Raw genomic sequence first — 57,671 nt, 5'->3', positions numbered from 1 at the left:
AGAAGCTGCTGACGAAGACTAAGAAATGTAACCGCATTCACCCTTTCTTCCATAGCCTCTTACAAAACTAAGAGCCTTACAGCCACATCTACTGCGGCAATAAGGCTCTTTATTGATGTATGCTACGGCTTACCCGTCAAACCAATCTTAACGTCACGAATCATCATGTACGTGTCCCCATTGGTCAACTTTTGCTTATCTGCAATACCGCTAATCGTTGCAGCAGTTAGCAATTTCCCCTCTACGAGCTTCGCTTGCGCTTCAGCCGCTGTGGCTTGAATACCTAGTGCTTGGGTAAATGTGTAACTAGCTTGCTCAAGCGTCAATGGGACCTTGTCCGCATTCTCTACTTTAGCAATGGCTTGGTTAACATCCCCTGTAAAAGCACCTGGTTTCATCTTCCTTGCACCACCAACCACATTGACCATTCGCTTCGGATTGGCCACGTCATCTAAGCGGAAGTTATTATCATAAGCACCGGATGCCAATCCAAGCATCAAGGCTGTTTTCAAGCCCTCGAATGACTTATGTTCCATAAATGGCTGAGGTTTAATGGTCATCGGCTGAATTTCCATACCTTGCTTATTCAGCTGAGCCTGCAGCTTTGCGATCATATCTTTGGAAGCTGAAATTTGACGGAAAGTCATGTTCTCAGCTTTCGCCAAGCTCACCGCAGCACCCGCTGCCTCCCCTTCGGCCATACCCGTCGGCATAACACGTGCACTTCCATGGGGAAGGGTGTCATAACTTGCCGCTCTGCCTACAACAAGTAAACCATCGATTTTCTGCGGCACGATGCTGCGGAAAGGAATCGCGTATTGTTTAGGCTTACACACGACATTACCTGAGTCTGTGGGTGAGATACGCTGGATGTCGACGGGATAAGATCCGAAACCGATGCGATCCCATTGATCCCCATTCGTACATACATCGACGATCGTCAATCGGTATTCGCCCTGCATGTGCCTAGTTTCTCTCACATAAAGCTCTGGTGCGGAACCATCGAGCTCAACCGAAGAGAACTCCGGGAACGTTTTCTGCATATATGCAACAATATTCGGCAGTTCCTTTTTCCCAATATCGAATGCCTCTTGCACCGACTTCGGATCGAAGGTATCTACGCCAAAAATCTGCAAGGCATTAATAAGCACGGTATTGTTATTTTGCCTCCCCATATTGAGGCCTCTCATCTTGGCTCTTTCCTTGTTAAGTGCGGGATAGTTACTCATTTCACTGTATCCGAATACACTCACATCCGTAACACCCGTACCTGAATTGTCATCGCCATTTAACCGGTTGGCCATCAACTTCCATACTTCAGGCGTAACATTCTTCAAACGGAAGGCTAACGTGACAGCCATTTTGGACTTGGGATCCCCGATATCCTCATGCCCCATTGTAAAAGGAACGCCCGCGGCAGCTGCGAAATCACCATCTTGCGTCGCATCGATAACGGATGGGGCTTTGACAACCTGCGTGCTGCCATTTTCTAGTGTGATTGTCGCACCTTGAACCGCATTTTTATTGGCCGTAAGCAGTGGATCAATCTTCTTCGTTTTCATCAAGACATCAATATTCTTCTCGTTCTTTACGGCTTCGTAGAAGGCATTAGCCGCTGTATTCACATCGAAGGAATCACCTTCTGTTTTGGCATACCATTCCGAGAAATACCCTTTGTTCCATACGTCATCTTTGCCCAGCAAAGTTTTGTTCGTTGAATAATTGTTATCAAGCGAGTTGATCCATCCAAGCGTCATCAATCCACCTAGGATTTCACGATCTCGTCCATCAACAAGCAGCGTACTTAATCCATTCCGCGCTGATGAGACCGCAGCGGCCACACCTTCTGGATCCGTACCAATGACAATGACATCATAGGCTTCTTTTGCCTTCTTAACCGATTTCACTTCTTCAAGAGCTTGTTGCTGATCACTGTGTCCCTTGGCGTTCTTGTGGTGATTATATTGAAAGTACATGGCGGCTGTTGCTGCAACCAACGTAAGTACAATCAATCCTACCATTAACCATAGCCAACCTCTGGATGTCGATTTGTTGCGATTCGAATTTGCCATTACGACTTTAAGCACCCACCTTTATCTCCTGCATGTCTTACAATAATTCCATAGGCTAGTTTACCACAATTTAATCGAGGAGAGAAATTCTGCCTCTGACACAAATAAAACCACGCTAGGCTGACGAACAGCACAGACGTGGTTTTATGAATTACCGGAACGATTTCTTAGGAATGCTTCTCATTTTTTCCTGTTCAGAAGTGAATTCTGCACTAATTTCAACATCCGCAAAAGCATTAGCTTGACTCATTCGCTCCGCCATGGAGGTATGAAACAATTGCTGTATCGGGGCAGTTATCATCTTTTCTTTTATGGATTGGCGCATCTGTAGGCTCCTAACCGCTAGTATATACATGTATAGTATAACCAGCGTCCAAGCTGCCTATCCTGAAACCCCTCACTCAAACAACTTATTTACTATCGATCATCAAGGTAACAGGTCCCCAATTCGTCAAGGAAACATCCATCATTTCACCGAATGCCCCCGTTTCAACATGCAACCCCTGTTCTCTAAGCAATCTGTTGAACTCCTGGTACAACGGTTCCGCTTGTTCGGGTCTTGCCGCTGACATGAAATTCGGGCGCTTGCCCTTACGGCAATCCCCATACAACGTAAATTGAGATACAGATAAAATGGCTCCGCCTGTCTCAAGAACAGACAAATTCATTCTACCCCCTTCATCTTCAAAAATACGGAGCCCGGCCACTTTATCTGCGAGATACTTCGCATCGTGTTCGGTATCTTCATGGGTTATACCAACCAACAGCATAAGTCCCTGCCCGATACGACCGATAGTTTGATCATTGACGGTTACTTCCGCATGTTTACAACGTTGAACAACTACTCTCATCGTTCCGAAATCCCCTTAATCTACCTAGGTCTGCATAATCCGTTGAACGGAGTATATATCTTTGACACGCTTTATTTTCTCTACAACTGACTGCAGATGATCAATATTTTTAATCAAAATGGTCATATGAATCGTTGCCATCTTATTCTTATCGGAGCGGCCAGATACAGCTGAAATCATCGTCTTGCTCTCGGAAACAGCTTGCAGCACTTCGTTTAAGAAACCGCGACGATCATGGCCGGTGATCTCAATTTCAACATTGAAATTGGATTCAACAGCTTCTGCCCAATCCACTTCGATAACCCGTTCTTCCTCGCCCATACTCGTCGGAATGTTCGTGCAATCCGAGCGATGGACAGAAACGCCGCGTCCACGAGTAATATAGCCAACAATGAAATCACCAGGAACTGGATTGCAGCATCTCGCAAATCGAACCAGCAAGTTGTCTACACCTTTAACACGAACGCCATTCGTAGGACGACTTTTGCGCTCCGCAGAAGCAGGCGCTTTGACTTCTTTCACTTCGCTACTCAGCTTAATAATCTGAGCTTCTTCCGCTTCCTTGCGCATCTTCTCTGTTAGCTTGGTGCATATTTGTGCAGCCGTAATACCACCAAAACCAACTGCCGAGAGCATGTCTTCAATATCGCTAAAATTAAACTTTTTCGCTGCCTCCAGCATCTTATCATCGCTCATCAAGGTTGGAGGATCGATGGCTAAGCGCTTAAGCTCGCGCTCGATCATATCCTTACCTTTTTCAACGTTCTCTTCACGCTTCTCTTTCTTAAACCATTGCTTAATTTTACTGCGTGCGTGAGAGGATTGCGCGATCTTGATCCAATCTTGACTTGGCCCATAGGAATGCTTAGACGTTAGGATTTCAATGATATCGCCGGTTTTGAGCTTATGATCGAGCGGAACGATCCGCGAATTGACTTTGGCACCAATGGTACGGTTGCCGATTTCGGTATGAATCCGGTAGGCAAAATCCAACGGAACTGCGCCTGCAGGAAGCTCGATAACTTCCCCTTTGGGCGTAAATACGAAAACAAGATCAGAGAAGAAATCCATCTTCATGGATTCCATGAACTCAGACGCATCGTTTGTTTCGTGCTGAAGCTCCAGAATCTCGCGGAACCAACTCATTTTATCCTCGAAGGTACCCGATGGAACAACAGTTCCACCTTCCTTGTAAGCCCAATGCGCCGCGATCCCGAATTCGGAGGTACGATGCATTTCCCATGTCCGAATCTGAACCTCTAGCGGCTCGCCCTTCGGCCCGATAACGGTCGTGTGCAAGGATTGATACATATTCGGCTTCGGCATCGCAATGTAATCCTTGAAGCGGCCAGGCATTGGTTTCCACAACGTATGAATGATCCCCAAAGAAGCATAGCAATCTTTGATGCCGTCAACAATGACGCGCAACGCCATAAGATCGTAGATCTCATTGAATTGCTTGCCGCGGGAGCTCATCTTCTTGTAAATGCTGTAGAGATGTTTGGGTCTACCCGAAATATCCCCTTGAATCCCCATCTCATCCAATTTCTCTTTGATGCTGTGAATGACATCCTCAATGTACTGCTCACGCTCGGTCCGTTTCTTCTGCATGAGATTCACGATCCGGTAGTACTGCTGCGGATTCAAATAACGGAGGGCAATGTCCTCCATCTCCCATTTGATCGTGGAAATACCAAGTCGATGCGCAATTGGGCAGAAAATCTCCAGCGTTTCTTCCGCGATGCGGCGCTGACTTTCTTCCGATTGATATTTGAGGGTCCGCATATTATGCAGACGATCCGCAAGCTTAATCAGAATAACCCGAATATCTTGCGCCATCGCAACGAACATTTTGCGGTAATTCTCATTCTGTTGTTCTTCTTTGGATTTGAACTTAATGCGCTCCAGCTTCGTCAAACCATCAACGAGCATCGCACAGGTTTTCCCGAATTTATCTAGAACAGTCTCCAACGAAACTGTTGTGTCTTCAACCACATCATGCAGAAGCGCAGCAATCACCGAAGTGACATCCATCTGCATATTCACCAGTATATCTGCAACAGCGAGCGGATGCAGAATATAGGGCTCACCTGATTTGCGCACTTGGCCATGATGGGCTTCATCCGCGAATTCATAGGCCTCCCGAATCCTCTGCAAATCATTCTCTTTCAGATAGGTGGCGGCCTTTTCCAGCAGCTGCTCTATACCCATGCATCTACCCATTCCCTTTAGTTGATTTTTATTCATTATGCCTGCAAGTCAGGCCCCTCGTCAACTATTCACGTACAGGCTTCGACAAAAAGCATCATTGCTGCCGCGAACTTGCCACATTCACACCGTAGAATGCTATGAAAAAGAGAATCGAACAACGAGCATTCGATTCTCTAACCCTGTCTTAGTATTGAACGAGTGAAACGACATCGAAACCTTCGAATTTACTGCGGCCATCCAAATACGTAAGCTCGATTAAGAAAGCAGCACCGACGATTTCTCCACCAAGCTGTTTAATCAAATCTACGGACGTTTGAATCGTTCCGCCTGTTGCAAGCAAGTCATCGGCAATTAGCACTTTCTGACCCGGCTTGATCGCATCCTTGTGCATAGCCAGTCTATCTTTGCCATATTCCAAACCATAATCCGCTTCAATCGTTTCACCAGGCAATTTGCCGCTTTTGCGAATAGGAATAAAACCCACGCCGAGTGCTGTTGCCAGAGGGGCTCCAATAACGAATCCACGCGCTTCTGGACCTGCAATGACGTCAATTTCTTTGTCTTGAATGAGTTGTTTTAATTGCTCGATGGCTTCTTTGTACACAGGCCCATTCTGTAACAGTGTTGTAATATCTTTGAATCGAATGCCTGGTTGCGGAAAATCCGGGATAACGCGGATATAATCTTTGAAATTCATATGATTTCCTCCAATGTAAACTCTGTTTATTTTAGTAGAAAAGTAAGTATTTCACACTTTATACTTTTGCTTCGCATCTACCTTAGTAAACGCGCTCGTCCTTAGAGGACGACGGATTCGTTTATCCTGGTGTTATCAGCGATCCATTGCTCCAGCTCTTTCGCTGAAGAATACATAACAATGGCTTCAACTTCTTGACGATGCAATCGATGCTGGTACAACCGTGATGATGTTAAATCTCTTTTGGCAGGCGTGGCACTTAATGTAACCATATTATCATGTTTCACGACAAATTCTAGTTCTTCAAAAACAGATAAAATAAAATGTATCATGCCAAGTGATAATCCCGAACGTTTACTGAAAGATGTCATCATCCTGGTATCGTGCAGTTGAAGTGACTTCTCCTTCTGCAAGGTGCCATACAGCATTTTAAACATATCTCTAGAAGGCAACGTATTGCCGCTATCCTGACCTAGCTCGGCAAATACAGGATAGCACCGCATCATCCCAGTCGCCTGCTGAAGGACCGATTTCAAACTATCAAGTCGTCGAGGCATGGTGTATAAAATAACATCTTGCAACTCGTCGAACGCCACTTCGTTCGCAGCTTCATTCGCTGGCCTTAGTTGGCCCGTATCCTGTACGATCCAATACGGAACAGTATGTCCGATTCCAGCAGCCATGCCTTGATACAATACTGCATCCGCTTCATCAAAAAGCACGATTCCTGGTGAGCGCAGAGGCGCCGCTGGTCCTGCGGAGAGATTGCTCGTAAGTGTAGCAAGCTTCACATGCAATTGTCCCGTTCCACGCCAATCAAATACCTGCTTGTGGGGGATTCGCAAATCCTGCATGATAATCTGTGGCTTCCTAACCCCATTCCACTCATTAATGGAGAGCTCTCCCAAGACATCTAGCTTGGCTGACGGGGCAATTAACGCAGCCAAACTCCCTTTGCCAAAGCCTACGGCTTCAACTGTACAGCTCACTTCATCCTTAACTTGAGATAGCCCCAGCTTGAGATGCTGCTTTTCTTTGCCCATGGTTCGAATATCTTCAAGTCCTAAATCCGTAAACATGAACTTAGGCGATGGATTGCCCATGCCGAATGGTGCCAATAACTCTAGGCCCTCAATGCTTGCAATTGGAACATCTGCTAGGTTGCACGCATTATCTACCCGTAAGACTGGAACGTAGTCCTGCTCCGTCAACGTTGCCGCCGCAAGCTCATTCAATCGTAGCGCGAAGGCTTCAAGATGACCGGTCTCCAAGCTCATCCCTGCCGCTGCTTGATGACCCCCGTAGTGGTCCAGGAGATCCTTACAAGCTGTCAGCGCCTTATGTAAATCAAAGCCTGCAATCGAACGTGCAGAACCTTTGGCCATCCCCTTCTGCGGATCAATACTCAGCACAAGTGTAGGCCGATAGAATTTCTCCACAATCTTGGAGGCAACGATTCCGACGACACCAACATTCCAATTCTCTTTCGCTACGACAATGACTTTATCCAAGCCCTTCGCTCGCTGCTCCTCAGCCATCGCAAATGCTTCTTGGACCATATCCTCAACAATTTGTTGACGCTCTTTATTCAGCATATCCAATTCGAAGGCAATTTGCTCCGCTTCTTTTTCATCCGTTGTCGTTAGCAGCTTGACAGCAATATCAGCCGCTTCTAAGCGACCACTTGCATTAATCTTCGGAGCAAGCGAGAAACCGATGTGCCCTGCAGTAATCTCTTTCCGTTCAATGCCGGACACACCAATCAGTGAACGAAATCCAACATAGCTAGAATCCTGCATACGCGCAAGGCCCATCTTCACAAGCAATCGATTCTCACCTGTGAGGGGCATCAGATCGGCCACAGTTCCAAGCGCAGCGAATTCAAGAAGTTCCTCGGGGAAACGCTCCAGCAGCGCATGTGCAAGCTTAAAAGCCACACCGACACCTGCTAAGAGCTTATAGGGATACGGACAGCCTGGTTTCTTAGGATTGATTACAGCCAGGGCATCGGGCAGTATTTCTGGCGGTTCATGATGATCCGTCACAATGACATCCAACCCAATTTCTTGGCAATAGGCAATTTCTTGAAGAGCACTTATTCCCGTATCCACGGTAATAAGCAACTGAACACCTTGTTCCTTTGCCAAGTCCATCGCTGTACGATTTAATCCATAGCCTTCACGAATCCGATGCGGAATATAGGTATCAAAGTTCGCTCCTAGCCCAGTTAACAAATGCGCCATTAAAGAGGTACTGCTTACACCATCTGCATCGTAATCGCCGTAAACACGGATGAATTCGTTATTGTGCAAAGCTTTACGAATGCGCTCCACAGCTGGCAACATCCCGTCTAATAAATAGGGATCATGGAAATGATCGACGCCACCTTGCATAAATTGCCCAGCCTCTGACACACTCCGAATATCTCGAAGCACTAGAATACGGGCTACCAAGGGATCCAACTGCAGCTCACGAACCAATTCTTCTACAAGCGCCTCATCGGCATTTCCAATGTTCCATCTTGCCTTCGGTGCTAGCACTTGATAGCTCCTCCTTGGTGTTTTCCGATGAAAATCTCTGGGTACGTAATCTTCGAAAACAATGATTTAGTGTAGAACAGATGGCAGCTCACTTGCTTCCACATCCCCTTGTTTATAGGGATAACCTGCATCGTAAGGATTCACATGAATATAGACATGCGAGATATGTTGGTATTGCTTCATCAGCTGTTGTTTAATCTTCTTAGACACCTCATGCCCTTCCCAAACAGAAAGCTTAGGATTGACACTGATTGTCATATCGATGACCACATAATGCCCATGTTCTCTCGCGTTCAGGTCATCTACAGTAATCACACCGTGAATCTTTTGAACAGCATTCACATAGTCAGTTGCCTCTTCCTCGTGAAGAACTTTTTCAGTTGGTATGGATATGGTTTTGCTGACTAATGAGAATCCCATTTGACCAATAAAGAGTGCAACGATGAGTCCCGCACATGTATCTATATAAGAAAACCCCGTAAAGCCGAATGCTTGAACCAACATGGTCGAGAGAACACCTACAATGACCACAAAAGAAGAGTATATATCGGAACGGCGTCTTCGTGCACTGGCAATCCATTCCTCCGTCCCTAATTGGTTGCCAAGCCTGCTTAAGAGTTGGAACATCGCTTCCCTCGCAAGCAGCGCTATTACGAGAAGGGCAACATTCATCATGGCGGCCTCATATTTGAACTGGTTTATCACGGATTTAACCGCTATGACACCTAATTCCGCCCCAATAAGCATGATCAGGACAATCAATAGAATCGAACCCATGGATATTCGTAGATCCAATCCCCGGAAAGATGCTCTGGCCAACTGCGCACTCATCGTTCTAACTCTAGCGATGGCAGCAGCCACTACACATATTCCAGCTGCTGACTGTGCCGCAGCTGCGATCAGAGAATTACTATGTACACCAAAGCCCACTATTCCCATCCCACAAGCCAACACAGTAAGTACAAGCATTGCTGACCAAAGCGCAAATTCTGTCTTACGAAGCCCCTCTTCATTCACGTGGACATTCCCCCTGAACGGATACAAAGGCCGCGCAAAGTTCACGCGGCCGGTTATTATGGTTATTACGCTGCAGCTTTCTTTTTAGAACGCATTAACGAATTTCTTTTGAACAAATACCATAAGGAACATGCAATGAAGACGGAAGAGTAGGCACCACTCGTCAAACCGATTAACTTGGCCAAAGCGAACAACTTAATCGACTCGCTTCCGAACAAGTACAAACAACCTGCAGCGATTAACACAACGAGAACTGTATTAATGTTACGTGCCATCGTTTGCCAGATACTATCGTTAACGAGGGCAATTAAATCTGCATCTGTCTTCAGTTTAGCAAACCGTAGATTCTCACGTATCCGGTCAAAGATAACGATCTTATCATTAATGGAATAACCAATCGTGGTCAATACAGCCGCAAGGAAGGGTAGGTTCACTTCGAAGCGGAAAATCGCAAACATCGCGATAACGATGAACGCATCATGCAGGATTGCGATAATCGCAGCCAAGGCAAAACGCCATTCAAAACGGATGCTCACATACAGACAGATCAATACGCTTGAAATGGCAACAGCATACACGGCTTTCATCAATAACTCTTTAGCAAGCTGTGGATCAACTGTATTAATTTCCTTCGATACCTCTGCACTATAAGCAGTTGCAAATGCGGTCTGGATTTTGTTCACCGTCGCATCGTCTAATACGTCATCGAAACGAATTGACACTCGATCACTATTATTACCACCGATTGTAGGATCCGCATATTTCGATTTCACATCGCCGCTTGTGTTCAAACCATGTAAAATTTCTTCAACCTTCGCGCCATCCAGCTGCTTGCCGACAACAAGGTCAATATTCGTTCCTGCTTTGAAATCGACTCCGAAATTCATACTCGAGGTTAGGATAACGATTAACCCTGCGATTAGAATAACAGCCGATATAATGAAATAGATATTGCGATTTTTGACAAAATCGTACTTTTTCTTAGAGTCCACGGATGTCTGCCTCCTTTACACCGAAATAACTTGGCTTTTTCAGCAAATTACCCCGGATAATAAGATGTAACAGCCATCTGGAGAACAAAACGTTCGTTAAGATACTGATAATAATACTCATCATCGTAATAACTGCGAAACCGCGAATAGCACCGTTCCCTACATAATAAAGCACGATACCTGCGATTAAATTGGTTACGTTCGCATCCATAATCGTTCGGAAGGAATGCTTCGTCCCTGCTTTCAAGGATGAAAGAATGCTCTTGCCTGCACGAATTTCTTCGCGAATACGCTCGTATGTGATAATGTTCGCATCGACAGCCATCCCTGCGCCTAACACTAAGGCAGCAATACCAGGCAACGTCAACGTGGCATTCATAAAGTCGAAGATCGCAAGTAGTACCCAAACATAAGTAATCAAAGTGAAAGCCGCTACTAGACCTGGAACACGGTAGTACAGCACCATGAACAAGAAGATTAGGACCGAAGCGATTAACCCTGCTCTTGCTGTCTCGTGCAAGGAAGCTTTACCTAATGTAGCATCAACACGTTGTATGTATTTTTCTGTTAATTTAAGCGGCATTGCGCCTAAGTTAATCATTTTCGCTACTTTTGTCGCCTCAGCAACATTCGTTTGTGTAATAATTGCGGAGTCGCTATCGATAGGGAAATTGACCGATGCAGACGATTGCAAATCATCATCCAAATAAATGGAGAGTGTGCTTCCAGTAAGTTTAGTTGTAACTTCCTTGAACTTCTCTCTGCTCTTCATTTTAATTTCAACAATCGGTTGCTTCGTATTCGGATCGTAGCTTAATTTCGCAGCGTTCTCAACGAAGTCAGTTCCGTTCATGTACACAGTGCCATCTGGGCCTCTGAACGTCAATACAGAAGGCTTGGACATCAACGTACGAACTTCTTCTTCGTTCTCAACACCAGCAAGACGTACACGGATACGATCTGATCCTTCTGGATACACCTCTGGTTCAGCGACACCAAGGGAATCGGCACGTTTCGCAAGACTTTGTGCGGCTTCCGTAAGCGTTTCCTTCGTGAGGGGTTGTCCAGCCGTTAATGGCTCAGCGGTGTACAAAATTTCAAACCCGCCTTTTAAATCCAATCCAAGCTTAATACGGTCTACTAATCCAGGGCTCGTAACTCCAACTGCACCCAGAACAATGACGACCGTTAGAAAAAAGAACGAAATTCTTTTCCAATCCAGCATCTGTTGCTAGTCTCCCTTCAATACTCAATATGCCTATTATACTCAGGTCTGAAAAACGAGTCAATTTAAGTCGTTCCGCATAAAAAAAATAAGCCCATTCTTAGAATTGGGCTCCTCTATACATACTAATCGTCATCCAGTTCATAAATGCTGTAGATTTGAGGGATAAAATGTCATTTACGATTTGATGGATAGAAGGCAAGCCTGTTTTGCGATATTTATCGCTTACACAATCCCATATATCCTTACCAGTCACATGCTCATACCCAAGCAGAATAAACTCTTCAACTTTGCTTAAACACAAGCTTTCGATAATTTCATTCAGTTCTTCATCCGACATACCTGGCTTCTCTTCTTCACTTCCATTATCCTGTAGTTCACTCATGGGGGATCCTCCTAAAAGTTTTGCAGAAGCAAAACTATCTGCGTAAACATAAGCTAGGGTATTCGATTTTACCTGTATATTATACAGTTCGATATCCACTACGGAATTTCCTGCCAAATGCATACGTATCCACAAAATCTTAGCATGAGCTTGGCCACCTCGCGCATAGTCATAGGTATGACATTATCGGAAGAGGGTATGGCAGTGACCAAGCAGTCGTTTATAAGAGGTACAATGATCCTGCTCGCCGCGGGCATTTTGAATCGCATACTTGGCTTCATACCCCGAATGACTTTACCGCGTGTGATCGGAGCTGAAGGCATCGGCATTTATCAGATGGGATGGCCATTCCTATCCGTTATTTTAACCATCATTACTGGAGGTATTCCCGTTGCCATCTCCAAGCTCATCGCTGAAGCAGAGGCAGAGAAAAATGAAACACGGATTCGCAGCATTCTGCGCATCTCCCTTGCAATCACCCTATCTCTTAGCTTCATATTTACCGCGATCTGTCTCGTTGGGGCTTCATGGATTACGTCACATTTACTGACAGACTCCCGCGTTTACTACACATTCCTATGTATGAGTCCCATGATCCCCATTATTGGCGTCTCCGCCGTATACCGCGGTTACTTTCAAGGCAGACAAAATATGATCCCAACCGCAACATCGCAAATTATGGAAACGTTGATTCGTATTGTCATGGTTCTCGTATGTTCGTATATGATGATCCCCTATGGCATCGAATATGCAGCAGCAGGTGCAATGATTGGCGTCTTAGCAGGTGAAATTGGTGGACTAGCCGTACTGGCTATTCATTTTCGATGGGATAAGAAAGCTTCATCCAAGACTCCACTTGCTCACATTGGTACGCATAAAACTACAGGACGAGTCTCCAATCTGCGAAGAATCTTACGCATCTCCATCCCAATCACAGGAAGCAAACTCATTGGAGCTGGCTCCTACTTACTGGAGTCGATCTTAATTGCCCAGAGTTTAGCAATCGCCGGCATCACGACATCACTTGCAACTGCCCAGTACGGCGCATTACAAGGTATGATTATTCCCATCATCCTCCTACCGAGCGCGCTTACCATGTCCTTATCTGTTTCTCTCATTCCATCATTAAGTGAAGCTGCCGCCCGCAAAGATCTTAAGACGATCCATATGCGACTGCACCAATCGCTAAAGCTCGCCTTAGTGACAGGTGCCCCCTTCTCAGTCTTGATGTTTGTACTCGCTGAACCGATTTGCAAATACCTCTACAATCAGCCTGAAGTCAGCGTCATGCTTAAGATGATGGCACCGATTGCGATATTTATTTATTTTCAAGCACCGCTGCAATCTGCCCTGCAAGCTTTGAACAAGCCCGGAGCTGCGCTAATCAACACGCTAATTGGCTCAACAGTTAAGTTATTCTTAATCTATTGGTTGGCAAGCAAGCCTGAAATGGGCATACAAGGCGCTGTATTCGCTATCAACGTGAATATCGTTTTAGTTACACTTTTGCACTGGAATAGTGTCGTTCGGCTGCTCAAATTCCGGATGGAAGGAAGCAGTTTCGGGAAAATAGGCGCGTCCATGCTGCTCTCCGGTGCTGTCTGTTATATCATCATGTACACACCTTGGGTATCTGCAACTTGGATACGTTTCCTCTCCTCCTTGTTGCTAGGCCTCTTCTCTTACATCGTTTTCATCACGGTATTCCGACTTATCAGCCTCAAAGATATCAGTCGTCTGGTGACGATGGGCAAAAAAATAATTCGTTGACTGACAGCACCGACTCATCTCTTGCGATCAAGAAACATTCTGCCGCGATGATCAATCGAACAGTAGAAAATTTCTTTAAAATCCTTTGCCCCTTTTTCTTGGAGCTGATTTTTCAACCAAAACCTCGTTTGGCCGATTTTCTCTAGATTATCGTCTTGTACTTTGCCATCCATAATGAGAGGCAGCGGCAAACCTTCGTAACGTATCGCATTCTTTGATTTCGTTACTTCCGTCTCTGTCTCTTTGTCATTTTTGTCTTTCTCAACTACACTTAACTTCCCCGAAGGTTCCAGTATCGCAAATTCCACATCAGCCACGTTCATAACTTTATTTTGTCGTAATTGCAGCATCAGATCATCCAAATTATAACGATGCTTCTTCATTTCATCTCGATTAATCATTCCCTTGTTGATAAGCAAACTCGGTTTCCCGTCAAAAAGCACACGAATAGTGCGACTCTTTAACGTAATGTAGGCAATCACAACTTGAATAAGCACCAGAGTTCCCATGGGTAAAATGCCAGACATTAGCGGCTTCTTCACGTCCTCAAGCACGAATACGGCAATTTCCGCAATCATGATCGAAATGACTAGATCGAATAGTGACAGCTTGCCGATTTCCCTTTTCCCCATGATACGCAGCATGAGAAATACCACAAAATAGATAAGCACCGTACGCAAAAAAATGGTCAGAATATCCATCGCTTTCCTCCCTGATTCTCAAGCTCTAGCTTGTTCTCGGAGTTCACTGGTATTCTGACCGTGTACGTACCTCATCATGCAGATATTACGTATTCAATTGTTGGCAATTACAACAAGAATAATTTGAAATATAATGTAGAAATCAACAGCAGTACGAAACAGATCGGGGCAGCCACGATCACATACTCACTTTGTTTCAACTTCACACCATCGTGATAGGCAAAAGATGCCGCGTATAAGCTAGCTATCGAACTTACGAGTGTCACACCGCTCCCGATCGCGCTTCCAACAATCAACGCCCACCACATCGGCTGTACAGGTATGTCTACCAGCGGGTCCATCCCATCCACAATTGGCATCATCGCAGCAATGAACGGGATATTATCCATCATGGCTGTGCCAAAGCTATTCAACCATAGCAATAAAATAGAAAGGAACGAGATGCTCCCTTGGCTTAGTTCAAGACCTCGATTTGCAATGAACCCTGAAAATCCTGCATACGTTAAGCCCCCAACCATAATAAACAGTCCCAAGAAAAAGAGCCATTGTGTTTCTCTTATGTGATGCCAGACGGCACCATAATCCTTCGTTTTTATTAGCTCTTTCATATCTCTGTAATTCATGATAAGTAAAGCAAAAGCCCCCGAAGCTGCGATGTAAGCCGGACTCCATCCTAATACACCATGAAGACATAATATAAGTATGGTTAGCCCCGTAATAATACTGCTTCCTAATACGAACTCTCTATGGGGAGATAAATAGGAGCTTGGCTTTAAGCTTAGCAGCTCGCGCATATGTGCTTCTGCTGCCACCAAGCGCTTTCGATAAATCAACCACATCGTGAAGTAAACGGCAGCTAACAGTAAGCAAATCAGTGGAAACAACTTGATAAACATTTCCCCCGCTGATATGTGTCCTGAAGCACCAAGCATACGGCTAGGTATATTCCCCATAATCGTTGCTGCTCCACCAATATGTACTGATAACAATACTGAGATTAGAAATGGGGCTGGCAGCAACCTCATTTTTTTGGATGCAATAATGATGAATGGAATGATAACAACGACAGCCATTAAACTGTCCAGTAGTGCGGAAATTAGCGCTGCGATCAGAGAAAGACTGATAATGAGTGTCAATGCTCGCATGCGATATTTTCGAACAATGGCACTAACTACATAGGTGATAATACCTGTTTTCTGAAAAATGCTAGAAATAATGAAAAGACTCACGAGATAGATTAAAATTGGCCAACTTGCGAAAGTTGTAAATGCTTTGGAGAACGGCACAATGCCTAATATCAACATTAAACTAGCCCCAGCAAGCGCGGTATACATACGATCCCATTTTTCTATCAATATGCAAACGTAAGCAGCTGCAAAAATAAGCAGGGCAGCTATGGCTTGCCACAATACTGGACCTTGAGAGAATTCAGTCATAAATATTCACACTCCTTTGATCTATAGTTTGTACTAATTCTATGTGCTTGGCCATACAATGATGTTAATGAAGCGTTCGAATATAGGAAAGGAATGATGTCTGTGAACCCTATGAAAACGGTCAGTCCCATTCGAATCTCATCACCATTATTTTCAGGACTACTCTATTCATTTAGTATGATGACCATTGGAACGATTGTGACCTCTTTGTTTTTGCTTTTAACCAGCACACAAGAAAGCTCCTTACACACATTAACAACCATTATCCATGCAGTCTCCTTATTTATTGGAGGATGGGTCTCAGGCAAACGGGCCGGTAACCGCGGCTGGTATCACGGGGGTATGGTCGGCATCTTCTATTTCATTCTCATTTTCTTAGTCGGTTTTCTGGCATTCGATGCAGGGTTGAATCTTCAGTCCCTCCAGTTGCTTGGCATTTTATTCGCATCTGGGGCGCTCGGCGGCATACTTGGTGTAAATACTCAGAAATAAGTCTTTTCCGTGAAGATTGCACTTCCCCCCCGTTGAATGTGGTATAATGTCATAGTTATTGCCGCACAAAACTTCCAATATATAGGGGGATACAACTTGAGCCCTTTTCAATCTATGACGCATGCGACAGTTTATATTGTACTAACAATTTTCGCTTTTGTAATTATTGCAACGCGAAAGAGCCCATACACCATTGCTAGCTCCTTAGTTCATGAAATATTTACATCACGTAAGTTCCTGTTTCACTTTATCGCTTTGCTCATGATTCTCATGTTTAACAAGATGGAAATGGCCATCGAGAAGGGCATGCAGTACAAAGCTGATTTCACGAAATCGATCTACGGCATCGAAGGTGACTTTGTCGCAACGATCCAGAACTTTTTTCATAATGATATCCTTACGGTCGTATGTAGTTATTTCTATGTTATTATCTTCCCATCAATTATGATTACTTCAATTGCTATTTACACCTACCAGAAGAATCATAAACTTTTCTATGCCGTCTGTTATGCGTTGATGTTCAATTATATGATAGCCATCCCGTTTTACCTCTTTTTTCCAGTTAATGAAGTATGGTTTTTCCACCCAAAAGTTGATCTACTCATTTTAGATGTGTTCCCAACCTTCGAGCAAGATTACAGACCTTTATCAGGACTCGACAATTGCTTCCCAAGTTTGCACACATCCATCTCAGTTTCAATGGCGGTTATCGCTGTAAAAAGCCGGAACATGTTTTGGAAAATTTTCGTTCCCTGCTCAGCAGCCTTTATTATTTTCACAATCTTCTATCTAGGTATTCACTGGTTGTCCGATATGTGTGCTGGTGTTGTGCTCGGTGTCGTCGCTGCTCGAATGGGTCTACGAATTGCTGAAGGTCGACTAATCCTTGGTGAGCGTGCACTCCTTAAGCGGCCAGTAAAGAATAACGAATATTAATATCAAGTAAATAAGCAAATAAAAAGCGAGAGCCTATTATAGGACCTCGCTTTTTGTATGCTTACTCTTTCGTTGCTTGCGTTTGTGCAACTGCATTAACCGCCGAGCGATCAAAAGTCATTTTCGTAGCATCGTTTACGCGAAGTACGCAAATGTCATCTGTGATTTCTACAATCGTGCCGTGAAGCCCGCCAATCGTAACAACCTTATCCCCTTTTTTCAATCCTCCGAGCATTTGACTACGTGTTTTCTGTCTTTTTTGCTGTGGACGAATAAGTAAGAAGTACAAAACTACGAACATGAGCACCAACGGCCCGTATGTATACAAATATCCTACTGCACCTGTGCTTGCAGCATCTTCTGCCAATAGAAACATAGGTATCCTCCTCTCTTAAAATCCTCTTTCATTATCATTCAGCCCGTAAGCGGCAAAGAAGGTATCTCGGAAATCAAGTAAGCGATCTTCCTTAATGGCTTCTCTAACTTCACGCATAAGCTGTAGTAGAAAGTGAAGGTTATGAATCGTCGTCAAACGAATACCGAAAGTTTCATCCGCTTTGATGAGATGTCGAATATAGGCGCGACTGTAATTCGTACATGTATAACAAGAACATTTGGCATCAAGCGGCCCGAAGTCCGTTGCATATTTGGCATTACGAATAACTAGACGACCTGAGCTTGTCATACAAGTCCCGTTTCTAGCAATCCGCGTCGGCAATACACAATCAAACATATCAATGCCTCGGATAGCGCCTTCAATCAAAGCGTCCGGCGAGCCAACCCCCATCAAATAACGAGGTTTATTCGCAGGCATAAGTGGTGTCGTATAATCTAACACTTCATACATCAAGTGCTTAGGCTCACCTACACTCAGTCCACCAATAGCATACCCCGGGAAATCCATGGAAGTCAACTGCTCCGCACTGAGCTTGCGCAGATCTTCATGCATGCCGCCTTGGATAATCGCAAACAACCCTTGATCCTGTGGTCTAGCATGACTTTGCAGGCAGCGCTCCGCCCACCGCGTCGTCCGTTCCAAGGATTTCTTCACGTAATCGTACTCCGCTGGAAACGGCGGACATTCATCGAAAGCCATCATGATATCTGAACCAAGTGCGTTCTGGATTTCCATCGCCTTCTCTGGTGATAGGAATAACTTATCACCATTCAAATGAGATTTGAATGTGACGCCCTCTTCCGTAATTTTACGCATATTGCTTAGGCTAAACACTTGAAAGCCACCACTGTCCGTCAGAATGGGACGATCCCAATTCATGAACTTGTGCAGTCCGCCAGCTTCTTTTACAATCTCATGTCCAGGGCGAATGAATAAGTGGTACGTGTTGCTTAAAATAATTTGCGCGTCCATCGTTTTCAATTCTTCTGGACTCATTGTTTTTACCGTGGCCTGCGTACCTACAGGCATAAATGCCGGGGTTTCGATAACGCCATGCGGCGTGTGAACGCGGCCTAAGCGAGCGCCGGATTGTTTACAAGTTTTGATCGGTTCATACGTTACTGCTGCTGTCATGATATCCACTTCCTATTCTAGGCTTGCTCTTCTCGGTTAATTGCATGATTTAATAAATCAACATGGCATCGCCGAAGCTGAAGAATCGGTACTCTTCTTTCACAGCTTCTTCGTAGGCTCGCATAATATTGGCCTTACCAGCAAGTGCACTTATAAGCATAAGCAATGTGGACTTGGGCAGGTGAAAATTCGTTAATAACACGTCTACAACACCAAACGAGTAGCCAGGGTAAATGAAAATCGACGTCCAACCTTGGGAAGGCTGAATGCGTAGAGGCTGACCTTCTTGGTACCCAGATTGCTCACGGCTCAATCCTGCTGCTGTCTCCAACGTACGTGCAGAAGTCGTACCGACAGCAATAACACGTTTGCCCGCTGATTTCGTCTCATTAATTAAGGCAGCCGTTTCTTCGGACAAAATGTAAAACTCAGCATGCATTTGGTGATCTTCGATCTTATCTACGGATACAGGTCGGAACGTACCTAGACCTACATGCAACGTAACGAAGGCTAGTCGGACACCCCTATCCTTCAATCTTTCCAAATATTCTGCCGTAAAGTGCAATCCTGCCGTTGGGGCCGCAGATGAGCCTTCATGCTTCGCATAGACTGTTTGATATCGTTCCCGTTCGGATAGCTGCTCCTTGATATAAGGCGGAAGCGGCATCTCGCCTAATTGATCCAGGATCTCATTGAAAATTCCCTTGTACCGGAATTGCAGAATGCGAGCTCCCATGTCGCCTACTTCAACGACTTCCGCAGTTAGTAGAGGCTCGCCACCCTCATTAGATGAACCGAATACCGCAACAGCGCCGAGCTGCATGCGTTTCCCTGGCTTGACTAGCGCTTCCCATCGATCCTCGCCTAGTGGCTTTAATAGCAATATCTCCACTTTGGCGCCCGTGTCTTTCTTCATACCAAAAAGCCGTGCTGGAATGACTCGTGTATCGTTCATTACGAGTAAGTCCCCGGCTTCTACATAAGCGATCAGATCTTCAAATGTACGATGAGCAGTTTCGCCTGTCTCTTTGTTTAAGGTAAGCAATCTAGACGCCGTGCGTTCTAGCAGCGGCGTCTGGGCTATCAAAGATTCAGGTAATTCAAAATCAAATGCTTGTACTTCCATGTTAGTTATTCATTCCTTCGTTATGTTGACCCCAGTAAAGTACGTCTGAAGTATTTTTTTGTAATCATAGCCCTTCTCTGCAAAGCCCTTTGCACCCCATTGCGACATGCCAACACCATGACCAAATCCTTTTCCGCGGAAAATAATCTGGTTTCCTTGTAGGGCGGTTGACCCCTTAGGTGGGATGCTAGATCCAACTGTTCCCGTCACCGCGGGCTTGCTTAAGCCCGTACTGCTTAGCGTCATTAGCTCCGTTTTCTTCACAGCCGTAGGCTGCGTTTGTTTCCCAGCCAACACATAAACGCTATCTGATGATGAAGAGCTCGTAACGACCCCAGAGCCGCTCAAAATCGCAATGTTGGCAACGCTCGTAGCAGATGAGCTAGTACCAGTATAACTGCCTGCTCCTTCTATTTCAAACAGCGTGCTCGGTAAACCGCCAAGTAAGCCTCGAATAGCGTCGGGATTGTCCACTTTGACGATAACGCCGTTCGCTTTCAACTCAATCGCACGCCCCGATGGACCTCTCTTGGAAATTTCAAGTGAGGTTAGCTCCCCGTTGATATTTATCTTAGCGGCTTCGAGCTTACTCTTAATTTCACTTAAGGTATACGGACCTCGTATCCATGAGTAGGCATTCGATTCTCTTTCTTGACCAAGAATGACGACTTTCTCCTTGGTTGCCAGTTTAGCTATACTAGGATTCGCTAAGTTATCCACATATGGTGCTAAGCGCACGTTGACATCTGATTCTGTTGCTTCGTAGATGGCTTTACCCGCCTTGTCCTTCTGCCCGCTATCCTTCACATACATACTATGTACAAAACCAATTCGGCCGTCTGCTAGTTGAATCTGATACCAGATAGCTTTGCCCTGTTCAGCACCTTCATCTGGACTTGCAACACTGCGCAAATAGTCAACCGAGTTGCCCCAAGCTTCTGTAGAATCTGCTGTTATTCCACCCGCATTAGAAGCAAAAACTGGTGTTATCAAGCCTCGCATGTTCGTAATCACTTCATCCTTTGTCGCATCAACTGCTTGGTTACCAGCTGTAAATTCTTTGTCCAAACCATAGTAGGCCTGTTCAAGCGTTGTATCCGTTACTTGCGCAATCTCATACTTGTTCCCTTGAACGATGGCATAAGTACGCGCTGCTACAGCTTGTGCTTTCAGTGCTTCTGATGGCCATTGCGAGTTAAGCTCTGCACCGATAACCCCATATAAATATTGATCCATAGGAAGTTCATTGACCAACGCCAGTCGATCATGATAGGTGCTTACTTCCATGTCGCCACGGAATTTGCGGTCCATACGTTCTTTCACCGCGATGCCCTGCTTCTTAGGATGTATCACCGTTTTCTGCTCTCCGACAGCTGTCACATAATGGGCTACAGCAACAGTAGGACTGGCCGAACTTGTTACGTCTGATCTGCGGATCAAGTAGGGGGATTTCGTATTCGCTGGTTGAAGAGGTGTATTAGGTACAGCCTTTAAAGCAGCTTGCTTCACGAGGTCAAGCTTGGCATCCGTTGCTTCGCTCCCTAACCAGACACTATAGGCCACATTGCCAGCCCCATTCTCCTGTAAAACCAGATCAGCTTGGATACCAGCCCCCGTGTACACGGCGATCTGCTGCTGGGCTGTTGCCTCTGAGTCATACATTCCCGCACTCAAGTGGAGGGGACCGCTAGGCACAGGAGGGGCTGATTTCGTCAATGCCGCTACTGTGGCGTCCTTTAAAGCTGTGGCTGCCGCACTTTCGGCTTCCCCCTTCGTAGGCAGATTCCCGTAATACACTTGGTAGACCATTTTGCCCAGCTTCATACGACTTAACACGAAACTTTCTTCTGCCATTACTGCGAGTTTGCCGTTCAAGGTCCTAGCCGTCGTGTAGTCTGATGTCTCTAGCATCATCATACTGTATTGATCTAGTGACATCCGAATCGTAGCATCCGAAATGGAAGCCCATGTCTTCGATTCCGTGTTCGCTGAACCACGCACACCAATTTCGAATCCACCTGGGGAGGTGAGCGAAACTAGTGGTTCAATCTTTTTATATTTGACCGCATTAATAACTAGGGCAACACGAATCTGATCCAAGTGTTTAATGCCGTCGGCATTCGCTTCGGATCCCCCATATAAACTAGCTGTAAATGTTATTGCCGCTGCCGTTATGATGGCAATTCGCTTGGGGCTGACTAGCCTATGTCTTCCAAACATAAAGGTATCGTATCCTTTCTTACACTATCATCTAGTAATGTAGACTCTAGTAAGAGACAGAAGTTTTGTTTATTCGCTGAAAAAAGACAAAAAAAGCTCTTGCCCGCCCTTCCAGCAGCGGCAAAAGCTTCTTAAATCGTCAATTCATGTTGGCCGTACAAGGCCTTATTTATCGTTGCTCCGGTACGGGTAAACCCAGATGGTGGTACGCTTGCGGCGTCACGATCCGCCCTCTTGGTGTACGCTGCATAAAACCAATTTGAAGCAAATACGGCTCGTAAACATCTTCAATAGTTTGGCTTTCCTCACCGATGGTTGCTGCGATGGTTTCAAGCCCTACAGGGCCCCCTTGGAAGCTCTGAATAATTGCCCGCAGCATCTTATGGTCGATTTCATCTAATCCCAAATCATCCACTTGCAGAAGTCTTAGCGACTCCTTAGCAAGCTCCATGGTGATGATGCCGTCGCCTCTCACCTGGGCAAAATCACGCACCCGCTTCAGCAATCGGTTCGCGATACGCGGAGTCCCGCGTGAACGCATACCGATCTCGCGCGCAGCATCACCAACGATGCCGACCTGCAAGATGTCGGCTGTCCGGCTGACGATGTAGCTCAGCTCATCGACCGTGTAGAACTCCAACCGACTGACGACCCCGAAACGGTCGCGCAGCGGCGCAGAGAGCAGCCCAACGCGTGTCGTGGCGCCTATCAAGGTAAATGGCGGCAAGTCGAGACGCACAGAGCGTGCGCTTGGCCCCTTGCCGATAATAATATCAAGGGCAAAGTCCTCCATCGCTGGGTACAGCACCTCTTCCACCGTTCGGTGGAGTCGGTGAATCTCATCGATGAAGAGCACATCTCCCTCCTGCAGATTCGTCAGGATGGCAGCTAGATCGCCAGGCCGCTCAATCGCCGGCCCGGAGGTTGTTCGAATATTCACGCCAAGTTCATTGGCGATAATGTTGGACAGCGTTGTTTTCCCGAGTCCAGGCGGTCCATACAGAAGTACATGATCCAGAGCTTCTTTCCTCATTTTGGCAGCTTCAATATAGATCTTGAGGTTCTCCTTCGCCTGTTTCTGGCCAATGTATTCAGCCAAAAACCGTGGACGCAGACTATACTCGACCACATTGTCTTCCATCATAAAATTAGCCGATATGATCCGCTCATTGTCCATGGTGTCCCTCCTTTCTAGGCACGTTCAGTTCCTTTACATGGTAAATAACGCTTGCAAAGCAAGCTTCACCAGCACGTCTACAGAATCCGATGGTCCTGCTTTTGGTTTCACTTGCAGCCAAGCACGATCCACTTCCGCTTCCGTATAGCCAAGTGTCATCAACGCTTCCTTCGCTTCGCTCCAAGGCAGTCCGCCTTCTGTTAATTGCGCCGATCCAACGACACTTAATGCAACAGCAGCCTCAGGGCTAGAGAAGCTCACAGAGCCTAGTTTATCTTTCAGATCTAAGACGATGCGCTGCGCTGTTTTCTTGCCGATTCCAGGCAGTTTCGTTAGGAATGCCAAATTCTCTTGGCTAATAGCTAGAATCACTGCTTCTGGTCTACCGCCAGCTGCTAGAATACCTAGCGCAACTTTGGGGCCAATACCGCTGACATCCAGCAATAAACGGAATAAGGACTGTTCATCGCGCGTTACAAAGCCAAACAGAAGATGCGCATCTTCCCGCACATGATAGTGGATGAACATCGTGACGTCTTCATTCTCTTTGTGTGAAAGCGCATAGGGGTTCGGGCAGAACACACGATAGCCCACCCCATTCACATCGAGAACCGCATACTCACTTTCACGGTGTGCAACTTTACCTCGTAAGAAATCTATCATCTTTTTCTAACCTCATTTATCCTAGATTGAAGTGATGAAGAATGAGCATGACAAATAGCGATGGCGAGCGCATCAGCTACATCATCTGGTTTCGGTACTTGGGATAATTTCAACAAAATCTTGACCATTTCCTGTACTTGTTTCTTCTCTGCATTTCCATACCCTACAACGGCTTGTTTGACTTGAAGCGGTGTATATTCAGCAATCGGCAAACCAGCCTGCACACCTGCAAGGATCATCACGCCTCGTGCCTGACCTACGGTAAATGCCGTGGTTACATTTCGATTAAAGAACAATTTCTCAATGGACATCACATCTGGTTTATATTTCTCTATCAATTGTACTGTAGCGTCATAGACATCTTTCAGTCGGATACCTGGATCCGTATGTGCTTCCGTTTGAATCGAACCATATTGTACCGGAACTAGTTTACTACCGATTTTATCAATAAAGCCAAAGCCTACGATCGCGATCCCTGGATCAATCCCTAGAATACGCAAAGTGTTTCTCTCCCATCTAAAAAAAGCGAACATATGTAGTCATTTCCATTATAGCAGAGAATGAAAAAAAGAGATAGACTCGGGAATTCCCCGAACTATCTCTTGATCTTTATATATGGTATTGTTTGAACTAAGGACGTGACATTGCACCTTCCGTGACTTCTATGGCATAATCGCTGAACGTAGATAATACGCTATTATACTCCTCTATATCAGTAACTCGAATTCCTTCATGGAGTTGTGCCACTGTATCTCTTGGCAAACTGCTTTCTAACTGCTGAATATTGAGTTGGAAAAAGGTGCGAATAATGTGATTGTTTGCAGGAGTTCCATTGAATAACGACAAATTGCTGCTGCCGTCTATCCCGAACACTGCCTTTTCCTTGCAGTCTGGAGATAAATCTTCAATATTTTCCGTAAACACAACATCGCCATTCTCTTGTATACTTAACTGCCAACTTGGGTGTTGTTTCTGCAGTGAAAGTAATTCTTGTGACGTATGCGAACCCAATTGACTGCGTTCTTCGCCACAAACATAGGACTTAAGCAAATAGCTTTCTCTGCGGTCCGAGATGGTTTGCAGTAATTTCGTTGCTTCCTGAAGACGCACATCCTTCTCTGGTGTTAAAACAGCAAGGGTCGCGCGAGTAGCAACTTTCGGATTGTAAGGTGCATCATCGCCAAATAAGGACCAGGTAACAGCAGCAACCAGAACGAATATTCCTAAGGTCAACCAACTTCGCTTCCAGCGTAGTCTCTTCTTCAATTGCTTCAAGAACCGATGTACAGTCACGATATCCCCTTCTTCTTGTTTTTTCGTATTGTTTCCATTTGCAAGAAGCACTATACATCATTTACCATAGTAGTGAATGAAGATACGAAACCAATCAAAATAAACGGCTACGCCGTCCTTCTAGGACAGGAGCGTTTATCCAAAAATATAGCACATGTAGTATGTGAAACATTACCTTCTCATATTTCAAGACGGATGGTGAATGAACCATGAATGGAAGAAAACCAATCAAACGCACAACCCTCCTGATTATCGGCGTCGTTATCTTGTGGGGCTGTGTAGCCTTATGGAACGAAGTTCATAAGATTGGAACAGGCACCTCAAGTACGAATACAACCACTGTCTCTCATTCAAATCCAAGTCCACGTAGCTAGTCGTCAAAGATCCCTAAGAAGAGAGACATTGACTTCGACTAAGATCCCTATAAATTGTCACGAAACTTACAAAATTTCGGTAACAATTGGTTATAATTGAGCTCGCGCGCTCATTTGAATTTGACTGTAGCCACAGAAATGATATAGTCAAAGATAGGATAAAAACTCTCATAGGCATACAGGAATGACGATATATATGTTATAAGCAAATGAGACTGGTTTACACCTTTTTCTAAACGACAACTCTAAGGAGGGAAACATCATGAATGTGGCAGAACTTCAATTAATTCAATTATCCAGACGAGGCGATCGCAACGCTTTCGTGGAGTTAGTCGAGCTCTATCGTAGCAAAATTCAAAAGCTCGCGTTTCGGATGCTGCATAACCGTCCTGATTCCGAGGATATTGTACAAGAAACCTTTATCCGCGTGTATTTGAACTTAAACCACTTTGATGAAAGCCAGAATTTCTCAACCTGGATTTATCGGATCGGAAAAAATGTTGCCATCGATTTGCTGCGTAAAAAGAGACCTGTTCAATCCCTTGATGCGGAGCTAAATGATTTTGATGATGATTACAGCTACTACAGTAAGCTTGCCAGTCAAGATCAATCGCCGGAACATGCCGTTCTTCAAACAGAAATTCAAGAGCATATGCACGCTTCCATCAACAAATTAGGGGACAAATATAAAGGGATTATTACGCTGTACTATCTAGAGGAGCTTTCTCTTCAAGAAATTAGTGAGCGCCTGAATCTGCCAATTACAACTGTGAAAACTCGTTTGCACCGGGGCCGTGAGCTTCTTCGGAAGAAATGGGGAATGAATTTCGTTATTGGTTTAATGACTTTCTTCACATTAGGCATGATCGCTTAATAGCATATACCAAAAGCCTCAAACCACGATATAGTTCGTGATTTGAGGCTTATTTTTTTGAAACTCAGAAATTAATCCAAGGGCCGTTTGACTTGCTCGGCTCCTGTCTCTCGATGCCCCGTTGTTGTTGCTGCAAGAACGCACTCAACGATGAGGCTCCTGATAATTTAACTTTGCGAGCTGTTCGGCTTCCGCTTGTTTTGGGTTTAGCTGACTTGTGCTTATCCCGAATGTCGATGTCAATTTCCGCAACTGTATCCGTGACCTTCTTCAGTTCATGCGTATGAACTTGCGGCAACAGAGAGGATTCTTCATATGGAGCGTGCTGAGCAAACTGTCCTTGACCCGCATACGGAATACCATAGGGATCATGCTGGAACGCATAGTGTTGCGCCATCGGGTGATCATACGGCATCGGAGGCGGATAAAAAGCAGGCATTGCATGCATCTCCTGTGGCACTTGATCCCAAGGGTTCCCCATAGGAACATTGGCATAATGCGCTGGATAGTTCATCCAAGGCTGCTCATTCATCGAAGGTCCACCACATCCGCAGCCTTCATCCAAGATAGTAACTGGAGCTACCATCGTTGGGAGCTGTTCACACGGCTCTTCCTGATAAGGAGGATAAACCGGAAGCGTCGTAGCTTCATGCTGCTGCTCGGGGTAGGCAAAGACCTCCGTGGCTGTAATATGAAATTGCTGGAACGGATGTACCGCTTGCCCATAGGGTTGATCAAGTTCATGATCTTCCATGACCGGGGCCGGAATAACCGGCATATGCTGCGTTATTTGTGGTAGGGATGGAACCGTTTCCCCCGTAGATAACGGAGGTGCTTCAACGACAGGTTGTTGTGGGCTCGCGATAATTGGTTGTTGGTACGCATCGGTTGGCGGCATTGGCTGCGTTATAGGCATGGGAGCAAACGGTTCTGTGCTGAGTTTTGATGTATGATGAGGCATATGATGCTGGTTGTTATGCGTATGCCCATGCTGCATTTTCGGGACGAAAACAACATCCCCTGTCATAAGTACATTAGGATTCTTTAAGTGTGCATTCGCTTTAATCATCGCTTGCAGTGGTACATCCCAGGCTTTCCCCAGTTTCCACAAACTATCACCTTGTTGTACAACATGCTTATAAACAAAATCAGATGGAGCTGGTTCAGCCGGTTTAACGGTAGATGGAATTTTCACTTTCATCCCGACATCAATCTGATTAGGATCAGCTATTTGCGGATTAAGTGCAATAATCTGGTCTAGTGTAGTGTGATATTTTTTCGCGAGCTCGTACAGGGTATCGCCTTTTTTGACAATATGGATTTTCAAAACCCTACCTCCTTTAAGTCTTCTTCTGAAAACTGACTTCGTATGCATCTCCTTCGCGTTTCTCAAACATTCGCCAGAAACTTGGCCGCGTCAGCATTCGCATATTTACAATCATGATAGTACAGTTTATGCACGTTCCTAGGCTTTTGCCCCTATCGAACAAAAAAAATCCCTCGCGTCATAAACGCAAGGGATTTCCCTTAAGATCCAATATACGGATAGCTTGGATAACAACCTAGAATACGAACCTGACAGCCAATCGCTTCGATCTCTTGAATAGCTGCAGGCAGAAGAATGGAGTCCATCGTCCCCACAATATCAATATAGAAATAATAAATGCCAAGTTTCTTCTTCGTTGGTTTCGATTCAATCTTCGAAAGATTGATTCTTCGCCATGCAAATGCGGATAGCACTTGGTGCAGGGCACCAGGATAATCTTCTGGCAGTGTAACCAGAATCGTCGTCTTCATAACTTCCGAAGGCATCAACTCCGAAGCTTCTTTACCGACAAGCAAGAAGCGAGTCATGTTATCCTTGTGATCTTGAATCTCTCGTTGTAACATAGGTACGTCATAATTCGCGGAGGCAATCGCAGTCCCAATCGCTGCAACCGTCGGATCCTGAAGTTCGGATACAATGCGAACCCCTTCAGCCGTGGAGCTCACTTGTTCAAACTCGGCCCCGCGCAAATATTGCTTCATGAATTGGTTGCACTGTGCAGGCACAACTTGATGCGACAATACCTTACGAATATGAAGGTATGGATTCGCTGGATTAACGTCTGTATTTGGATTGGGGTAGCCAATCAAATTCATATCGATTGGAAATACCCATTCTGCTCGAATCGGAAGGTCAACTTCATGCACAAGCCAATCCACATGGAGATGTACAGAACCTTCTAGCGTATTCTCAATGGGAATCACACTTAAATCCGTTTCACCTGATGCAGTTGCATTGAATACCTCAGAGATCAACTTATAGGAAACATACGTAAAATTCTCACCTAGAAAGTGACGTGTTGCTTCCTCCGAGAACGTGCTCGGTCCAAGAATGGCAACTCGCTTCATGCCAGCACCTCATTTTCCACTAAAGAGAGGAGACTCGCATCTTCGCTTCGAAGAATCGTGGTAGTCACGCCCTCTTGGCTCGGCTTCAGCCAAAGTAGCTGAGCATCAATGCCTTCCTTTGCCAACGTCTCATGAAGGAACTTCTCTAGCTCTGGCTTCTTCTCACTACGTGCATCAACCAGCGCTAACATGGTAGGTCCTGCCCCGCTCAAAGCAACACCAAGTGCGCCATGGTCTTCACATTCATTCAATAATGTCTTCATGCCAGGGATAAGCGCCGCGCGATAAGGCTGATGTAATCTGTCTTTCATGGCAAGACGAATCATCTCGAGATTGCCCGTGCTCAAAGCAGCAACAAGCAACGAGGAGTGACTAAGATTGAACACCGCATCTTTCATAGTTACATGCTGCGGCATAACGCCTCTCGCCTTTTCTGTCGATAACTGGAAGGCGGGTATCGCCACCAGCACATCCAGGTTCTGATGGGGCTCAATCCGTATGGATTCTGCCCTCACTTCATCCCAGAACGCTACGACGATGCCACCATATAGGCTTGCGCCCACATTGTCTGGGTGCTTCTCTAGACGCGAAGCAATTTGGAATAGTTCATAGGTTGAGAATCTGTTCCCGATAAGCGCATTCGCACCTGCAAGTGCTCCTACGATTGCTGAAGCGCTGCTTCCTAAACCACGCGTAAGTGGAATTTCACTATACATGGAAATCTCAAGTTCCGGATGCGAAACGCCCGCTTTATCAAACACCATTTGAGCTACCTTATAGATTAAATTCGATTTATCCGTAGGAATTCCGCTCATCTGATCGCCAATCAATTGAATTCTTGTCTGATCAGAGATCGCCATATCAATCCAAGCATATAAGTTCAAGGCCATCCCTAAGGAGTCAAAGCCGGGACCTAAATTCGCTGTACTTGCCGGTACTTTCACCCTTACCTTTTGTTCTGTCTTGTAGCTCATTTCGAAATTGCGCCTCGCTTCTCCTTAAAATAAACGTCTAACGCACTCCCCCTAGGACGAGTGCGTTACCGATTTCTAACCTTCTACACGATATACGCTCTTAATCGCATGGATAACATCCATGGATTCGAATTGATTCAATACATTTTTCATGCTCGCTTGGTTCGCATCATGAGTAATAATGATGATTTCCGCTTTCGGGTTCGATTGATTCGGATGTTGGAAGACGGATTCCAAACTAACCTCATGCTCTGCAAATATTTGTGTTATTTGTGCAAGCACACCTGCTTTGTCTTCAACATGAAGCAAGATGAAGTTTTTGGAAGCGATTTGCTCATCCGTTTTAAGCTTCTTCTCTTTGTAAGGAGCTTGTACCGTACGTCCATTAATGCCTAATTTCAAATTGCGTACAACAGCCACTAAATCGGCTACAACGGAAGTTGCCGTAGGTAGTTCACCTGCACCCGCACCATAGAACATCGTTTCACCAACTGCTTCGCCCGTCACATAGACTGCGTTGAATACGCCATTTACGGAAGCTAGAGGATGCGAGTTTTTGACCATCGTTGGTTGAACGCTGACGGAGATATGGCCGTCATGATTCTCAGCGATACCAAGCAATTTGACTTCATACCCCAGCTTCTTACCGTACTGGATATCTTCCTTCGTTACCTTGGAAATCCCTTTCGCTGACACATCGCTCAAAGCGACATTGGCATGAAAACCAAGCGTCGATAAGATTGTCATTTTGCGAGCTGCATCTAAGCCCTCAACATCTGAAGTAGGGTCTGCTTCTGCATAACCTAGTTCTTGCGCTTCTTTCAACACATCGGCATACGCAGCGCCTTCTTGACTCATTTTAGTCAAAATATAGTTCGTCGTGCCGTTCACAATTCCCATGATCTTCGTTATCCGATCTGAGGAGAAGCCTTCCACGAGCGCACGAATAATCGGAATTCCGCCAGCAACACTCGCTTCATAAAAAACATCGCAATTATTCTCAGCAGCTTTGGCCAAAATCTCAGCACCATGCATCGCCATTAGATCCTTATTCGCGGTAATAATGTGCTTGCCATTCCCAAGTGCTGTTAGGATATGGGCTTTCGTTGCTTCAATGCCCCCCATGACCTCAACAACGATATCAATGTCGCTATCACCAATTACGTCCCAGACGTTCTCTGTTAACTTATCCACATCAACAGAAATGTTACGATGTTTGGATTTATCTTGTACAAGAATTTTTGCAATTTCAATAACTGAACCTGTTTGACGTTGCAAATCTTCTTGATGACCCTCAACAATACGCACTACACCTGTTCCTACAGTACCTAATCCTAATAAACCAACCTTGATGGGTTTCATTTCATTACCTCCTGTATTGTATGCAAATCTTAACTGCCTTGGCCGATGACCATAGCACGCTTGACTCCGTCTTGCGCTCCTAGGCGATCCACAATTTCCCGGATCTCCTCACCCATGGATGAAATTTCTAAAGATATAACGACATTCGCCATACCTTGTAGTGGTATCGTTTGGTGGATGGTCAATACATTGCCATCCAAATTGGCGATAAGTGCGAGTACGCGGGACAATATTCCGGACCTATGCTCCAAATCCATTGAAATCGTAATAATACGTTCTCGCTCCAGCTTGCTAAGTGGATGAATGCCATCTTTATACTTATAGAAGGCGCTTCTGCTCAGCCCAACTTGTTCGACAGCGTCATGAATCGTCTTCACTTCACCGCGTGCAAGCAGCTCCTTGGCCTGGGCTGTCTTCAGAACACCTTCTGGAAGAATATCCTCACGGACTAAGTAGTACCTCTCAGGTCCGATGTGCTTCATGGTTGGATGAAACTCTTTGCTCTCCGGCACCTAACTACCGTCCTCTCCAAAAAGACTAATGTTTCCCTATAGAGGACATTATATCGAAACATGCCCCGTGAAGCAATAGGCAAAATGCATGCAAGCATCCGCCTTTGCAGCCTCTTCCTTTTCTATGCTAAGCTAAAATGGAACGAACGAAGAGAGGGGTCTCCCCATGATTACATTACGAATGATGTCTACTGCACTTTTATGGAACCAGCATGACGAACTCCTTATGATGAAACGCGCATTAAACCGCACGATCTCTCCCGGCTTATGGGCGGCAATAGGTGGTCATCTCGAACCGCATGAAATTAGTCAACCAAGAACGGCTTGTTTCCGCGAAGTTTGGGAAGAAACCGGCATCGAGCAAGATGAGATTCAAGATTTACAGCTGCAATATGTCTTACTTCGGCTCAACGGCCAAGAAATACGCCAACAATTTTTCTATGTCGGTACAACAGATGTGACTCCACGAATCGTTACCTCGGAAGGTGATCTGCACTGGATTCACAAATCGGCTGTCCTCGATCGTCCGATGCCTTATATTTTCCGCTGTTTACTCGAACATTATTTCAGTGTAGGCCGGACTTCTCATCCGTGGATTGGCTCAGCAGGCGTTCAACTAGGGACAGACACGCCAACGATTCACTGGAATCCTTTATTGGACCCGATGCAAATTTAAGTTACCCATGACTCGAAAAAGAGCAGACAACGATTTCTCGTTGCCTGCTCTTTTTGTTGATTCCTTACAGTGCACTACCTCCGTATAGGAAACGATACTCCCAATGCCGATTTGCAATGGAATCAATTCGCACGCCACCACTTTCTTTGGAGTACGTCGAGAGAATTTGACCATTGCCTAAATAAATAGCGACATGTGTTATCGTTTGTGTAGCCTTGTTAATTCCTGAATAGTTGGATTCTGCTGTCCCTTTATAAGACATAAAGAACATCAGATCGCCAACTTTGAGGTTATGCCAGTCCGTTACATGGTGCCCAAGTGACTTCACATACGCGCCTTGTCCTCTCGAATCGGATGGTAATTTCAGTCCAATTCCATCCAAGTATGCCTGACGCACAAAATCAGAGCAATCAAACGTAGCTGTGTTATTGCGACTGGACCCATATTCATAAGGTGTTCCTAAGTATTTCTTACCTGCCGCTATCACTTTTTGAATCTTCTCACTTGTCGTACCGCCACCTGTGTTCGTATCAGGTGATGTACTTCCGCCTGATGTTGATATGTAGGTAGGACTTGTGCTTATGTATCCTTCACGACCATCCGATGCTTTGACTTTGTACCAATATGCATTTACTTTCTGCAGAATTTGAACGGTTTCTCCTGCCTTGAGATAACGGATTCGCGTTGCATTTTCATTAGCAGCAGTACGGAAACTCACGCTTGCGACGATACGTCCTGTACCCGTTGCAGGTGTTGTAGATTGACCGTTTGCTTGTATGTATTTCGAACTCGTTGAGACATAACCGATTTGACCATTTGTCACTTGAACTCTATACCAATAGGCGTTCACTTTCTCAATAATGGAAACAGGCTCACCAGCTTTTAAATAGCGAATACGCGGTGAATTCTCATCTGGACTTTGGCGAAAACTCACACTGCTAATAACTTTACCAGTAGTTGCAGCTGAAGCTGCTTTAGGGAATGGGACTGTAACAGCACCAAATAATAATGATGGGATAAGGGCAAAAGCAAGTAATTGTTTCTTCAATTTTGTAGCCTCCTAGCGTTATGTACTTGCGAATCAATATGACACTAGTAAATGGTAACATATCCATTGATTAAGTTTTAGCTGTAACATCTACCAATTCGCCTACCCCCACAAAATAAACGGCTATGCCGACCATTAAGGACGGGAGCGTTTTATGGAGCAATACTGCCAAATTAATATGTCAAACATATTAATTCTATATTGAAAAAAAGCCCCCATTAGCTGCCTACTCAACAGCTTTCAGAAGGGCTTTCAACCTATTTTTGTAGAGGAATCATCGTTGTCAGCAAGATCTTGCATTTTCAAATACTGACTCTGTTCAATCCAGCGCTGCATCGTTTTATGGGCTTCTTTCCGCTGTAGCAAAGCTTCAGCAAGCTGAAAGCCCTCTTCGTAACTGTCTACCTTATCAAACCATTTCAATCTTAGCCCCGCATTAAAAATGACATGATCACGTTCACGCTTAACTTCAGTCCCATCCTCACCTGAAATAATACGTTTTACCATCGTAATCTGTTCTTCTTTTGCAAGGTTGGGTAATGGCGTACTTGTGAAACCAAATTTCTGCGGCTCAACATTGCGAGACTCATCTCCCCAAGGTGTCACAATCCGAATTGTACTGTTTTCATAGAGTGGCAAATCCTCAGAACCATCAATGCCGCAGATGATATACGCTTGTTGAAACTCCGAACGCATCACTATCGGAATCAGTGATTCCATTGCTTTGCGGTGTTGCACTCCGATAATTAAGTTCGTCGAAAGTACAGGATTTAACACTTTCTCTATCGTATCGATGACCGTTCGTATCCCCAATTGCTCCCGCACCTGTTTCAGTCGTCCAATTGGCGGACACAGTTGCTCTGTAGGTAGAAATCCGATATGCAAATGAACTAACATCGATTGCCAAGCCTTCACAGAAAGTTGTAAAGATACACCGAGGCTTTCTACCATCTCCTTCAGGGCGGTCCCTTGGCGGGACGGAAGCGCATCGCCACCTTGCATAACCTGTGTGAACCCCACTGACGCCAGCAGCAGGGAGACAGGCAGCGTAATCGGAAATCGCTTCCTCCCTTCTGTGAGCCCGATAGAGTGAAGCGAGTAAGGATGCGGAGGATAATTCAAAGAATAGCTGCGATAGGCATCAATAAAGGCCATCAACTCGTCGTCCCCTTCCCCTTTCATACAGAGCGCCATTAAAAATGCTGCGCATTGCGCGTCTGTTGAATCTCCTTTCGCCATTTCACAAGCCGCTTCGAAAGCTTCGTCGTAGGTTAAATTCCGCAAACGTGTCTGATCCGAACCCATCGCTTGAATCCATCTCTTCATCATACTCCTCCTTTCCCGCTACTATTATGTCATGTTTACTAACACGATTCATTGTTAATATTAAAATGGTAATCAATTTAAAACTTTATGTCAAGTATTGTGACACATTAGCTGACATAAAAAAAGCACTTACCCCTTAGGATAAGTGCCTTGTTTTACAAATTGTTCTCGTCGAACTCGAAGTCAAAATCACCGATTTGAATCGTCTGTCCATGGACTGCACCACGTTTACGCAACTCATCATCGATGCCCATGTTACGCAAAATACGAGCAAAACGCGCGATACCATCTTGGGTCGTAAAATTCGTCCGCTTGATTAACTTGTCAATCGAAGGACTTTCGATAACGAATACATCATTATCACGACGAATCGTATAGTCGTTCTCTTCACGTTTCTCAATCCGATATACCTTACGCTCTTGTGCCTCAGCTACGCCCTCAACCTCAGGGGCATTCGGGATGCTTTCCACGATGTCGGAAATCTTATATAGCAATTCTTGTACGCCGCCGCGCGTTAATGCCGAAATCGGATAAACCTCAAACTCTTTACCATCAGCAGCTAGCTGTTCTTTGAACAAAGCCAAGTTATCTTCCGACTCTGGCATGTCCATTTTGTTCGCTACTACGATTTGAGGACGCTGCTCTAATTTCGCATTGTAGAGCTTGATTTCTTCATTAATCTTGATGAAATCTTCGTACGGATCACGACCATCCGCAGCCGACATGTCCACGACATGTACAATAACCCGCGTCCGTTCTACATGGCGTAGAAACTCATGTCCCAAACCTACGCCTTCGTGCGCACCTTCGATCAAACCTGGCAAATCGGCCATCACGAAGCTTCTGCCATCGCCAACATCAACTACACCTAGGTTTGGCGTTAACGTTGTGAAGTGATACGCTGCAATCTTGGGCTTCGCAGCTGAAACGACAGATAGTAAGGTTGATTTGCCCACGCTTGGGAAACCGACAAGCCCTACGTCAGCCATTACTTTCATTTCTAAAGTAACCCAACGCTCGACGCCTTCTTCACCATTCTCGGCAATCTCAGGAGCTGTTAGGCGCGCCGTTGCAAAGCGTGCATTTCCTCTTCCGCCTCGACCACCTTTGGCAATGACAACCTCTTGCCCATGGCGTGTCAAGTCAGCAATCACTTCTTGCGTATCATCATCAATGATAGTCGTCCCCGGAGGGATACGAACGATCATATGTTCCGAATTGGCTCCGTGCATCGTTTTGTTGCGGCCTTTCTCGCCGCGATCTGCTTTAAAGTGCTTTTGATAACGGAAATCCATTAACGTCCGCAAACCTTCATCTACTCGAAAAATAACATCTCCGCCGTTGCCTCCGTCACCTCCGGCAGGGCCGCCATCGGGTACATACTTCTCCCGACGGAAAGCGACTAAACCGTCACCACCGTCGCCGCCTTTTACAAAAATCTTCGCTTTATCAACAAACATTTCTACACCTCAACTTTATATATGAAACGGCAATCGCAGCGTGACACTTGCTTCTTCTTCATGCCAATCATCATTTTCAAGCAAATACTGTGAACCTTTCGACGAAAAACGTGCCAAAACCGATTGCTCAAGTTGTTCCCGATTATAGGGGCCTTGATATACAAAATCAAGCAGTAAGCCATCTTCTTGAACATCAAATTCCAAGCTGAGTGTGCCACTTTCCCCCTCTTCGAATGCCGTATGTTCCTGGATGCATGCCACCACTTGCCGAACCAATCGTTCAATCAGTCCGTGACTAATGGGGAGTTGTCCAAGATTAACTTCTTGCTCAACTTCCACATTCAGCTCTAATGTCTTGGACTGTACACGGAACTGAAGCAAGTAAGCAATAAAGGAGGGGATTCCCAGTTTGGAGAGATTGCTTTCCTGCTGCATAGTCATTTTTATTTTTTCCATATAGGGCCGCAAATTATCAAACTTCTTCATTTGAATGTAACCAAATAAAATTTGGGTATCATTCATCCAATCGTGCCGCAAGCGATTTACAACGGCAATCAGCTTAAGATGATCCTCTTGCTCTTGCTGCTTTAATGTAGAACGCCACTTCTCTTCCATTCTACTTACTTGTAGTCTCCATGCTGTATACCCACTTACGAGAATAATTAGTAGAAATGCCACTCGAATAATCCACGGTTCTGTCACCAACAAGCCAGTCAATCCTATGAGCACAAGTGCTAATACATAGACCTGTGCGCTGCCCAATTGCTTCATTATCCGCTCGCCCCGTTCTCCCGCTTTGTAACCGTTCATCCAGTATATCATGCTGCCTGGAAAACTTCACCAAACAAACGAGAAAACCCCTGCCCCGGACCATCCGAAATGAGTGATCACGGTTAGAGGTTCTTTCCTTGCATATTGAGAAAAAATCCCTGATGAACTCTCGCTCACCAGGGATTCTAATTACGCTTCTAGAGCTGCAGCTACAGGAGCTACATCAACTGGGTATACGCTCACTTTTTTGCGATCGCGGCCCAAACGCTCGAATTTCACTACGCCTTGTACCAAAGCGAAAAGTGTATCATCCGAACCGATACCTACGTTCGTTCCTGGGTGAATTTTCGTACCGCGTTGACGGTAAAGAATGCTTCCAGCAGTAACAGTTTGACCGTCAGCACGTTTAGCGCCAAGGCGCTTAGAGTGTGAGTCACGACCGTTCTTTGTGGAACCTACCCCTTTTTTGGAAGCAAATAATTGGAGATCCAATTTCAAAAACATGGTGTTATCCTCCTTTGTGATAGATTGTTTCAATCGTTATATAGTCACCGTAAGTTTGTTCAATCGTTTGTAGCATGACGATCATCGATTCTATAATTAACTGCACTTGATTCCAAGTATCAGAATTGTCGCGCGCACTGTCCGGGATGGTTACATCCAGCAGTCCAGGCTCCATTTCGTGAATGGGAATCACGCCGGTTAAGGATTCTATCGAATTACAAGTACCAACGGATATCGCTGATACCGCGGCGCAGACCAAGTCTTTGCCAGGCACGTCAAACTCAGCATGGCCTTCAACGACAAAAGAAAGAATTTGAGGTGATTCCAGTTCAAGACGTTCTATGGTCACGTAGATCATAGGCTTGTCTCTTACGCTTGGATTTTCTCAACTACTACTCTTGTGTACGGTTGACGATGACCTTGCTTTTTGTGATAGTTCTTTTTCGGCTTGTACTTATAAACGATGACTTTTGCGCCTTTGCCGTGTTTCTCCACTTTCGCGGAAACGGAAGCACCAGCAACCAATGGAGCACCTACTACTAGGCCATCCTCTTTGGAAACCAAGAACACACGATCAAAAGATACAACCTCACCCTCAGCAGCGTTCAATTTCTCGATGTAAAGAACATCGCCTTCTTGAACTTTGTACTGTTTACCACCTGTTTCAATAATTGCGTACATTTTCACTTACCTCCTCATGTCTCAGACTCGCCTTGTGCAGGTGACGGAACGGAATCTAATCCACTCGCGTACTTCGACCTGTTTCGTGCGGTTACAGCATGCCTAAACAACACACTCCGAGTATTATATCACAGTTTTATTTTCATATGCAAACCTTTTATTTGCGTTTCCGCGTCAGTTCCAACAACCCTAACTTGGTCCAACCAACAATTGTCGTCTTAGAACGATCCTTGCGCACAGCTTCCGCCATATTCGCCATGACCTTCGCACGATTGTCTTCCCCATGCATATCAATAAAATCAACAATTATAATGCCTCTAAGGTTACGAAGCCGCAAAAGCCTAGGGATCTCGACAGCTGCTTCACGATTAATATCTGTAACTGTTTGCTCAAGATCAACAGAACCGGTGTATCGCCCTGTATTGACATCAATTACGGTAAGAGCTTCGGTTTGATCGATAATTAAATAGCCGCCGCTAGGAAGCCAAATTTTGCGACGAAAGCTCTGATTCAACTCTTCTGTAACGCCGAAATGATCGAACATAGGTGTTCTACGGTCGTAGAAAGCAATGCGGCCACGCCAACCCGGCTGCTGTTTGCGGAGCAAAGTTCTCATTTCTTCAAAGACCTTGTTGTTGCTCATCCACACTTCTTGAACTTCATCCGATATCACATCTCGCGCTAGTTTGGGCAATAAATCCAAGTCTTGGTACAGCTGTGCGGGAGCATGCGTTTCATCGCGCTTCGCTAGAATGCTACTCCATATATCGCGTAAATTTTGCAGATCATCTCGGATGGCTTCTTCACTTTGACCTATTGCACCTGTTCGAATAATAACGCCTTCACCAGGCATCAGATTACCCTCTGCTAACTGCTTCAGTCGCTGCCGCTCAGCTTCTAGATCAATTTTGCGAGATATGGCAATATAATCAGCATCTGGCATATACACGATCCAACGTCCCGGAATGGAAACGTGCGTAGTCACTCGCGCCCCTTTGGTGCCTTGGGGGTCCTTGCTCACTTGAACCATTAGCATTTGCCCAACCTCGGCAATATCTGCAATGGAAGGCTTAATCTTAGGCTGCTTGTCCACATGAACGGGAAGGAGATCGTCTATATAAAGAAAGGCATTCTTCGCAAGTCCTATATCGACGAATGCCGCTTGCATGCCAGGAAGTACGTTCACGATGCGGCCCATGTAGATGCTGCCTGCCCGTTGAGATTCAAGCGGATACTGCGTATCATACTCCACCAGACGTCCATCTTCTAGCAATGCCGCCTGTGTAAGCTCTGGTGCGCAGTGAATTATCAGTTGCTTCATACATGTTCACCTCACCAGTTATTTTACATGAAAAGATCGGAAACTGCACTCCCCGGTTTTTTCCCATCTAAATAACCGCCTACGATTTGCTGCTCGGGCAGAACAGCTTGGATGCGTCCTGCCTCATTTACGACATAAATTAAGTGGTATCTTTCTCGCATAAAAAGCTTTAGCGTCTCCGCCATCGTAAGCTGCTTCGTAATGACAATAGGCTGCGCTCTTGTACCTCGGCCCAGCAGTTGTCCTACACGTAAGCCGCGCCCCATAAGAAAACGCAGAAAGTGATACGGAATCTGCCGATAAGCGTACCAATTCGATACAAGTAAAAACAGACCGATAACGAGGAAATTGATCGGCAGCTGCCCTTGTACAAGCTGAATCATCGACATAACAATGATCGATAAGCTAATAATCATACTGATCCAAACCGAATAGACAATCGTGTTATGGAAGGACATGATATAACCTAACAAGCCTTGCATAATTCTCCCGCCATCGAGCGGCATCACAGGTATCAGATTGAATAAACCGATCATGAGATTCGCTTCAATGAAGTAATCCCACCAGTTACCATTTCCGATATCAAATGACTTCATTATCAACGCCAACCCTATCATCCATAGGTGTTGTAGTGGTCCAGCTATAGCGACGATCAACTCTTCACGCGTAGATGTACTCCCTAGCTCATCAACAATTAAGACACCGCCAAAGGGAAGTAATTGCACTTCTTGAACTCTCCAACCGAACCCTTTCGCCGCGGTTAGATGTCCGAGTTCATGAATGAGTACGATGCCGAATAGCGTGATTGCCTCTAGGAAATACCCCGTTATCGCACAGCCAATCATAATTAGCGTAAAAAGGGGATGGAAACGATACTTGGTGCCTGCCCATTTAATCAAATGTGATCACATCCGCCGGATTGATCGTCACGCCCTCTTTCATGACAGAGAAATACAGATTCCCCTTCGCTGAATCTTTGGCAGAAGCCTTACCTATCGGCTCCCCCACCTTCATCCAATCCCCTACGGAAACCGTAGCCTCGCTGAGTCCGCCGTATAGCGATTCTAATCCGCCAGGATGGCGAATCATAACGGTTACTCCCGTATCCGTCGTCGTACCTGCGAAGATGACTTGTCCTGTATCCATCGCATACACCGGCGCAAACTCAGCTGTGTTCAGTTTGACACCCTTATGAAGGTTCCCATCATACCTGATCAACACACTTCCTTTGGCAGGTGCGAACAACGTACGCTTCGAAGTACTTACAATCACTGCTTCATTGGCTGCACGGTTAAAGCTAGGAATAAAGGAAGGAGCGCCTCCGAATTTATCAGCATACCACGCGGACACAGCTGTAAAGTCATAGGATTGCGTTAGTGCTGCCGTTATATAGAGCTTCCCTTGATCAGCCCATGGCTTGTCTATGTGAAACATACCGTAAATAGAGGCAAATAGGGCACCACTGATAAGTAACTTCATGGCAATTCTCCGAGCAGATGGCGGGGTGAGCAACCCTCTTTCTGAATCATCATTCGCCATATCCTTCATAAGCTTCTGCCTCCAAGCAAACTCAGGATCTTCCATTCGCCTTCTCCAGTCAGGATCAGCATATAAGGGCATTTCCTCTACCTGTCGAGTTGGTACTAGGAAATCAAGCGACGGAGAGGATCTGTGAGAGCTCCCATTTCCTTGTGAAACTTCTGACGATTCTCGCAAATGGCGAAGTCGCTCTAGTCGGCGTTGCTTTACTTTATCTTTTATAACCATAGAATCCCCTCCTCATAGAACTTCATTAGTACAGCCTATGAGCACATGGACAAGATTATGTGAAAAGTGCTTTTCTCAACCGGTTTGCAGGAATTGAAACAAGCCCGCGACCACAATATGGCCACGGGCTTAGTATAATCAAGGATTAAAACAATTCAGGGGCACGCTCCTGATGCAACTTCACACTCATGACAAGACCAATTGAGAGCATATTGATCAGAAGAGAAGTACCTCCATAGCTTACAAATGGAAGCGTAATGCCCGTCAATGGCATGATACCGATTAACATCCCTACATTTTCGAATATTTGAAAAACGAACATCGACACGACACCGACAACAATGTAAGCTCCACCAATATTTGAACTTTGAATCGAAATTAAAATCATCCGGTAAATCAGCATGAAATAGATAAGCAACAGGACAGCAGAACCACGGAATCCGAATTCTTCACCGACCACAACAAAGATAGAATCGGAATAGGCATAAGGAATAAAATTACTATGTACCGAAGTACCTTGTAAATACCCTTCTCCCTCAAGCCCACCTGAACCAATGGCTCTTACTGCATTTCGTACTTGCCAACTATCATCCTCGGATACATCATGCGGGTACAGATACGTATCAATGCGGTCCATCCAATGACTAAAGCCGAATCCCTTAAGCATCTCAAACAAACTATCATGAAAATGTTTGTATAAGGTAAGTGTCAGGAAACCTACTCCGACTACGAGGAGGATCGCTATCAACACCTGTGAGTATTTGATATTCCCAATCCATAGCATACCAATCAGAATAATGACAAAAATAATCGCATTCCCTAGATCAGGCTGTATAAGCACAAGTACGAAAGGAATAGAAACAGCCAAACCAACGGGAATTATATCATTCTTCACCTGAAGTAAGTCCCCGCCGCGTCTGGCTAGCAGTGCTGTAATACAAACAATCAAAATTAACTTGACGAGCTCTGCAGGTTGGAATGTCAATCCTCCCGGAAGCTCAAACCAGCCGCGGGCACCATGAATCTTTTTACCAAAAAAGTAGACAGCAACCAGTGAAACAATGCCAATCCCATACAAGTAGGGGGCGATACGTAAAAGTACACGATAATCGAATAAACTGCAGCCTAGAAAAGCGATAAGTCCTACTCCATATAAAATCAAAATTTTGGAAATGCTGATGTTAATGGTCGGATGATCGACAGAAGCACTGTAGACCATCATTGTACTTATCACCATGAAGGCAATCAGAATGACAACAATTGGAATATCAATGTTTTTCAGTTTGGCAAACACAGAACTATCATCCTATTCCAATAAACTTTTTCATTCTTTTTACCCAACCGGTTTTGTCCTCAAGCTGCATGAGCGGCACCGTATCGCCAACAATGCGTCTAGCTATATTCCGATAGGCAATGGCTGCGCGAGATGAAGGGTTCATCACCGTTGGCTCACCTAGATTAGCAGCCTTAATCACATGCTCATCATCAGGTACAATACCCAACAAATCGATAGCTAGTACAGAGCAAATTTCATCGATATCCAGCATTTCGCCTTTTTTCACCATTTGAGGACGAATCCGATTGATGACAAGCTTGGGTGAAGATATTTTCTCATTTTCCAAAAGGCCAATAATCCGATCCGCATCACGCACAGCGGCATTTTCAGGAGTTGTGACGACAATAGCTTTATCTGCGCCAGCAACCGCGTTCTTAAAGCCCTGCTCAATACCCGCCGGACAGTCAATAATGACATATTCGAAATCATTTTTGAGTTCCATAATAATGGTTCGCACCTGATCCGGAGTTACGGCGTGCTTGTCCTTCGTTTGAGCGGCAGGTAATAAATACAGTTCATCAAATCTCTTATCCTTTATCAGCGCCTGCGGCAAACGGCAACGACCTTCCGCAACGTCTACAAGGTCATAGATAATTCGATTTTCCAATCCCATCACAACATCCAGATTACGCAAGCCAATATCCGTATCAACCATGCATACTTTCTTCCCAAGAAGTGCAAGTGCAGTCCCCAGATTAGCGGAAGTCGTCGTTTTACCAACGCCACCCTTACCTGAGGTGACAACGATAGCCTCTCCCATATTCCTCACCCCAGACACAGTTTATGTTATAAGTATTTATTTAAGTGGCGCATCCGGCCATATCCGATGAAGCTGATGCAGCTTATCGATTTCCATTTTACCGTCTTTGACATAAGCAAATTCCATGAAAGCCTCTTCGATTCCCCACTCATCTGGCGAACGACTAATGACCCCAGCAATTCGTAATTGTGTAGGCCGCATATGAGACGCAGCAATGATGGCTTTCTCGTCTCCATCAGACCCTGCATGAGCCATTCCTCGAAGTGAACCCATGATGTAAATATTCCCTGTAGATGTAATGATTCCACCTGGGTTGACATCACCAAGATAAAGCAAATCTCCTTCGTTATGAAGGGTTTGTCCTGAGCGAATCATTCCTCTTAGCGTTGTCATAGATACCTTGGGTTCCGGTGGAACTTCCACTTTAGGCGGATCGCTTTCAATGGATTGAATTAAGAGATTCCCCTTCTGCTTAATCACATTTCGGATCTCTTCTTTCTGCTCATCGGTGGCCTCACGGTTGCCCAGTTTGACATTCACATGAATGATTGGACCCGTTAATATTTGTTGATGCGTTTTCTCGAGCTTATGCTGCAGTTCTTGCAACAACTCTTGCCAATCGCATGCGTCATTTAGTAAAAATACTAGGCCATCTTTGACCCCTTTAATCATCACGTGGTGCTTCGCTACAGACATAATGGCATGACGACCTCCCAACCTATACATTTCGGCCCTTGTTCTAAATTCTCCTGCTTATCCCCTGGAAAATTAATCTTCCTTCGCTGATGCTGCAAGTCGTTTGCCTTCAAGCAGTTTGCGGATGGGAACGTAACAAATCAAGGCCGCAAGTAAATTGAATAGAACACTTGGGAGCATGTAATGGGTGAGAGCCCAATTCAAATCAATGGCGATTAGTTTGAATAAGCGGTTGATCCCATAGTTGAGAAACTCAAAAAGCAATAATCCTAAACTTGTAATAAGCAAATTGTAAAAAATGAGATTGGGCTGCTTGCGCTGGACAAGACCTGCCAAATAACCTACGAGCCCCATGCTGAAAGAGTACACACCCAGCATCGCTCCATAGTAAGTGAAATCGTGTAACAATCCAAACAGAAGCCCGTATAGCAACGCCGCATGACGATGATGAAAAAGTCCAATAAAGATAATGAATACCAAAGGTAAATGAGGTGTAACATACACGATTGCTTGCCATGAGGCTGGCAGCAACCATACGACTAAACTGCCTTGAAGGATAAACAGGCCGAGCAGGATGAGCCATAACACATGTCTATTCATTTGCCCGCTCACCTCATTTCACTTCCGGAACTTCAACAACGAACACTTCACGAATCCGGTTAAAGGATGCTTTCGGCTTCACCATTACTTTATAGGTAATGCCGAATTCCCCGGGTCCAATCGAAGAGATCGTCCCCACTTCGATCCCTTTGGGAAATACCTGCCCCAAACCTGAAGTAATAATCGTATCCCCGACTTTCATATCGTCAGCATGTTCAACTTTATTCATAACGAGCTCCCCAACCTTGGGATCATACGATTCGATCATCCCGAACGGCTGTGAATCATTCCCTTTGACTGTGACGGCAATTGCTTTGGAGTTGTTGTCAGTATCATTCGTCTCTGATAGCAGCTGCACGTTGGAGTGAAAGCCAAACACTTTACTCACTCTTCCCACTAAGCCATCGACAGTCATAACCGCCATATTCTCCTTAATCCCATCTTTATCACCCAAATTAATCGTTACGGTGCTGTTGTAGGGATCTGGATCAATGGTGACGACCTCAGCGATTCGATATGTATAGTTGTTGGCTTGTCGCTGACGTTCTGTAAAGCCCAGCGATTCCATCAGTCGTTTGTTCTGCGATTCAAGCTCGTTCAAACGCTGCGTATCTCGTGCATATTGTGTTAGCGTTAGCTTTAATGTCTTGTTTTCTTCATAAATGACACGCAATTGTCTGATGTCTTCGAAGAAGCCCGCTACCTGCGCAGCGGGCTTATACAAGAGTCCTTGCGTCCATGATATGGAGTCTTTAACGAATTTCTCAGGCCATGTCATCGGCCCACGATTCCCTAGTGTTAGTCCCATCAAAATAAAGAAGCAGACTAAACCTGACATTAGAAAAATAAGTCGTTTATTTCCCATGAATTTAAACAAATTAGCACCTTCTAACGAAAATTAACCCTTATACCTCGAACCTGATTTGTTTTTGAATAAGTGAATATTCTCTAAGGCACGTCCCGTTCCAATTGCAACGCAATCGAGCGGATTCTCGGCAACCATAACAGGCATCCCCGTTTCTCGTGCCAACAGACGGTCCAAATTACGAAGCAATCCACCTCCACCGGTCAGTACAATACCACGATCCATAATATCGGCCGACAATTCTGGTGGACATTTCTCAAGCGTGACTTTCACGGCTTCCACAATAGCGCTTACCGTATCTGACAACGATTCTGTGATCTCCACAGACGTTACACTAATCGTTTTGGGTAACCCGCTGACAAGATCACGACCACGAATTTCCAGTGAATCTGCCTTATCTGTGTTTAAAGCAGAACCGATTTCGATCTTCAGCGTTTCAGCGGTGCGTTCCCCAATCATTAGGTTGTATGTACGTTTAATATATTGAATAATGGCTTCATCCATTTCATCACCAGCAATACGAATGGAGCGACTGGTTACAATACCGCCGAGTGAGATAACAGCAACCTCTGTCGTACCTCCCCCAATATCAACAACCATACTACCCGTCGGTTCCCATACGGGAAGATCCGCGCCAATCGCAGCTGCGAATGGCTCCTCGATCGTGTAAGCTTCTCTTGCTCCCGCTTGTTTCGTTGCATCTTCAACGGCACGCTTTTCTACAGCTGTAATCCCGGATGGCACACACACCATGACATTCGGATGACGCGGAAATAACCAACGTTGCTTCTGAGCTTGACGAATAAAGTATCGAATCATCGTTGCAGTCGTGTCAAAATCAGCAATAACGCCATCCTTCATTGGGCGTACGGCTCGGATATTCCCAGGTGTACGACCAATCATCTTTTTGGCTGATTCACCAACTGCTTCAATTGTTTTTGTATCTGTACGAAGGGCGACCACGGAAGGCTCCCTAACGATAATTCCTCTGCCTTTTACATAAACCAATGTATTCGCGGTGCCTAAATCAATCCCCAGATCTTTCGTAAAACCACCAAACATACAAAGAGCTCCTTTCCTGTTGCGTGTTCTATTATATTACATAAAGCCTTGTTCCTTCAAACTTATAAATCTCTGATCTCCAATGATAACATGATCCAACACTTCAATACCAATTATTGCACCAGCTTCTACTAAACGACCTGTCAGACTAATATCTTCCGGACTTGGGGTCGGATCTCCACTAGGATGATTATGTACACAAATGATGGAGGCACTGCTTCTTTTAATCGCTGCACGAAAAACTTCTCTTGGATGGACAATAGAGGCATTTAAACTTCCCATAGATAATGTTTCTTGTGCGATAACATGATTCTTAGTATTGAGGAACAAGCAAACAAAGTGTTCTTTCTGTAAGTAACGAAGATCCTCGCTCATTAAATTCGCGATATCTTTGGGCGAACGGATCGTTATCCGCTCCTCATATGAACTCTTAGCCAGTCTGCGTCCTAGCTCAATACCCGCAAGAATTTGCAGAGCTTTGGCATTACCAATTCCCTTGATTTGCGTTAACTGATCCTTGCTCATATCAACAAGACTGCGAAGCCCCCCGCTTTCACTTAGAATCCGACTTGCCAAATGAATGGCTGATTCAGCTACCGTACCTGTCCTTAATAAAATGGCAAGCAGTTCGGCATGACTTAGTGCCCCTGCCCCCAGTTGAAGCATTCGTTCCCGCGGTCTCTCTTCAAACGGAACTTCTCTCAGCATCAAACTTGAGCTTTCCATCTTTTCCCCTCTTCCGTACTGTAGGTTATGTTACTTCTTGCTATCCCATGCATAGGTATATAAGCCCCAAAAACGACATAAAACCCCCGGACTGTTAGATCCGAGGGCTTCTAGGATAAAGATTCTGTATTCGATTTCGGGCATTCAAATGCCCTGATTTGTTCTAGCATACTGCCAATTGTATGACCTTCAAAGTAATTTTCCATCTGCTTCTCAGCATCGTTGAAAACTGTACCCATCAATCGATCCATCTTGGATGATATCATACAAGGCTTGGACTCATCACCAGAGCACCAGCTCGGCTTCAAAGTACCTTGACATGTCAAACGATAAATCTCCCCGAGTGTGACTTCCTCAGGCTTGCAACTCAGTATAAATCCGCCACCAATGCCTTCTTTCGTCGACACGTACCCTGCTTTTCGAAGAAATCCCATAACTTTACGAATACGGGCAGAATGCGTTGATACATTAGCTGCAATCTCTTCACTAGTTGCCATATGATCAGGTAAGTGTGCTAATAGAACAAGACTGTGGACGGCAATTGTAAATTCGCTGTTCATGGCAGGTACCTCCCAGAAGAATGCGAAGTCATGTCGCTTACTGTCATTGTAACCGTTACAGATTGCACAGTCAATCTAATTACCCTATTTTGGACTAGAATGGATAGGGTTGGAAATGAAGTTACAGTACTTGGATATCGAATGTCAGCAGTAAATCACTTAGCAAGGAAAGTGGAAGTCCCACAACTGTGAAATAATCGCCATCAATTCCGCTGATTAGCGTAGCGCCTATGCCTTGAATTGCGTATGATCCCGCTTTATCTTTGGGTTCCCCAGTAGCTATATAGCGCAGAATTTGTTCATCCGTCATGGGCTTCATCCGTACATTAGTTACACTATGAGAGACAACTTCTTGACCCGTAGCTGCATCTACGCAAGCAACACCACTATACACCTGGTGTGTATGCCCTTGCAGTGCTTTCAGCATCCTGAACGCATCTTGCTCATCGATCGGTTTGCCCAGAATTTCCTCGTTATACACAACAACCGTGTCAGAGCCTATGATAATACCATGCTGATCTTGGGTCTCTAACATATCTCGAACTGTCCCCGCTTTGCGTAAAGAAAGCAGCTCAACGAGCTCCGCTGGCGTTATTTTTTGTTCGACGGTCTCATCCGCGTCACTTACACGAATAATATAGGGTAATCCAAATGATTGGATAAGCTCCTGCCTCCGAGGTGACGATGAAGCAAGAATAAGTCTTTGATCTTCTTTGGTTTGCACGTACGCTACCTCCTAAATAATCCTACGTTTATAACGTTCATAAACTCACTAGAGTTTCCGATATAGGAGATATGCTCCTACTAATCCAATAATACTGCATAGGTTTAGCTTCACCAAAAGGTCGAATTGATATTTCACAACTTGTAAATCCGCTTTCGGTTCCCAAGAAATTTCAACCGATTTAGTTAGAAATGAGAGAGCAGGAACAGGCGCCAGCAGCTGACCGATAATAATCCCGGTAATTAACCCGACGATTAGAAAAATGATTAGAGTAAACGTGTTTTTTTTCATTCCTGTCATCCTCTCTGTATAAGTACAAGCCTATTATACGAGGATTGACCTCTTTTTTCCATGTCAAATAAACAGCCCATGCGTGAAATCATCCTTGGTGATTCTTACCTGCTTACAGCTTAGACCAATCCTAGTATGATAATTACCGGAGGTAAATTCAACTATGACTCTTCTCAAACGATTTATTCTGTTCACTTTATTACTCACATTTTCTTTCCCTTATCATGCATTCGCTTACAAGGTCGTGCTTGATCCTGGGCATGGTGGAAGTGACCCCGGCGCAATCGGTGTTGGCGGACTCCGTGAAACAGATGTCAATCTGGACATCACGTTACAGGTGCGACAAGCCCTACTTGATCGCGGTTACGAAGTCGTCATGACACGAACCAACGACACCTTCTTATCACTCGCACAAAGGGTCGCCTTCACGAACGAACAGCAGGCTGACTTATTCGTATCCATTCATGCCAACGCGCATTCGAGCCCCAAAGCCAACGGAACTATGGTACTTTACTATGATAACGCGTACCCACAGGAAGATTACCCAGCAAGCAGTGAAATGACGCAGTTAACGCCTTACAGTAAAGATTTGGCGCAGCGTGTGCAGGATGGATTACTTGCGCAAGCCGGTACCAAAGACTTGGGGCTGACGCCAAGCGCTGTCTACGTTGCCCGAATGGGAACCATTCCGAGTATTCTAGTAGAAACGGCTTTTCTCACGAATTCGGGTGATGCAGCCTTGCTTGCTAGCAGTGCAATGCGTTCTAAAATGGCGATTGGCATCGCCAATGGAATTAGCAGCTATGAACCACCTCTTTTTACCGACATGCTTGTACATTGGTCCCGATCTTCTGTTCTTCGCATGAAGAATAAAGGGATTATCGAAGGGGTCGGCAACAATTACGAACCAGACCGTGCACTGACGAGAGCAGAGTTCCTCACATTGATGGATCGTGTATTTACCTTGGACAAGCTGCCAGCTATCTGCAGCTCAACCGGTAGTGTAACTGCCAATGTGTACAGCTGCGGGGCTACCCCATCGAAAAGCTATTCGGATTTATCTCCTACCCATTGGGCAGCCGGCGTTTTTGCCAAAGCGGCGAAGTTAAACTTACTACAAGGGTATGCCGACGGTACGATTCGTCCGAATCAAGCGATTACACGCGGGGAAGTTGCTTATTTATTCAATCAGCTTCTGCAAATGACTTCACCAACGCCACAACCAACGTATACAGCCGCATTCGATGATGTACCGAAGTCCATGTGGAGCGCTTCAGCTATCCTAACTTTGAAGGATAAAGGCATTATTAATGGTATATCGGACACTTCCTTTAAGCCTGATCGAACCATGACAAGGGCTGAGATTGCAGCCATGCTCGATCGATACATCACGAAATAACAGTTTTTTTCGCACCGCGTGCGCCCTCCGGCGCGAGGTGCTCGGTCACACGCCGGCTGTTAAACCTCATGAAGAAAATAGTTGTCCCACTGCTGCATCGCATTTAGATGGAAAAACTACAGCTAATGTGATTGAATTTGAGGTATTTTCGTGATTAGATGGAAAAACTACAGGTAAATTCTATGAAATTTGAAAAATCGGTACATTTGAAGGAATTTAACTACAAGAAATACAATTAATCATCAGAATTCGCTAAATCCGTTTCGAATAGATGGAGAAAATCCAGTTAAATTACGGGAAGTCGTTTTATTATTTACTGCTAAATAGCGAAAAAGAGGCGTTTCAATAAGTCTATATAGACTATTGAGACAGCCTCTTTCTTTTTATGCTACGCTAACAGTCTTCAGTAGATTTTTCTGCGCAATAATGTACTGCATTAAAGCAGATTGCGCTTGCCACATTAGTGCCTGAGACGGTGTTTTCTTATATTCTTCCATGGATTGAACAGCACTATTAAGCGCAGTTGTCATCTTCGTCAGCAACGGCTTAACATCATCTCCCGCTCCGTTAGTCAGTGCTGTCCCCAGCGTAATTAGTGTCTGATGGGAAGTACGAATGGACTGTAAAGAGACATCTGTAAGCGCCGTTGGCTTCGTCTCCGCCAAATGGATAAGTGTCAGACCACTAATTGCCGTCACAAGCTTGTCACCCTCTGCAATATAATTCGGTAAGGACTCCGGCTTTGCCCCAGACCAACGAATACCCGTTACTGCCGGAAAATCCACATTTTTCATAAACACCTCAATCGTTTTATCCGTAGCCTGCACACCTTGCTTCAAAACGATGGCATCGTCCTTCGTCTTAGCAAAGCCTACAAACACAGTAAGCTTATCGGAATTATCCAGCGCAGAAGCAAGTCCTTTCTTATTGAGCGTATCTTGAACAGCTTGAGCGCCTTGAAGCGAGCTGAACACCCCATTTTGCAAGAAGGTATACGATTTAGCAGGAATTTGCACGGCAGTGACAGCTGCAGTTGTAGCAGGTAAAGCGACATCGCCCGTACCTGTTTGTGTTTTGGTCGTGGAGGCAGATCCTTGTGTATTGGGTGATGCCACCGTAACTTTACTCGGAATTGTTGTCGCTACGATCGTGGTAGTATCTCGCTCTGAGGAGAACATAGAGAGCACGAAGAAACCGAATGCGATTCCCGTTACCACTGCCCCTGCCACTGATGTGGCTATACGAATCCACGGCGCCCCAGACGACTTCGCATAACGCGTTTCATTCCCAGGGTCCCGGTAGGGTTCTTTGGGAGTCCAAGTTGACCATTCCTCTCGATGATGCTCCGGATCCGGATCCGGCTCTGGCTCTCTCTCTTGTCGAATAACCGTTGTTGGAAGTGGTGGATTCTGCCCCTCACGAGATATTTGGGTTTCCCGAATGATTCGTTCCACACGCTCTCCTTCCGATTCAATCTGGCTATGCCAGCTTCCAAAATCAGTGGTAAACGTATTCAGCGCATGCGGTTCAAATAGTGATTCTACTTGCTCTCTTTCCCCTTGCTCATATCGTGTTACTTCCTTCGGGCTGCGATCTATCTTCGGCTCTATCACTTTAAACTCTTCTTGATAGAGTGGAATGATATTCTCCTCTTGATCATGCACCCTGGCTGCTCTGCGTGTCGATTCTGTTCCTTCATTGGGGTCGAAGCGATATGTAATTCTAGCTTTTTTCATCCTCTTCTCTCACTCCTCATCATATATATGGCCCGAAACGGGTACAATGCCGTGTGATCTTGTCCCAATCTTCTGTTACTAGAGTATGAGAGAGAGGACCATATTATGATTCCTTCAAGAAAAAAAGACCGCCCCCAGCCCATCGGCTCAAGCGATCTTCTCTCTAGGTATGTGATTCGTATTTCTTGCGCAGCGATTTCGCTAACCCATCCGCTGCCTTCCAGATGTCTCCTGCACCCATCGTGAGTACAAGGTCACCTGGTTGAACATGGTCTATTAAATAGGTCAGTACTTCGTCACGTGTGGCAATATGCTGCACATTCGGGTTGCTGTTGCCTCGTATCAACTCAACGAGTTTAGCAGAGTCAACACCTTCTATCCGTTGTTCGCCTGCTGGTGAATAGATATCCGTTATGATCACTTCATCCGCTTCTAAGAAGGAGCGGCTAAACTGCTCGAACAAATAGTAAGTTCGTGTATACCGTTGCGGCTGGAACACGGCGATGATACGCTTTCTCGTTGCTTTGGCAGCGGAAATCGTTGCTTGAATCTCTGTAGGGTGATGCGCGTAATCATCAATGACCAAGATGTTCTCAACTTCACCCAGCACTTGGAATCTACGCTTTGCACCGCGAAACTCTTGAATCGCTTCCGCAATGTTCTCGAAAGATAGTCCTGCTTCTATGCAAGTAATCAATGTCGCAAGCGCATTGTACACATTATGTTTACCAGGCACGGACAGGCTGATTTGTCCTAAAGATGCCCCATTAGACTCTACTGTAAAGGTTACCTTGCGATCACCTAGTGAGATGTCACGAGCGATATAATCCGCTTGCGTTTCGATCCCGTACGTAATCACTTGACTTTGAATTTCTGGAATCATCTCGCGCAGGAATTCATCGTCCTGACAGACAATCGCTTTACCGCCAGGTCTTACTTGGCTCAAGAATTGTTTGTAGGCTTTCTTCAAGTTCTCGAAATCGCCATTATAGTTTTCCAAATGGTCCGCTTCGATATTGTTCACTAACGCAAGAGTTGGGTGGTACTGCAGGAAGGTTCCATCGCTCTCATCGGCCTCCGCTACCACATACTCCCCTTTACCAGCCTTGGCATTACTGCCAACATTCATTATTTCTCCACCGATGATATACGTTGGATCCGTACCGCAAATTTCCATAACCAAAGCAATCATGGAAGAGGTTGTAGTCTTCCCATGGGCGCCTGCTACAGCAATCCCTTTGCGTTCATTCATCAGCCGTCCCAGCATTTGTGAACGATGAATGATCGGGATGTTCATCTGCTCTGCTGCTTGCAGTTCGACATCATCTTTGGCTATTGCGGTTGAATATACAACAAGATCAGCACCAGATACGTTCGTTGCCTGATGACCGATAAAGACTTGAGCGCCCTTGGCTTTCAATTTCTCAGTTAACTCCTGCTGAGCAATATCTGACCCTGAGACACGGTATCCCATCTCGAGCATGACTTTGGCAATGGCACTCATGCCGTATCCGCCGATTCCAATAAAATGTACGTGTTCTGCTTGATTCACGCTGTTCTCACCATCCTTTTTCAGAATCGGTTTGATAGGTTATCCAAGAACGAACATCAGAAATTAAATACAGCGTGCCGGATACGACCGCCAGATCATCCTGCTCAGTTCTATTTGTTAATAAGGTTAGCGCTTGCTTCCAATCGCGTTCTACGACAACATCTACTTCTAGATTCATCTCTCGAAGCAGACCGTTTGCAATTTCAGCGAGGGCGTAAGCATCCCCTTTTTTATGAAAATTGGCTTCCGTAATAATGAGCGTATCCACCAATGGTAGTATATGCCTTAAGTAGCCTGTATGATTCTTCGTGGCTAGCATTCCGATCATCATATGAAGCTTCTTATAACTATACACGTTCTGAAGTGCTGCAGCTAGCGTCGCAGCCCCCTCAGGGTTATGAGCGCCGTCAATGAGAATGCGCGGCTCGTGTGAAACCATTTCCAATCTTCCTGGCCATTTGGTTCCAGAAAGACCCTTCTGCAAATCCTCATCATCCACGATAGTTGCGTAATATTGGCGAAGAACCTCAAGCGTCATGACCGCGACAGCGGCATTTTTCAATTGGTGCTCTCCATTCAATGTAATAGCTAACTCAGGAATCGGCCGGAATGGACCGTTAAACTGAAAGGTTTGACGGTCAAGCTCACTCGTCACATCCGTCAACGAAAATTGATCGCCAAGGGAGTAGAGCGTTGCTTTCTTCGCCTTAGCCGTTTGTTCGATAACGCTCCAAATCGCCGCAGGCTCCACCGCCGTAATGACAGGAACACCCGCTTTAATAATTCCCGCTTTTTCAGCCGCTACAAGCTCTAAGGTATCCCCGAGAATGTCCATATGATCATGACCGACATTCGTAATTACAGTAGCAATTGGATTCACGATATTCGTGCTATCCAGCCTTCCCCCGAGTCCAGTTTCCCATACAACATAGTCGGGATAAGCTACTTTCCCAAAGTATAGAATCGCCAGTGCCGTTGAAATCTCAAACATCGTTGGCGAACCAACCTCTGTACCTGCAATCTCATCCACAATTGGCTTCATTTCATTCACTAAACGTAGTAGTACGTCGTCCTCAATATCGGCGCCATTGACTTGTATACGGTTCGTATACCTCACCAAGTAAGGTGAAGTGAACGTACCTACATCATAGCCGCAAGCTCCAAGCACGGAAGCAAGGTAAGCGCAAGTTGAGCCCTTACCGTTCGTTCCCGCTACATGAATGAACTTCAACCTGCGTTCAGGATGACCCAACTTCTCCATCAACAGTTCCATACGTTGGAGGCCAGGCTTCATACCCAGCTTCTCCATCCGTCCAACGATCCAATCAATGGCTTCCTGTGCGGATTGAAATTCACCCGCCGTATTCTTGATTTCATCCATTGTTCTCATCCTCTTTTACTATATGAATTACCATGTAGACGAACCTAGGCAATCGTATAATTTACGTTCTTAAGCCTTTAACTCCGCTAATCGCGCGATAACTTTATCCCGTTTATCTGCGTAATCAGCCAGCTTGGCTTTCTCTTCTTCAATAACTTTCGCAGGCGCTTTAGCTACAAAGCCTTCATTACCCAGCTTCTTCTCAATGCGCTCAACTTCACCGTGCAAGGATTGCAATTCTTTGTCTAAGCGTGTTAACTCTTGTGCGATATCGATCAAACCTGCTAATGGCAAGTAAAGCTCAGCCCCCGTGATAATCGATGTCATTGCTTTGTCTGGTGCTGCCATTGCAAGGTCAATTTCAAGCAAGGATGTGTTACAGAAACGTTTCAAATATTCTTCATTTTGGCTAAGAATGTCCTGTGTCTCAGCACTTGCTGGTTTAATTAGAAGCTCAACCTTCTTACTCATGGGCACATTCACTTCTGCCCGGATATTACGAACGGAACGAATCGCTTCCATCAGAAGCTCCATCTCACGAATCGCATCCAGCGCTTCGAAAGCGGCATTCTCAGTCGGCCATGCAGCGAGCGTAATTGTATCCCCAACATGCGGCAGATGCTGCCAAATTTCTTCTGAAATAAACGGCATGAATGGATGAATCAAACGCTGCGTTTGATCAAGAACATATGCAAGTACCGATTGTGTCTGCTTCTTCGCGGCTGCATCTGTACCGTATAAGCTCAGTTTACTGAACTCAATATACCAGTCACAGAGATCATCCCAGATGAAGTTATACAGTAGACGGCCTGTTTCACCGAATTCATAGCTGTCAATTAGACGTGTTACATCACGAACTGTCTCGTTCAAGCGATGTAGAATCCAACGATCCGCTGTGCCCAGTTTACCCGTCAAATCGATATCTGCTGCGGTAACGCCCTCCAAATTCATTAGAGCGAATCGGGAAGCATTCCAAATCTTATTGGCAAAATTACGAGCTTGCTCAACCCGTTCCCAACGGAAGCGCAAATCTTGCCCTGGCGTGGAGCTCGTAGAAATCATATAGCGCATCGCATCTGCGCCGTATTTCTCGATCACTTCTAACGGATCAACGCCGTTCCCAAGCGATTTGGACATTTTACGTCCTTCGGAATCACGAACAAGACCATGCATAAGCACATCTTTGAATGGAATTTGATCCGTGAATTCAAGACCTTGGAAAATCATCCGAGCAACCCAGAAGTAAATGATATCGTAGCCTGTAACGAGCACACTCGTCGGATAGAAACGTTTCATATCTTCGGAATCATTCGGCCACCCTAATGTGGAGAAAGGCCATAGCGCCGAGCTGAACCACGTATCTAGAACATCGTTATCTTGGTTGAGATTCGCACTTTGACAATGGGAACAGATCGTCGCATCCTCACGAGTTACCGTAACTTGACCGCAATCCGCACAATGCCAAGCAGGAATACGATGGCCCCACCATAGTTGCCGGGAAATACACCAGTCACGTACATTTTCAATCCAGTTCAAATACGTTTTCTCGAAACGGTCTGGTACAAAATTAACACCATTGCCTGATTTCTGCGCTTTAATTGCTTGATCAGCCAAAGGCTGCATTTTCACGAACCATTGGGTCGACAAGTAAGGCTCAATAACTGCGCCACTGCGCTCGCTATGTCCAACTTGATGAACGTGCTCTTCGATTTTGATCAGAACACCTTGCTCTTTCAAATCGGCAACGATTTGCTTACGGCACTCGAAACGATCTTTCCCTTGGTAAGGCCCAGCATTCGCATTCATTGTTCCCGTTTCGTCCATAACGAGAATTTGTGGCAGATTGTGACGCTTACCAACTTCGAAATCGTTCGGGTCATGTGCAGGCGTAATTTTAACCGCGCCGCTTCCGAATTCTTTTTCAACATACTCGTCTGCAATAATCGGAATTTCACGATTTACAATTGGAAGCAGCAATGACTTGCCGATCAAATGCTTATAGCGATCATCCTTCGGATGAACAGCAACCGCAGTATCACCAAGCATCGTTTCAGGACGTGTCGTAGCTACTACGATGGATCCTGAACCGTCTGTTGTTTCATATTTCAAATGGTACAAGGCACCCTGTACCTCTTTGTATTCTACTTCAATATCCGAAAGCGCTGTGCGAGCCGCCGGATCCCAGTTAATAATATAGTTGCCGCGATAGATGAGACCTTTCTCAAACAAACTTACGAAAACTTCACGAACCGCTTGCGAAAGCCCTTCGTCCAATGTGAAGCGTTCACGCGAATAATCGAGAGAGAAGCCCATTTTGGCCCATTGCTCACGAATCGTGTCCGCATATAATTCTTTCCACTCCCATACCTTCTCCAAGAACTTCTCGCGCCCAAGATCATAACGCGTTTGCCCTTGTTCACGAAGCTTTTGTTCAACTTTGGTTTGCGTAGCAATCCCTGCATGGTCGGAACCTGGTAACCACAGTGTGTCAAAACCTTGCATACGCTTCGTACGAATCAGTATATCTTGCAGTGTAAAATCAAGTGCATGCCCAATGTGCAGCATCCCCGTTACGTTCGGAGGCGGTATCACGATGGTGTAGGT

The 57,671-nt window shown here is 45.3% G+C and carries 56 protein-coding genes (2 of these 56 cut by a window edge); 7 read left to right on the top strand and 49 right to left on the bottom strand.

Translation table 11 applies throughout. The features are described from left to right. Positions 1-22 carry the 3' end of a hypothetical protein gene (locus tag A8708_RS17105; RefSeq protein ID WP_068665552.1) on the top strand. It extends 287 nt beyond the left edge of the window, so 22 of the gene's 309 nt are visible here — the last part of the coding sequence; its start codon lies off the left edge, out of view; the stop codon is at positions 20-22. Positions 23-122: 100 nt separating this feature from the next. Here the strand turns inward: A8708_RS17105 and A8708_RS17100 are convergent, their stop codons facing one another. The 10 genes from A8708_RS17100 to A8708_RS17060 form a co-directional block, all read right to left on the bottom strand. Next, positions 123-2,087 (bottom strand): FAD-dependent oxidoreductase, encoded by a 1,965-nt coding sequence (locus A8708_RS17100; protein WP_338044207.1) that lies wholly within the window; start codon positions 2,085-2,087, stop codon positions 123-125. A gap of 136 nt (positions 2,088-2,223) precedes the next feature. Beyond that, positions 2,224-2,397: a hypothetical protein gene (locus tag A8708_RS35495; protein ID WP_157264834.1), complete on the bottom strand. Its 174-nt coding sequence runs from the start codon at positions 2,395-2,397 to the stop codon at positions 2,224-2,226. Between the two features lie 85 nt (positions 2,398-2,482). Next, positions 2,483-2,923 (bottom strand): D-aminoacyl-tRNA deacylase, encoded by a 441-nt coding sequence (gene dtd, locus A8708_RS17095; RefSeq protein WP_068665550.1) that lies wholly within the window; start codon positions 2,921-2,923, stop codon positions 2,483-2,485. A gap of 24 nt (positions 2,924-2,947) precedes the next feature. After that, positions 2,948-5,134 carry a RelA/SpoT family protein gene (locus tag A8708_RS17090; protein ID WP_068665538.1) on the bottom strand — a complete coding sequence of 729 codons (2,187 nt, stop codon included), beginning with the start codon at positions 5,132-5,134 and terminating at the stop codon, positions 2,948-2,950. 184 nt (positions 5,135-5,318) lie between these two features. Further along, positions 5,319-5,831 (bottom strand): adenine phosphoribosyltransferase, encoded by a 513-nt coding sequence (locus A8708_RS17085; RefSeq protein WP_068665536.1) that lies wholly within the window; start codon positions 5,829-5,831, stop codon positions 5,319-5,321. 101 nt (positions 5,832-5,932) lie between these two features. After that, positions 5,933-8,371, bottom strand: coding sequence for a single-stranded-DNA-specific exonuclease RecJ (gene recJ / locus A8708_RS17080; protein WP_068665534.1), 2,439 nt, complete (start codon positions 8,369-8,371; stop codon positions 5,933-5,935). A 66-nt stretch (positions 8,372-8,437) separates the two neighbouring features. Beyond that, entirely contained in the window at positions 8,438-9,388 is a 951-nt protein-coding gene (locus tag A8708_RS17075) for a cation diffusion facilitator family transporter (protein ID WP_068665532.1), read from the bottom strand. Between the two features lie 65 nt (positions 9,389-9,453). Further along, on the bottom strand, positions 9,454-10,380 hold the full coding sequence (gene secF / locus A8708_RS17070; protein WP_068665530.1) for a protein translocase subunit SecF: 927 nt from the start codon (positions 10,378-10,380) through the stop codon (positions 9,454-9,456). After that, positions 10,370-11,602 carry a protein translocase subunit SecD gene (gene secD, locus A8708_RS17065; RefSeq protein WP_082927592.1) on the bottom strand — a complete coding sequence of 411 codons (1,233 nt, stop codon included), beginning with the start codon at positions 11,600-11,602 and terminating at the stop codon, positions 10,370-10,372. The genes secF and secD overlap by 11 nt, the downstream gene beginning before the upstream one ends. Positions 11,603-11,705: 103 nt before the next feature. Then, positions 11,706-11,990, bottom strand: a complete 285-nt coding sequence (locus A8708_RS17060) for a post-transcriptional regulator (protein ID WP_239696733.1) — start codon at positions 11,988-11,990, stop codon at positions 11,706-11,708. 204 nt (positions 11,991-12,194) lie between these two features. Between A8708_RS17060 and spoVB the strand changes: the two genes are divergently transcribed. Next, on the top strand, positions 12,195-13,760 hold the full coding sequence (gene spoVB, locus A8708_RS17055; protein WP_068665525.1) for a stage V sporulation protein B: 1,566 nt from the start codon (positions 12,195-12,197) through the stop codon (positions 13,758-13,760). A 14-nt stretch (positions 13,761-13,774) separates the two neighbouring features. Here the strand turns inward: spoVB and A8708_RS17050 are convergent, their stop codons facing one another. Beyond that, positions 13,775-14,461: a DUF421 domain-containing protein gene (locus A8708_RS17050; RefSeq protein ID WP_068665523.1), complete on the bottom strand. Its 687-nt coding sequence runs from the start codon at positions 14,459-14,461 to the stop codon at positions 13,775-13,777. A gap of 107 nt (positions 14,462-14,568) precedes the next feature. Continuing rightward, positions 14,569-15,897 (bottom strand): ArsB/NhaD family transporter, encoded by a 1,329-nt coding sequence (locus A8708_RS17045; RefSeq protein WP_068665521.1) that lies wholly within the window; start codon positions 15,895-15,897, stop codon positions 14,569-14,571. 111 nt (positions 15,898-16,008) lie between these two features. Between A8708_RS17045 and A8708_RS17040 the strand changes: the two genes are divergently transcribed. Beyond that, positions 16,009-16,389: a TIGR04086 family membrane protein gene (locus tag A8708_RS17040; protein ID WP_239696732.1), complete on the top strand. Its 381-nt coding sequence runs from the start codon at positions 16,009-16,011 to the stop codon at positions 16,387-16,389. 96 nt (positions 16,390-16,485) lie between these two features. Then, positions 16,486-17,325, top strand: a complete 840-nt coding sequence (locus A8708_RS17035; protein ID WP_068665518.1) for a phosphatase PAP2 family protein — start codon at positions 16,486-16,488, stop codon at positions 17,323-17,325. A 61-nt stretch (positions 17,326-17,386) separates the two neighbouring features. Here the strand turns inward: A8708_RS17035 and yajC are convergent, their stop codons facing one another. From yajC to A8708_RS16995, 8 genes are all read right to left on the bottom strand, one after another. After that, on the bottom strand, positions 17,387-17,701 hold the full coding sequence (gene yajC / locus A8708_RS17030) for a preprotein translocase subunit YajC (RefSeq protein WP_068665516.1): 315 nt from the start codon (positions 17,699-17,701) through the stop codon (positions 17,387-17,389). 15 nt (positions 17,702-17,716) lie between these two features. Continuing rightward, positions 17,717-18,856 carry a tRNA guanosine(34) transglycosylase Tgt gene (gene tgt, locus A8708_RS17025; protein ID WP_068665514.1) on the bottom strand — a complete coding sequence of 380 codons (1,140 nt, stop codon included), beginning with the start codon at positions 18,854-18,856 and terminating at the stop codon, positions 17,717-17,719. Positions 18,857-18,905: 49 nt separating this feature from the next. Continuing rightward, positions 18,906-19,982 (bottom strand): tRNA preQ1(34) S-adenosylmethionine ribosyltransferase-isomerase QueA, encoded by a 1,077-nt coding sequence (gene queA, locus A8708_RS17020; RefSeq protein WP_068665512.1) that lies wholly within the window; start codon positions 19,980-19,982, stop codon positions 18,906-18,908. A 9-nt stretch (positions 19,983-19,991) separates the two neighbouring features. Next, positions 19,992-22,202, bottom strand: coding sequence for a SpoIID/LytB domain-containing protein (locus A8708_RS17015; RefSeq protein ID WP_068665510.1), 2,211 nt, complete (start codon positions 22,200-22,202; stop codon positions 19,992-19,994). Positions 22,203-22,371: 169 nt separating this feature from the next. Then, on the bottom strand, positions 22,372-23,379 hold the full coding sequence (gene ruvB, locus A8708_RS17010) for a Holliday junction branch migration DNA helicase RuvB (RefSeq protein ID WP_068665508.1): 1,008 nt from the start codon (positions 23,377-23,379) through the stop codon (positions 22,372-22,374). Positions 23,380-23,412: 33 nt separating this feature from the next. After that, positions 23,413-24,042 (bottom strand): Holliday junction branch migration protein RuvA, encoded by a 630-nt coding sequence (gene ruvA / locus A8708_RS17005; RefSeq protein ID WP_068665506.1) that lies wholly within the window; start codon positions 24,040-24,042, stop codon positions 23,413-23,415. After that, entirely contained in the window at positions 24,039-24,542 is a 504-nt protein-coding gene (gene ruvC, locus A8708_RS17000; protein WP_068665504.1) for a crossover junction endodeoxyribonuclease RuvC, read from the bottom strand. The genes ruvA and ruvC overlap by 4 nt, the downstream gene beginning before the upstream one ends. Positions 24,543-24,672: 130 nt before the next feature. Then, complete coding sequence (locus A8708_RS16995; RefSeq protein ID WP_068665502.1) at positions 24,673-25,335, bottom strand: BofC C-terminal domain-containing protein; 663 nt, start codon at positions 25,333-25,335, stop codon at positions 24,673-24,675. 636 nt (positions 25,336-25,971) lie between these two features. Between A8708_RS16995 and sigW the strand changes: the two genes are divergently transcribed. Continuing rightward, entirely contained in the window at positions 25,972-26,583 is a 612-nt protein-coding gene (sigW, locus tag A8708_RS16990) for an RNA polymerase sigma factor SigW (RefSeq protein WP_068665501.1), read from the top strand. A 64-nt stretch (positions 26,584-26,647) separates the two neighbouring features. Here sigW and A8708_RS37000 read toward each other — a convergent pair whose 3' ends face one another. From A8708_RS37000 to A8708_RS16965, 5 genes are all read right to left on the bottom strand, one after another. Further along, positions 26,648-27,910, bottom strand: a complete 1,263-nt coding sequence (locus A8708_RS37000; RefSeq protein ID WP_068665499.1) for a LysM peptidoglycan-binding domain-containing protein — start codon at positions 27,908-27,910, stop codon at positions 26,648-26,650. Between the two features lie 200 nt (positions 27,911-28,110). After that, positions 28,111-28,977, bottom strand: coding sequence for a prephenate dehydratase (pheA, locus tag A8708_RS16980; protein WP_068665497.1), 867 nt, complete (start codon positions 28,975-28,977; stop codon positions 28,111-28,113). Beyond that, on the bottom strand, positions 28,974-29,951 hold the full coding sequence (gene thrB / locus A8708_RS16975; RefSeq protein WP_068665495.1) for a homoserine kinase: 978 nt from the start codon (positions 29,949-29,951) through the stop codon (positions 28,974-28,976). Before thrB ends, pheA begins: the two co-directional genes overlap by 4 nt. 75 nt (positions 29,952-30,026) lie before the next feature. Then, the gene (locus A8708_RS16970) at positions 30,027-31,313 is read right to left on the bottom strand and encodes a homoserine dehydrogenase (RefSeq protein ID WP_068665493.1); all 1,287 of its coding nucleotides are present in this window, start codon (positions 31,311-31,313) and stop codon (positions 30,027-30,029) included. 29 nt (positions 31,314-31,342) lie between these two features. Next, positions 31,343-31,795 carry an ACT domain-containing protein gene (locus tag A8708_RS16965; protein WP_056610603.1) on the bottom strand — a complete coding sequence of 151 codons (453 nt, stop codon included), beginning with the start codon at positions 31,793-31,795 and terminating at the stop codon, positions 31,343-31,345. A gap of 196 nt (positions 31,796-31,991) precedes the next feature. Here A8708_RS16965 and A8708_RS16960 point away from each other — a divergent pair, with 196 nt between their 5' ends. Then, positions 31,992-32,501: an NUDIX domain-containing protein gene (locus A8708_RS16960; RefSeq protein WP_068665491.1), complete on the top strand. Its 510-nt coding sequence runs from the start codon at positions 31,992-31,994 to the stop codon at positions 32,499-32,501. A 64-nt stretch (positions 32,502-32,565) separates the two neighbouring features. Here the strand turns inward: A8708_RS16960 and A8708_RS16955 are convergent, their stop codons facing one another. The 20 genes from A8708_RS16955 to A8708_RS16860 form a co-directional block, all read right to left on the bottom strand. Further along, on the bottom strand, positions 32,566-33,549 hold the full coding sequence (locus tag A8708_RS16955) for a C40 family peptidase (protein WP_068665490.1): 984 nt from the start codon (positions 33,547-33,549) through the stop codon (positions 32,566-32,568). A 252-nt stretch (positions 33,550-33,801) separates the two neighbouring features. Beyond that, positions 33,802-34,875: an anthranilate phosphoribosyltransferase gene (locus tag A8708_RS16950; RefSeq protein ID WP_068665488.1), complete on the bottom strand. Its 1,074-nt coding sequence runs from the start codon at positions 34,873-34,875 to the stop codon at positions 33,802-33,804. Positions 34,876-35,030: 155 nt separating this feature from the next. Then, entirely contained in the window at positions 35,031-36,335 is a 1,305-nt protein-coding gene (gene obgE, locus A8708_RS16945; protein WP_068665487.1) for a GTPase ObgE, read from the bottom strand. Between the two features lie 15 nt (positions 36,336-36,350). After that, positions 36,351-37,157, bottom strand: coding sequence for a Spo0B domain-containing protein (locus tag A8708_RS16940; protein WP_068665485.1), 807 nt, complete (start codon positions 37,155-37,157; stop codon positions 36,351-36,353). 138 nt (positions 37,158-37,295) lie between these two features. Beyond that, positions 37,296-37,610, bottom strand: a complete 315-nt coding sequence (gene rpmA, locus A8708_RS16935; RefSeq protein WP_036742986.1) for a 50S ribosomal protein L27 — start codon at positions 37,608-37,610, stop codon at positions 37,296-37,298. A 4-nt stretch (positions 37,611-37,614) separates the two neighbouring features. After that, positions 37,615-37,968, bottom strand: a complete 354-nt coding sequence (locus A8708_RS16930; RefSeq protein ID WP_068665483.1) for a ribosomal-processing cysteine protease Prp — start codon at positions 37,966-37,968, stop codon at positions 37,615-37,617. 11 nt (positions 37,969-37,979) lie between these two features. Continuing rightward, positions 37,980-38,291, bottom strand: a complete 312-nt coding sequence (gene rplU / locus A8708_RS16925; RefSeq protein WP_028555793.1) for a 50S ribosomal protein L21 — start codon at positions 38,289-38,291, stop codon at positions 37,980-37,982. Positions 38,292-38,448: 157 nt separating this feature from the next. Further along, a complete protein-coding gene (locus A8708_RS16920; protein WP_068665481.1) occupies positions 38,449-39,612 on the bottom strand; it encodes an Rne/Rng family ribonuclease in 1,164 nt (387 codons plus the stop codon). A gap of 23 nt (positions 39,613-39,635) precedes the next feature. Continuing rightward, positions 39,636-40,511, bottom strand: coding sequence for a M50 family metallopeptidase (locus A8708_RS16915; protein ID WP_068665479.1), 876 nt, complete (start codon positions 40,509-40,511; stop codon positions 39,636-39,638). After that, the gene (locus A8708_RS16910) at positions 40,504-41,379 is read right to left on the bottom strand and encodes a peptidoglycan DD-metalloendopeptidase family protein (RefSeq protein ID WP_082927580.1); all 876 of its coding nucleotides are present in this window, start codon (positions 41,377-41,379) and stop codon (positions 40,504-40,506) included. Before A8708_RS16910 ends, A8708_RS16915 begins: the two co-directional genes overlap by 8 nt. A 145-nt stretch (positions 41,380-41,524) precedes the next feature. After that, the gene (locus A8708_RS16905; RefSeq protein ID WP_068665475.1) at positions 41,525-42,673 is read right to left on the bottom strand and encodes an FtsW/RodA/SpoVE family cell cycle protein; all 1,149 of its coding nucleotides are present in this window, start codon (positions 42,671-42,673) and stop codon (positions 41,525-41,527) included. A 7-nt stretch (positions 42,674-42,680) separates the two neighbouring features. Continuing rightward, complete coding sequence (gene minD, locus A8708_RS16900; RefSeq protein WP_068665473.1) at positions 42,681-43,475, bottom strand: septum site-determining protein MinD; 795 nt, start codon at positions 43,473-43,475, stop codon at positions 42,681-42,683. A gap of 36 nt (positions 43,476-43,511) precedes the next feature. Next, on the bottom strand, positions 43,512-44,171 hold the full coding sequence (gene minC, locus A8708_RS16895; RefSeq protein ID WP_068665471.1) for a septum site-determining protein MinC: 660 nt from the start codon (positions 44,169-44,171) through the stop codon (positions 43,512-43,514). A gap of 72 nt (positions 44,172-44,243) precedes the next feature. Beyond that, positions 44,244-44,771, bottom strand: a complete 528-nt coding sequence (gene mreD, locus A8708_RS16890) for a rod shape-determining protein MreD (protein WP_068665470.1) — start codon at positions 44,769-44,771, stop codon at positions 44,244-44,246. 13 nt (positions 44,772-44,784) lie between these two features. Then, a complete protein-coding gene (gene mreC / locus A8708_RS16885) occupies positions 44,785-45,648 on the bottom strand; it encodes a rod shape-determining protein MreC (RefSeq protein ID WP_239696731.1) in 864 nt (287 codons plus the stop codon). 21 nt (positions 45,649-45,669) lie between these two features. Beyond that, positions 45,670-46,698, bottom strand: a complete 1,029-nt coding sequence (locus A8708_RS16880; protein WP_068665468.1) for a rod shape-determining protein — start codon at positions 46,696-46,698, stop codon at positions 45,670-45,672. A gap of 36 nt (positions 46,699-46,734) precedes the next feature. Beyond that, a complete protein-coding gene (gene radC, locus A8708_RS16875) occupies positions 46,735-47,424 on the bottom strand; it encodes a RadC family protein (RefSeq protein WP_068665466.1) in 690 nt (229 codons plus the stop codon). Positions 47,425-47,534: 110 nt separating this feature from the next. After that, on the bottom strand, positions 47,535-47,984 hold the full coding sequence (locus tag A8708_RS16870) for an RrF2 family transcriptional regulator (RefSeq protein ID WP_068665464.1): 450 nt from the start codon (positions 47,982-47,984) through the stop codon (positions 47,535-47,537). 121 nt (positions 47,985-48,105) lie between these two features. Beyond that, positions 48,106-48,708, bottom strand: coding sequence for a Maf family protein (locus A8708_RS16865; RefSeq protein ID WP_068665462.1), 603 nt, complete (start codon positions 48,706-48,708; stop codon positions 48,106-48,108). A 48-nt stretch (positions 48,709-48,756) separates the two neighbouring features. Beyond that, positions 48,757-48,999, bottom strand: a complete 243-nt coding sequence (locus tag A8708_RS16860; RefSeq protein ID WP_068665461.1) for a DUF4321 domain-containing protein — start codon at positions 48,997-48,999, stop codon at positions 48,757-48,759. A gap of 163 nt (positions 49,000-49,162) precedes the next feature. Between A8708_RS16860 and A8708_RS16855 the strand changes: the two genes are divergently transcribed. Further along, positions 49,163-50,398, top strand: coding sequence for an N-acetylmuramoyl-L-alanine amidase (locus A8708_RS16855; protein WP_068665459.1), 1,236 nt, complete (start codon positions 49,163-49,165; stop codon positions 50,396-50,398). A gap of 383 nt (positions 50,399-50,781) precedes the next feature. On the opposite strand, the gene A8708_RS16850 is transcribed toward A8708_RS16855, so the two are convergent. From A8708_RS16850 to A8708_RS16835, 4 genes are all read right to left on the bottom strand, one after another. After that, positions 50,782-52,134 (bottom strand): hypothetical protein, encoded by a 1,353-nt coding sequence (locus A8708_RS16850; RefSeq protein WP_068665457.1) that lies wholly within the window; start codon positions 52,132-52,134, stop codon positions 50,782-50,784. Between the two features lie 163 nt (positions 52,135-52,297). Continuing rightward, entirely contained in the window at positions 52,298-53,686 is a 1,389-nt protein-coding gene (gene murC / locus A8708_RS16845; RefSeq protein ID WP_068665455.1) for a UDP-N-acetylmuramate--L-alanine ligase, read from the bottom strand. A 7-nt stretch (positions 53,687-53,693) separates the two neighbouring features. Beyond that, the gene (locus A8708_RS16840; protein WP_082927579.1) at positions 53,694-55,067 is read right to left on the bottom strand and encodes a bifunctional folylpolyglutamate synthase/dihydrofolate synthase; all 1,374 of its coding nucleotides are present in this window, start codon (positions 55,065-55,067) and stop codon (positions 53,694-53,696) included. 69 nt (positions 55,068-55,136) lie between these two features. Further along, positions 55,137-57,671 carry the 3' portion of a valine--tRNA ligase gene (locus tag A8708_RS16835; protein ID WP_068665451.1) on the bottom strand. It continues 126 nt past the right edge of the window, so the window shows 2,535 of its 2,661 coding nt (coding positions 127-2,661); its start codon lies beyond the right edge, outside the window; its stop codon occupies positions 55,137-55,139.

It is taken from the genome of Paenibacillus oryzisoli (assembly GCF_001653565.1).
GTDB classification, from domain to species: domain Bacteria; phylum Bacillota; class Bacilli; order Paenibacillales; family NBRC-103111; genus Paenibacillus_E; species Paenibacillus_E oryzisoli.
This window is presented reverse-complemented; position numbering and strand designations above follow the sequence as displayed.

Bases quoted from the DNA above. Each gene is read 5' to 3' on its own strand.
- A8708_RS35495 (WP_157264834.1), bottom strand. From the start codon at position 2,397: ATGCGCCAATCCATAAAAGAAAAGATGATAACTGCCCCGATACAGCAA.
- dtd (WP_068665550.1), bottom strand. From the start codon at position 2,923: ATGAGAGTAGTTGTTCAACGTTGTAAACATGCGGAAGTAACCGTCAAT.
- A8708_RS17090 (WP_068665538.1), bottom strand. From the start codon at position 5,134: ATGGGTATAGAGCAGCTGCTGGAAAAGGCCGCCACCTATCTGAAAGAG.
- A8708_RS17085 (WP_068665536.1), bottom strand. From the start codon at position 5,831: ATGAATTTCAAAGATTATATCCGCGTTATCCCGGATTTTCCGCAACCA.
- A8708_RS17060 (WP_239696733.1), bottom strand. From the start codon at position 11,990: ATGAGTGAACTACAGGATAATGGAAGTGAAGAAGAGAAGCCAGGTATG.
- A8708_RS17050 (WP_068665523.1), bottom strand. From the start codon at position 14,461: ATGGATATTCTGACCATTTTTTTGCGTACGGTGCTTATCTATTTTGTG.
- A8708_RS17045 (WP_068665521.1), bottom strand. From the start codon at position 15,897: ATGACTGAATTCTCTCAAGGTCCAGTATTGTGGCAAGCCATAGCTGCC.
- A8708_RS17040 (WP_239696732.1), top strand. From the start codon at position 16,009: ATGAAAACGGTCAGTCCCATTCGAATCTCATCACCATTATTTTCAGGA.
- yajC (WP_068665516.1), bottom strand. From the start codon at position 17,701: ATGTTTCTATTGGCAGAAGATGCTGCAAGCACAGGTGCAGTAGGATAT.
- tgt (WP_068665514.1), bottom strand. From the start codon at position 18,856: ATGACAGCAGCAGTAACGTATGAACCGATCAAAACTTGTAAACAATCC.
- queA (WP_068665512.1), bottom strand. From the start codon at position 19,982: ATGGAAGTACAAGCATTTGATTTTGAATTACCTGAATCTTTGATAGCC.
- A8708_RS17015 (WP_068665510.1), bottom strand. From the start codon at position 22,202: ATGTTTGGAAGACATAGGCTAGTCAGCCCCAAGCGAATTGCCATCATA.
- ruvB (WP_068665508.1), bottom strand. From the start codon at position 23,379: ATGGACAATGAGCGGATCATATCGGCTAATTTTATGATGGAAGACAAT.
- ruvA (WP_068665506.1), bottom strand. From the start codon at position 24,042: ATGATAGATTTCTTACGAGGTAAAGTTGCACACCGTGAAAGTGAGTAT.
- sigW (WP_068665501.1), top strand. From the start codon at position 25,972: ATGAATGTGGCAGAACTTCAATTAATTCAATTATCCAGACGAGGCGAT.
- pheA (WP_068665497.1), bottom strand. From the start codon at position 28,977: ATGAAGCGAGTTGCCATTCTTGGACCGAGCACGTTCTCGGAGGAAGCA.
- thrB (WP_068665495.1), bottom strand. From the start codon at position 29,951: ATGAGCTACAAGACAGAACAAAAGGTAAGGGTGAAAGTACCGGCAAGT.
- A8708_RS16970 (WP_068665493.1), bottom strand. From the start codon at position 31,313: ATGAAACCCATCAAGGTTGGTTTATTAGGATTAGGTACTGTAGGAACA.
- A8708_RS16965 (WP_056610603.1), bottom strand. From the start codon at position 31,795: ATGAAGCACATCGGACCTGAGAGGTACTACTTAGTCCGTGAGGATATT.
- A8708_RS16960 (WP_068665491.1), top strand. From the start codon at position 31,992: ATGATTACATTACGAATGATGTCTACTGCACTTTTATGGAACCAGCAT.
- A8708_RS16950 (WP_068665488.1), bottom strand. From the start codon at position 34,875: ATGAAGAGATGGATTCAAGCGATGGGTTCGGATCAGACACGTTTGCGG.
- obgE (WP_068665487.1), bottom strand. From the start codon at position 36,335: ATGTTTGTTGATAAAGCGAAGATTTTTGTAAAAGGCGGCGACGGTGGT.
- A8708_RS16940 (WP_068665485.1), bottom strand. From the start codon at position 37,157: ATGATATACTGGATGAACGGTTACAAAGCGGGAGAACGGGGCGAGCGG.
- rpmA (WP_036742986.1), bottom strand. From the start codon at position 37,610: ATGTTTTTGAAATTGGATCTCCAATTATTTGCTTCCAAAAAAGGGGTA.
- A8708_RS16930 (WP_068665483.1), bottom strand. From the start codon at position 37,968: ATGATCTACGTGACCATAGAACGTCTTGAACTGGAATCACCTCAAATT.
- rplU (WP_028555793.1), bottom strand. From the start codon at position 38,291: ATGTACGCAATTATTGAAACAGGTGGTAAACAGTACAAAGTTCAAGAA.
- A8708_RS16920 (WP_068665481.1), bottom strand. From the start codon at position 39,612: ATGAAGCAACTGATAATTCACTGCGCACCAGAGCTTACACAGGCGGCA.
- A8708_RS16910 (WP_082927580.1), bottom strand. From the start codon at position 41,379: ATGGTTATAAAAGATAAAGTAAAGCAACGCCGACTAGAGCGACTTCGC.
- minD (WP_068665473.1), bottom strand. From the start codon at position 43,475: ATGGGAGAGGCTATCGTTGTCACCTCAGGTAAGGGTGGCGTTGGTAAA.
- minC (WP_068665471.1), bottom strand. From the start codon at position 44,171: ATGTCTGTAGCGAAGCACCACGTGATGATTAAAGGGGTCAAAGATGGC.
- mreD (WP_068665470.1), bottom strand. From the start codon at position 44,771: ATGAATAGACATGTGTTATGGCTCATCCTGCTCGGCCTGTTTATCCTT.
- A8708_RS16880 (WP_068665468.1), bottom strand. From the start codon at position 46,698: ATGTTTGGTGGTTTTACGAAAGATCTGGGGATTGATTTAGGCACCGCG.
- radC (WP_068665466.1), bottom strand. From the start codon at position 47,424: ATGGAAAGCTCAAGTTTGATGCTGAGAGAAGTTCCGTTTGAAGAGAGA.
- A8708_RS16870 (WP_068665464.1), bottom strand. From the start codon at position 47,984: ATGAACAGCGAATTTACAATTGCCGTCCACAGTCTTGTTCTATTAGCA.
- A8708_RS16860 (WP_068665461.1), bottom strand. From the start codon at position 48,999: ATGAAAAAAAACACGTTTACTCTAATCATTTTTCTAATCGTCGGGTTA.
- A8708_RS16855 (WP_068665459.1), top strand. From the start codon at position 49,163: ATGACTCTTCTCAAACGATTTATTCTGTTCACTTTATTACTCACATTT.
- A8708_RS16850 (WP_068665457.1), bottom strand. From the start codon at position 52,134: ATGAAAAAAGCTAGAATTACATATCGCTTCGACCCCAATGAAGGAACA.
- A8708_RS16840 (WP_082927579.1), bottom strand. From the start codon at position 55,067: ATGGATGAAATCAAGAATACGGCGGGTGAATTTCAATCCGCACAGGAA.